Below are 54,832 nucleotides of genomic sequence, written 5' to 3'. Positions count from 1 at the left end.
GCGACAGCGTGACGCTGGATTTCGACGACCGCCATCGCCGCCGCCGCCGCTACATTGGGGAGGGCGGGCTGGCCTTCCTGCTCGATCTGCCAGAGGCCGTGGTGCTGTATGACGGCGACGGCCTGGTGCTGGAGGATGGCGCCGCCATCGCCGTGCGCGCCGCGCCGGAGCCGCTGGTGGAGGTCACGGCCCAGGACCGTGCCCATTTCGCGCGCCTCGCCTGGCATCTCGGCAATCGGCACCTTCCGGCGGAGATCGGGGCGGACCGTATCCTGATCCGCGATGACCATGTGATCACCGCCATGCTGCGCGGCTTGGGCGCAACGCTCCGCACGGTGCAGGCCCCCTTCAACCCGGAGGGCGGCGCCTATGGCGAGCATAACCGCCAGACCGGGCACCATCACGGGCCGCTGCATTCGCACCCTCACGATCATGCCCATGGGCATGATCACGGCCATGATCATTCCCATGACCACGGGCATGGTCATCGCCACCACCATGGCTGAGGGCGACGGCGCCCTCTACCGGCTGCTGGCCTGGACATCGCCCGCCTATCCCGTGGGCGCCTATACCTACAGCCATGGGCTGGAGGCAGCGGTAGAGGACGGAGCGGTAAAGAACCGCGCTGGCCTTGTCTCCTATGTGGAAACCGCGCTCGGCCGTGGCGCCGGCGCGGTGGACGGCCCGCTGCTGGCCGCCAGCTGGCGCGCGGCCCTGGCGGATGACGAGGCGGCGCTGGACGAGGTGGTGGAACTGGCCGCCGCCTGGCGCGGCACGGCCGAGACGGCGCTGGAGAGCGGCGCCCAAGGTGCCGCATTTGCCTCCGTCACCGCCGCTGCCTGGCCGGAACCGCGTTTCGTGGCCCTGGTGGCGCGCCATCCGCGCCGGCTGATGCATCCCGTGGCCTTTGGCGCGGCGGCGGCTTGGAATGGGGTGGATCTGCGCGCCGCCCTTTTCAGCTGGCTCGCCGCCTTCGCGGCCAATCTTGTCTCGGCCGGGGTACGCTTGGTGCCACTGGGCCAGACCGATGGGCAGACCGCCACCGCCGCCCTGATGCCGGCCGTCCAGGCAGCCACCGAGGCCGCCCTTAACGCCAGGCTTGACGAAATCGGCACGGCGGCGCCGATGCTCGATCTGTTCTCCATGCGCCACGAGACGCAGTACACGAGGCTCTTCCGCTCATGAGCAAACCCGCCAACGGCCCCTTCCGCGTCGGCATCGGTGGCCCGGTCGGCTCCGGCAAGACCGCGCTGACCGACCGGCTCTGCAAGCATCTGCGCGACACGCACGACATCGCGGTCATCACCAACGACATCTACACGCGTGAGGATGCGGAGTTCCTCACCCGCTCCGGCGCGCTGGTGCCCGAGCGCATCACCGGCGTGGAGACTGGCGGCTGCCCGCATACGGCGATCCGTGAGGATGCCTCGATCAACCTTGCCGCCGTGCAGGATATGAACGAGCGTTTTCCGAACCTGGAGATCCTCTTCATCGAGAGCGGCGGCGACAATCTGGCCGCCACATTCTCCCCGGAACTGGCGGATCTGACGATCTACGTCATCGACGTCTCGGCCGGGGACAAGATCCCGCGCAAGGGCGGCCCCGGCATCACCCGCTCCGATCTGCTGGTGATCAATAAGATTGACCTCGCGCCTCTGGTCGGCGCCGATCTCGGCGTGATGGACCGTGATTCAAAGAAGATGCGGGGGCAGCGGCCGTTCCTCTTCACCAATCTGAAGGAGAATAAGGGCGTGGCCGAGATCGCCGACTTCATCCTGCAATCCGGCGGCATCGAAGCGCGCCGCCCTGCTCAAGGGAGTGTCGCCTGATGCGCCGCCTTCTGCCCGCCACCCTGGCCATGCTGCCACTGCCTGCGTTGGCCCATACCGGGCTGGGCCATGTGGCCGGCTTCACCGCCGGCTTCGCTCATCCGCTGGGTGGGGCGGATCACCTGATGGCCATGGTCGCGATCGGGCTCTGGGCCGGGCTGATGGGCGGCCGCGCGGCCTGGGCCCTGCCGCTGGCCTTCCTCTCGGCCATGGCGGTCGGGGGGGGGCTGGGCTTGATGGGCGTCGGCCTGCCGATGGTGGAGGCGGGGATCGCCGGCTCCGTGATCGTGCTGGGCGCCCTGATCGCCCTGGCGGTCCGGCCGCCGCTGGCGGTGGGGCTGGGTCTCGCGGCGCTGTTCGGCCTAGCGCATGGCCATGCCCATGGCGCGGAAATGCTGGATGGGGCCGGTGCCGCCACCTATGCCGCCGGCTTCCTGCTGGCCACGGCCGGGCTGCACGCGATCGGCTGGGCTTTCGGGGCGGTGCGGACCTCCTCCTTCCAGATGATGACGCGGGTGGCCGGCGCGGGTGGCGTCACGGCCATGATCGCCATGCTGCTCCTGGGCTGATCGTCATCCAGGGGGTGCGCCCAGGGCCCGTTCAGGGATGGAGCGTGGCTCCCTTCGTCGCCTTGTCCACATCCTTCTTCGGCCCGCGCAGGGCGATCCCGACAAGATCCGGCGTCTCCGCCGGTTCGGCCAGGAAGGCGGCACGGTTCGCCGCGTCATGGCCGGTGGAAAACATGGCGCGGACATAGACTGCGCGGGTCAGTCCCCGCTCAATGCCCCGCCGGTAGGCGCGCAGCAATGTCTCCGGCCCTGCCGCGAAGATCAGCATGGGCTGGCCGAGCAGCCGCGCATGCTGCCGGCCCGCCGCGTCCTCATAGGGTTCGCCCATCGCCTCGGGCGCGGCGGCCGCGATGCCCGTGGCCAGGAAGGCCGTTACGTTCAGCTTCTGCCAGACGGCAAGATCCTCCAGCACCAGGATCGCCACCTTCGTATCGAACACCATTGCGCCTGTTCGCCCAGTTCAGGGCGGGCATTTCAGCCGGTGCTGGACGCCGCGTCTGGAACGCCCGTGCAGAGGGCGCGATAGGCCGCGGGCGTCAGCCCATAGGCGCGGCGGAAGCGGCGGCCGAGATGGCTCTGGTCCGCGAAGCCGCATTCCGCCGCCACGTCGGCCGGCCGCTCCCCGGCAGCCAGTAGATGGCGGGCGCGCAGCAGCCGGATCTGCAGGAGGTAGGCGTGCGGCGAGGTGCCATAGGCCGCGCGGAAGGCGCGGGCGAGCTGGAAGCGGTCCGCTGCCCCGGCCGCCCGCGCCAGCGCGTCCGCACCGGGGTCGGTGGCCAGGTCGTCATGCAGTCTCTCCCGCGCCCGGCGTGCCACGCGCGCATCGCGCCGCGCCGGCCTGTCGCGCCGCGGCCGGCCGAGATGTGGGCGCAGGTGATGCAGGACTTCGTCCAGGGCGGCATCACGCGCCAGCCGCTCCATGGGTTCCTGCAGGGCGTCACAGGCGGCGCGGATGGCCTCGCCGAGCGGCGGATCGTCGCAGAGGGGGGCCACGAAGCCCGGATCGCCGGTGGCTTCGGCCAGTCCGTTCCGAAGCCAGGAACGTGGCAGGTAGAGCATGCGATAGGCGAAGCCGCCCTCCGCCCCTGCCTGCCCGTCATGCGCCTCCTCCGGCTCGATCAGGATGACGCGGCCCGGCGTGCTGATCCGGCGTGTCCCCCGGCAGAAAAAGTCCTGCACACCGCGATCCGTCACCCCGACCAGCCATTCGTCATGGCGGTGCAGGTCATAGGCATGGGCAGCGAAGCGGGCGCGGATCACCTCCACCCCGCTTGCGCCGTCATGCACCAGGCGGACTCGGTCAGGCGGGGCGGCAGCTTGGGTCACGGTGCCGCGCAGGCTACGCGGGCCAGGGCTGCGGCGCGAGCCGGAGCCGGGGCGCCCGGCCGCCTGGATTTGATGCTAGTGCCTCATCGGCCGCAGCTTGCGGCGATCAGCTAGGGGAGCGACGGCCCTGTTCGGCTTGCATTCATGACGGGGCGTGGCGCCTCCTGGCAGTCCGCGGTGTTGGCCGTGGTCTTCATCTTGATCTGGGGATCAGCTTTCAACGCAGGGCGGCTTGTGGTGCTGGAATGGCCCCCCTTCTGGGCCTTGGCCATCCGCTTCTGCCTCACCGCCCCGCTGCTTCTCGTCATCGCCTGGATGGCCGGGGCGCGCTGGCCGGCGCGCGAGGATCTGGGGCGCGTGCTGCTGATGGGCTTGTTCGGCACCGGCGGCTATCTCGGCTTCTCCTGGTGGGCAATGTCCCTCATTCCATCCGGCCTCGTCGCGCTCATCGCGGCCTCGACGCCCCTCGTGGTGGCACTGGGGGAGGCGGTCTTCCTGGGCCGGCGTCCCTCGGCCGGGGCCTGGGGTGGGCTGGTGCTGGGCTGGGCGGGTGTTGCCCTGCTCGGCGGCGCCCGGCTGGCCGGGCATTTCGGTGAAGCGGAGGGCGTGGGCGAGGCCCTGGGCGTGCTCGTCGCCTTCCTCGGCGCCGTGTCCCAAGCCGCGGGGCTGCTGGCCTTCGCGCCGGCGCGGGGCCGGGTGGATCTCTGGTCCGCCAGCGCCGGGCAGAGCGTCGTTAGCACCGTGCTGCTGCTGGCGGTGGCGGCCGCCGTGGAAGGGGCGCCGCCAACAGAGGCCAGCATGCGGGTCTGGCTGGGGCTGGTCTATAGCGCCATTGTCGTCGGAATCGGCGGCTACACGCTGCTCTTCGTGCTGCTCCGGCGCTTTCCGGCCTCCACCGCCGCCGCGCTCCAGCTTCTGGCGCCGCCGGTGGCGGCGGTGATCGGCTGGGCCGCAATGGGCGAGGTCTTGGGCTGGGCCGATCTCGCGGGGGGCGTGCTGACCCTCTCCGGGCTGACGCTGCTCTTCAGGGCCCGCGCGCGGCAGGGCTAACAGCCCATTATCGGGGTCGCTGGTGAAAACCGGCGGCCCCTTTTCACATCTGGGGGTGCACAGGCCGCGCGAAATGCGCCAAGTCGCGCCCGAAATGCCGCTCAATCCCACCCGCTCCGCCGCCTTCGCCCTGGTCTCCGCCGTGCTGGAGCGACGGCGCGGGCTCGATGAGGCGCTGGACGCCCTGCCTGGCCGCATCCAGCCACGAGACAAGGCTGCGGCACATCGCATCGCCGCCGCCGTGCTGCGCCGCCTGGGCAGTCTGGACGCCGTGCTGGAACCCTATCTGCGGCGCGAGCCTTCGCCCCCCGCGCGGCAGGCGCTGCGCATCGGGGCAGCCGAGCTCCTGCTGCTCGGCACCCCCGCCCATGCGGCGGTGGCCAATGCTGTGGCCCTCGCGCCAAAGCCCTTCGCGGGGCTGGTGAACGCCATCCTCCGCAAGGTGGCGACGGAAGGCCCGGCCGCGCTGGAAGGGCTGGACGCCGCGCGGCTCGACACCCCGGCCTGGCTCTGGTCCGCCTGGCATGCCGCCTACGGCCCCAAGGTCCGCGCCATCGCGGAGGCCCATACCCGGCCGGCGCCGCTGGACCTTTCGCTCGCGCCTGGAACCGCAGTTCCGGAAGGGGCGGAACTCCTGCCCAATGGTTCGGCGCGCCTGCCCCCGGGCACCCGCATGGCCGAGTTGCCCGGTTTCGCAGAGGGTGGCTTTTGGGCCCAGGACGCCGCCGCCAGCCTGCCCGCTCGCCTGCTCGCCGCCAGGCCGGGGGAGCGCGTGGCCGATCTATGCGCCGCGCCCGGCGGCAAGACGGCGCAGCTCGTCGCGGCCGGCGCCGCGATCACTTCCGTGGAGAAGGACGAGCATCGCGCCAAGCGCCTGCGGGAGAACCTGACACGGCTGAAGATGCAAGCCGATCTAGTGGTGGCCGACGTCATTCCCTGGTCCGCCGAGCGGCGTGGCAGCTTCGACGCCGTGCTGCTCGACGCGCCCTGCACCGCCACCGGCACCATCCGCCGCCACCCCGAGGTGCAGCATCTGCGCCGGCCGCGCGACGTGCCGAAGCTCGCTGCCACCCAGGCCGCGCTGATCGAGGCCGCTGCCGGGCTGCTGGCGCCGGGCGGGCGGCTGGTCGTCGCCACCTGCTCCCTGCAGCCGGAGGAAGGGGAGGCGCATTTCGCGCGCCTTGCCGCTCTCGGCCTGCGCCCGGACCCGGTACGGGCGGAGGAGGTGCCGGGGCTGGAAGAGGCCGTCACGGCCCAGGGCACGCTGCGGACCCGCCCGGATATCTGGGCGGAGAAGGGCGGGATGGACGGGTTTTTCGTGGCACGCTTCGTCCGGGGCTGACCGTGGTCAAGGCGTGTCGCAACGCAGTAGTCCAACAACTCTTGAACACAATCCCGAGAGAATTCATTCGCCTAAGACATGGGCGGCATACGCTGTGTAACCTAGTTGTCATGGAAGGGCGGACATATCTGGGCGGCCAAGACGACGACATAACGCCGCCGCCTAAATGCACAGGATATATGTCATGTCTTCCTTCAGTGTTTCCAAGACTCTGCGTACCCTCGGCCTTGCCGCCGCGTTGATGAGCCCGCTCGTCGCCGGCAGCGCTTTCGCCGATGGCGAATACATCTCGGGCCCGACCGCCTATCCGGCTTGGTCGCAGTCTGATGCCCGTACCCCGCTCGCCGGTTCCAACGCCGCCCAGAGCAACAGCGGCCAGAGCAACAGCGGCCAGAGCTGGCTGGAACAGAGCGGCGCCACGGGTGGTGGTGGCCAGCACCAGTGATCGTGGGGCCGAATAGGCCCTTCGCACTGATACAGAACGGAGGCTGCCGGTTATGCCGGCAGCCTCTTCCTGTTTGAGGGGGCTGCACAGCCCGCGCGAAATGCGCCAAGTCGCGCCCTGCATGCGCCCCGTCCTCCGATCCTGCCCTCTGCCTCCGCGCCGGTTCCTCGGTCTCTCCGGCACCTCGGGCTGAGGCAGCGGGAATGCGCGTCCTCTTCGTCGCGAATGTCGATTTCGCGCTGCGCCACTTCATCCTGCCGCTGATGCGCGGTGCTCGCGCGCGCGGGCATGAGGTGCTGGCCGCTTGCGCCGATGGCCCCCTGCTAGACCTGCCGCGCGCCGAGGGTTTCGAGGTGATTCCCCTGCCCTTTGCACGCAGCCTCTCCCCCGCCGCCAATTGGCGGGCCTTTCGGGCCCTGCGGCGCCTCATCCGGGAAGAGCGGCCCGATCTGGTGCACAGCCATTTCCCGATTTCCGGCCTGCTGGCCCGCGTGGCGGCGCGGATCGGGGGCGTGCCGCGCACCGCCTATACTTGTCACGGTTTCCTCTTCAACCAGCCCGGCCCGCTCTGGCGGCGCAGCCTGTCCCTGGCGCTGGAATGGATGGGTGGGCACCTGACCGACACCTTCCTGACCGTCAGCGAGGAGGAGGCGCGCGACGCCCGCCGCCTGGGCATCCATCGCCGGGCCACCCCCGTCCGCAATGGCCGCGACCCCACCCGCTTCCATCCTGATCCCGAGGCTCGCGCCGCAATTCGGGCCGAGCTGGGCGTGGCACCGGATGAAGTCGTGGTGACGGCCATTTCCCGCCTCGTTCGCCACAAGGGTTATCCGGAACTGCTGCGGGCCATGGAATCCGTACCCGGCGCCACGCTCTGGGTGGTGGGGGAACGGCTGTCCAGCGATCACGGCGCCGATCTGGAGCCGGACTTCGCCCGGGCCGCGGCCCTGCTTGGCCCTCGCCTGCACCGGCTGGGCTACCGCCACGACACGGAGCGGGTGCTCGCGGCTTCCGACATCTTCTGCCTGCCCAGCCATTTCGAGGGCCTGCCCATGTCGGTGATCGAGGCGATGCTGACCGGCCTGCCGGTGGTCGCCACGAATGTCAGCGGCCCGCGGGAGCAGGTGGTGGAGGGAGAGACGGGCCTGCTGGTGCCGCCAGCAACTGTCGAGCCCCTTGCGGCGGCGCTGAACCGGGTGGTCGTTGATCCGTCCCTGCGCGCGCGGATGGGTGAGGCCGGACGGGCGCGGGCCCTGGAACTGTATGACGAGCGCGTGGTGGTGGCGCGGACGCTGGATCTGCTGGGCCTGTAGAACAGGCGCGGGGGAAACGTGATCGGAACCATCCGGCCCGCAACCGGCCTGGCCCCCCTGGAGCGAGCCTGCCCCGGAGCCGACGGACCACCTTCCTGGATGGCAGAGCCTGCCCGTGACGGGACAGGCTCGCGGGAAGCTGGATCAGGGCGCGCCGAGTGCCGCCCGGATGCTCCGCCCGAGCACGTCGTAACCTGCGGGGCTCGGATGTAGGCCATCCACGAAAAGAGAGCAGTCCTCCTGGCCCGCGCAGCCCTGCACGAAGGGTGTGAAGGCGTCGATATACGTGATCCTCAGCGCTGCCTGGCCCTCGATCAGCGCCCGGTTCACGGTCTCGATCCGGTGCCGGTTCTCGGCGAGGCGCTGACCACGTGGAAGAATCGAGACCACATGAACGACCGCCTCAGGAAGGCGCTGGTGCAGCTGTTCCACGATTGCGGCGATCCCGCCGAAAATGGCGCAGGCATCGTCCCGGTGAAGGTTGTTCGTCCCGATCAGCAGTACCACGCAGCGGAAGGCATCCGGCGCCATCCTCGCCCGGTTGATCCGGTCGAGTACATTCTCCGTCCGGTCGCCCGAAACACCGAAATTCGATATCGGCCGCTCCAGATCCTCGGCCGCCGAATGCCATAGGGCGAAGATCGAGTCGCCGATCAGCAGCGTGCCAGAGGCATTGCAGTGCAACTCCGCCAGACTACGCTCTGCCTCATGCCGCGCGCGCTCATCCTCCTGGGGCGCTGGCACCACGGAGGGGGAGTTCGCCGGAACGGGCCCGCAGATGGTGGACAGGGCTGGAGGGATAGCGAGAATCATCGTGCGGAAAGGCCAAAAGAGGGTGTGGGACATGCCGGAGACTGCCGCGGAGCGGCAGCCTTCGGGGCGGGATGGCTTCCCTTTGTCCGGCCTTTCACGTCCTCAGAAGTCGCTGACGCGTCCCTTCCGTTCCCAATCGCCATATCGCGTCGGCTCGGGCCCTGTCGGCCCGCCGATCTCGGTGGGCTTGGGCGGCGTTTCACCCTTCGCGTCGGCTCCGGGCGCAGCCGGCGGGGTGGGCTTGGTCTTGGTGTCGTCTGTCTCGGCCATGCACCCCAAATAGGGTGGCAGTGGCTTAGGAGGAACAGGGCGCGTGGCTGGCATGACGCGAACATTCATCCTGATGGCGGGTCTTACTGCCCTTTTCGTGGGGGTGGGCTTCCTGTTGGGCGGGCAGCAGGGAATGGTGATCGCCTTCCTTTTCGCGGCCGGGATGAACCTGTTCTCCTGGTGGAATTCGGACCGGATGGTGCTGCGGATGCACAACGCGCAGCCCATTGGGCCGCAGGACAACCCGCGGCTCTATGCCCTGGTCGCGGAACTGGCCGCGCGGGCGGGGCTGCCCATGCCGGCGCTCTATCTGATCCATGAGGACCAGCCGAATGCCTTCGCCACCGGCCGCTCGCCGGAGAGCGCAGCGGTGGCGGTGAACACCGGCCTGCTGGCCATGCTGCCGGAAGAGGAGGTGGCGGGCGTGATCGCGCATGAGCTGGCGCATATCCGCAACCGCGACACGTTGATCATGACCGTGACGGCCAGCCTGGCGGGTGCGATCGGCATGCTGGCGCAATTTGGCGGGTTGTTCGGGCATCGCGACCGGAACAACCCGCTAGGGGGGATCGGCCTGTTGCTGGCGATCATCGTGGCGCCGCTGGCCGCGATGATCGTGCAGATGGCGATCAGCCGGTCCCGCGAATACGAGGCGGACCGCCTCGGCGCGCAGATCGCCGGGGATCCGCGCGGGTTGGCGAACGCCCTGCTGCGGCTGGAATCCGGGCGGCACGCCTTCGTTAATCATAGTGCCGAGGCAAATCCCGCCACCGCGCATATGTTCATCGTCAACCCGCTCTCGGGCTCGGGAATGGACAACCTCTTCTCCACCCATCCAAGCACGGAGAACCGGGTGCGGGCGCTGATGGAGATGGCGGGCGGCATGCCCCTGAGCGGGCCGGGCATCTATGGTTCCGCAGGACCTGGTCCCTGGGGCGGGGCGCCGCGTCGCGGCCCCGCCGGACGGCCCTGGGAGCGGTTCACCAACCGCCGCCCCGGGCCCTGGGCTTAAGGAGAGGAGAGAGGCATGGCCCTGGATGGCGTGCGCGCACTGGTGTTCGACGTGTTCGGCACAGTGGTGGACTGGCGCAGCGGCGTGGCGCGGGAGGCGGCGCCCTTCCTGGCGAGGCATGGCTGCACGGCCGATCCCGCGGCCTTCGCCGATGCCTGGCGCCGCCGCTACCAGCCCGCCATGGAGGAGGTCCGCAGCGGCCGCCGGCCCTTCACGCGGCTGGATGTGCTGCACCGGGAAAATCTGGAAGCCGTGCTGCCGGATTTCGGCATCGATCCCGCCAAGGTGCCGATGGCGGAACTGGAGGAGCTGAACCTTGCCTGGCACCGGCTGGATCCCTGGCCGGATGCGGTGGCCGGGCTGACGCGGCTCAGGGCGCGCTACTTCATCGCGCCGCTCTCCAACGGCAACATCATCCTGATGGCGGATATGGCCAAGCGCGCTGGTCTGCCCTGGGACGCGATTCTGGGGGCGGAAGTGTCGCGGGCCTACAAGCCCTCGCCCGAAGCTTATCTGCGCACCACCGAGGTGCTGGCGATGCGGCCGGAGGAGGTTTGCCTCGTCGCCGCGCATAACGGCGACCTGGCAGCTACGCGGCGCTGCGGGCTGCGGACGGTCTTCGTGCCGCGCCCGACCGAGCACGGGCCGGGCCAGACCAGGGATTTGGCGCCGGAGCAGGACTGGGACATGGTGGCCGCAGACTTCGGAAAACTGGCGGACGGTCTGGGCCTCTAACATACCAGGACGTGACACTTCGGTCAGACATCGGATTGTCGTTGGCGGGCTGCCGGCTCCATGGTGTCCACTCCGCCGAAAGGTGGAGGGTGTCCGACGCCATGATGATCCGCATCCCCGATATCCTGACCGACATGCAGGTGGGGCAACTCCGGAATGACCTCCAACGGCTCTCTTTCGTCGATGGAGGCCTGACCGCAGGCGTCTATGCGCGCATGGTGAAGCGCAACGAGCAGGTCGAGCAGCTTCCGCAGATCAGGCCGCTGCAGGATGCGCTCGGCAATCTGATCCTGCGGCATCCGCTCTTCGAGATGGCGGCGCGGCCCGTCAACATGAAGCCGATCCTGTTCAGCCGATACAGGCCAGGCATGGAGTACGGCACCCATGTGGACAACGCCGTCATGTCCGGCTCGCCACCTGTCCGCTCGGACCTGTCCTTCACCCTCTTCCTCAGCGATCCCGAAAGTTACGACGGTGGCGAACTGGTGGTGGAGGGCGATCCGGAAATGCGTGTGAAGCTTCCGGCCGGGCACATGTTTCTGTACCCCTCCTCCTCGCTGCACCATGTCGAGCCCGTACGGCGCGGCGAGCGCCTGGCGGCGGTGAGCTGGGTGCAGAGCGCCGTGCGCGATGCCGCCAAGCGCCAGATCCTGTTCGATCTGGAGACGCTGCGGCGGCGCATGTTCGACGCCCAGGGCAAGACGGCCGATTTCGACCTGCTCTCGCGCAGCTTTGCCAATATCTACCGCATGTGGGCCGATATCTGAACGTCCTGGCGAACCGGAACAAAGCCCCGGCGAGCCAGGCCGGCACTCTTCCCCCTTTCAGGAAGGGGAGGAGGTCGCGGCCTGGTGGAGCTTCTCCAGTGATTGCAGCACGCCGCGCGCCGCTTCGAGGGATTGCGGCGGGGGCGCCGCGGGATGCTCGTGCAGGAAGCTGGAGAACCGGTGCCGCATATCCTGCATGGTCTCGGTATAGACCGGATTCCCGGTGAAGCTCGCGGGCGCGCGTTCGGCGGTTCGCCAGGCCTCGCGTGTCGTCTGCATGAGGTGGATCACGTCCGGCGACACGGCACCCCTCTGGGTCGGCCGGGCGCCGCCCTCGACCCGCGTGATCTCCTGACGCAGATCCTGCGAGACCTTCTGAAGCATGCCGATATAGGTCTGCATGTCCGGCGCCTGAGGTGTCGGCGTGTCGGGATTCGGATTGGCGGCGGAGGGCGTCTGGGGTGCGGCCGTCCTGGGCGCGGCATTGGGCTGGGGCGTCCCATTCTGCGCCTGTGCCCGCACTTCAGCCAGAAGCGCGAGGCACAGCATTGGCGCGGCGGCGATCAGACGTATTTTCGCGCGCATCGGGATTCTCCGTGATCGGGTTCGGTGCGAACGTTCGATCAGGGGCTCCGTTGCTGCCCGCGGAACGCAAAGGACCGGACGGCTCCGCCTTATTCGGCTGCGGCCGGTCGCTCCTTTCGGCCGGTGGCGGGACAATCCGCCACCACCTCCCGCGCCAGGGCCAGCAACAGGCGGCGCAGCCAGGCATGGCCCTGATCGGCCTCGAAGCGGCGATGGAAGATCATGGAAAGCCGCGTGTGCTTCACCGCGGCTGCTGCCTCGGCCGGGAGGGCGCGCAACTCCAGCCCGTGCGCGGCGGAGAGCTGCCGCGCGAGGCGTGATGAGAGCGTCATCACCATATCCGTGTGCAGCAGGATACCCGGCACGGCCGAAAGATGCGCCACCACGGCCCCCAGGCGCCGGGGATGGCCGAGTTCGCGCAGCACCCGGTCCATTGCGCCATCGCGCGAGCCATTGGGTGAGTGCAGCAGATGCGGCCAGGCGATGTAGCGCTCCAGCGTCATCTCGCCATCCAGCAGCGGATGGCCGGGGCGGGCGAGGACCAGGAAGGCCTCCGGCAGCAGGCGCAGCCGCGTGTAGAGGGTGGTCGGTTCCCCCAGCATGGCGATGGCGAGCTGCGCCTCGTTGCTCTCCAGCAGGGCCTGGGCATTGGTGCGGTCGGCGTGCCGGATGGCCACCAGGATGCTTGGGGCTTCTTTCGCCAGCCTTGCGAAAAGAGGCGGGGCCAGGATGGACTCGGCATATTCCGAGAAGGCGAGGGTGAAGACGCGGTCGCTTGTCGCGGGATCGAAGGGCGCGGTCGCGGCCAGCGTTTCCTGCAGCCGGTCCAGCATCTCCTCCACCGGGCGCATCAGGGCCAGGGCCAGGCTGGTCGGCTCCACGCCCTGCGGCGCGCGGAGGAACAACTCGTCCCCCAGCGCTGCGCGTAACCGGTTCAGCGCATTGGAGACAGCGGGCTGGGAGAGGTTCAGCCGCGCGGCGGCGCGGGTGACATGGCGCTCGCGCGCCACCGCGTCGAAGATCCGCAGCAGGTTCAGGTCGAAGGTCGAGAGATCCTTCACGGCGCGAAGCCATACAGGCTTGCCGGGTTGTCCCACAGCACCCTTGCCCGCAAGGCGGGCGTGAGCGGGGCGAGGGCGGCCTCGCGCAGCGCGGCCTCATCCTGCGGCAGGTCGGTGTTGGGGTGGGGCCAGTTGGTGCCCCAGAGAAGCTGGCCCGGCCCGGCCTCCGCCAGGGCGCGGATCAGCGGCGCGGTGTCGCCGGGCGGCAGGGCATAAGGGGAGGAGAGCTTCACCCAGGCACGGCCGGCCGAGAGCATCTCCGAGACCAGCGGCCAGGCCGGATGTCCGGTGAAGCCGACGGGCGGCAGCATGGCGAAGTGGTCCAGCACCAGCGGGCAGGGCAGGGCACGCAGCGCCGGGGCCATCCCGGCCAGCAGATCGGCTCCGGCGAAGATCTGGAGATGCCAGCCCTGGTCGGCGCAGAGGCGCCCAAGCGCCGGCACATCGCCCGGGGAAAGCGGCAGGCCCTGCACGAGATTGGCGCGCAGGCCGCGCACGCCGCCTTCCGTCAGGCGACGGCAGGTGCCCGCATCGGTATCGGGCGGGATTACGGCGACGACGCAGGAGATCGCCGGGTTCTCCGCCCGCGCTGCCAAATGCAGCGCGTTGTCGAAGCCATAGGTAGAGGGCTGCACCAGCACGTGATGCGTGACCCCCAGCCGCGTGCGCAGCGCGGCATAGGCAGAGAGCGGCGCATCCCCATGCGGCCGCGCGCCGGGATAGGGCGGGATCGCGGCGTCGTAGACGTGGTGATGCGTGTCCACGATGCGGGCGGGAAGGGGGGCGGGGGTGTCAGACATGGCGGGGCCTATCCTGAACGGGCTGCGGCGCGGGCGCCATGATCTCCGTTTCGCCCCGTGCCGCGCTCCGGGGTGCCTCCGCCGCCAGCTCCTCCGGCGTGGCCGCAATCCGGTGCCGCAGCAGCCAGGCCGAGAGCGCCGGTGATGCGGTCCACACGCAGAGCGGGATTGCCAGCACCGGCCCGGCCAGGAAGGGTAGGACGAGCCACAGCGCCGCCGCCGACACCTTGCCCAGGGCAAAGAGGCAGCCCAGCCCCAGCAGCATATGCGGCCAGAGCAGCCGCGCCGCATCGGCCCAGGCCACGCCGCGATCATCCCGGTTTTGTGGCGCCCAGCCGCTGCGCGCGCCGAGTGCGAGGCGGGCGAGGGAAAGGCTCTTGTTGATCAGGCTCACCGGCTCGATCAGCAGGGAGAAGAAAATTTCAGCCGCCGCGCCTTTCAGCACCGCCGCGCGGCCGCCATAGGAGGCGGCGCGGTCCGGGCGCAGCAGCAGTTCCGTGAAGCCGCAGAGCTTTGGCGCCGCGTTGCCCATCCAGGTCACCGCCAGCAAGGCGGCCAGTGTGCCCATCGGCGTTGTGGCCCCGCCGCCGGTCAGGGCATTGCCCAGCGCCGCCAGCAGCATCCCTAGCCAGAGTGGTGCGCAGAGGAAGAGCAGCATGGCCTGGGCCATCTGCCAGCGCCCCATCAGCCGCAGCCCCGGCGCCAGGATCAGGTGGCGGTACTGCATGTTTCCGGCGCCCCAGCGCACGTCGCGCGCCAGGAACTCCGGCAGGGCCGGGGGATTGCCTTCCAGGCTGCCATCCTCGGAGGGCAGGCAGCGCACGCGCCAGCCGGCCGCCTGCAGCCGCACCGCCTCCACCTGATCGTGGGAGAGGATGGCGGAGCCGTCCGGCAGGGGGGCGAGCCGTGCATGCTGCCGGAAGGGCGCGATGCGCAGGATCGCGTTGTGACCCCAATAGGGACCGTCATCCAGTTGCCACCAGCCCTGGCCCGTGGCCCAGGCCCGCATGCCCGCGCGCATGCCGAACTGGAACAGACGGGGGAAGGCGCGGGCGGCCGGGCGGCCGGCGATGAGCTGCTGGATCAGGGCAAGGCGCGGATCGGCCTCCATCCCCCGCACCAGGCGCAGCACGGCTGCGGCCGACATCTCGGAATCCGCATCCAGCATCAGGCAGAGCGCATGGTCCCCGGCGTGGTGGTCGAGGAACTCCATGACATTGCCGGCCTTGAACCCCGCATTATCGGTGCGGCGGCGGTAGCGGATGGAGATGGAACGGGTGCGGGAGGCGGCGAAGTCCGCGATGGCGGCCTCTTCCACGGCCACATGCCCGGGGTCGCTCGTGTCGGAAAGGAACCAGAGGGTGAAACGCCCACCCTCGCCCGCGGCCTCCAGCCCGTCCAGCAGCCGGGCGAGGGGGGGCAGGACGGCGGCCATGTTCTCGTTGCGGATGCAGACGGCGATGGCGGTGCGCAGCGGCGGCCCGGCAGGTGGGGCCGCGACCTGCGGCACGAGGAAGGCGAGGGCATCCGGCTTCCAAAGCAGCAGGACCAGCCCGATCAGGGAATTCGCGACGCAGATCGCCGTCCAGGGCAGGGTGCCGAGATAGAGAAGCGCGATCGCGACCTCCCACCCTGTCCAGCCACCAGGGGCCAGCACCCGCCAGAGCAGAGCCGTCAGTGGCAGGGCCACCGAGAGGCTGAGGAGGAGAAAGGCGACGCGCCGGAGGACTGGTCGTTCGCCGGGCCATGGGACACGGAGGGGCACGGGCGGAGACTGCCCCGATCCTGCGGCAGAAGCGAGGCAGGCAGGAGCCGCCCGGACCAGAGGCGCGCCACGCGCTCGTGTCGTGGCTCCGTCGCGGGCGCAATGGGCAGTTGCCGTCCATCTCATCAGGCGAAGCATCGATCGGCCGGTCGGACAGGAAGCGGTCAGGCGGCACGGCATCCGGCTCGTTTCCGCCATGCCGGTCCGGACCGGAGCGTCTATGGCACGTATCTGGCTGGAAGCGTGCGGCACCGCGTCAACCATCGGGGCCGTTGCGCCGTTCTGCCCAGCATGAATGCTGAGGCTTGCCCGATTGCGGGAAACGGGCAGGTTGTGCCCTTCTTTGAGGCCTTCCCACCCGGGTGGTCCATCGCCGCCTTGTGCCCGGTCGCCTTCAGCAGCTTCGGGTCGGTGAGGCCGCATCCGGCGGCTTGGCGCGAGGTGCCGCACCGGGGTGCCGCGGCCGCATGACCGTCCAGACCTACCCGGCCCGGTTGCGCGGCCTGTCCGCACGCAAGCCGGCCCCCTTCGAGCCGGACCGCGCCGACGCTCTCTGCGCGCAGGAGCCGATCCATATCCCCGGTTCGATCCAGCCGCATGGCGTGCTGCTGGTGGCCGATCCGGGGCAGGACCTGGCCATCGTGGCAGCCAGCGAGAATGCCGGGCTGCTCTCGGGTGGCACGCAGTCGAACACCCTGCTCGGTGTGACGGTGGGCGAGACGCTGGGGGAGGATTTCGCCGACACCTTGCGCGGCCTGGCCGCCGCCGGGGAGCTTCGGGGCGAGACCCCCTGGGAAACCGTGTTGGACCTGCCCGGCGGCGCTTTCGAGGCGGTGGCCCACACGCAGGACGGCATGGTGCTGGTTGAGCTGGAGCCTGTGGCCCCCCGCGATGAGCAGGAGGCGCTGGCCGCCGCGCGCGCCCTGCAACGGGCGATCGCCCGGCTGCGCGCTTCCGGTGGGCGGCTGGAGGAACTGGCGCGGGTGACGGTGCAAGGCATCCGCCAGCTCACCGGTTATGAGCGCGTGCTGATCTACCGCTTCGACCAGGACTGGCACGGGCAGACCCTGGCCGAGGACATGGTGGAGGATTGGGACCAGTCGCTGGACGGGCTGCATTTCCCGGCCTCCGACATTCCGGCCCAGGCGCGGGATCTGTATCGGCGCAGCCTGATCCGCTGGGTGCCCTCCCGCGATGCCCAGCCGGTGCCGCTGCACAAGGATCCGCGCTGGGAGGCGCCGGACCAGCCGGCCAGGCCGATCGACCTCTCCTTCTCGCGGCTCCGCAGCCTCTCGCCTATCCATCTCCAGTACCACCGCAACATGGGCGTGGACGGCTCCATGTCCCTGTCCATCCTGCATGAGGGGCGGCTCTGGGGACTGATGGTGTGCCATCACCGCCGGCCGCACCGGCCCTCGCCCGGGCAGCGCGCGGCGGCGGCGGCGCTAACCGACGCCTTTGCGCTGCGGATCGGTGGCGCCGAGCAGATGGGGGCCGAGGAGGCGCGCCGCGCCGATGCGCATCGCCTGGCCGAGCTGCTGGCGCATATGGCGGAGGCGGAGGACGTGACCACGGCCCTCACCGCCGGTTCCGTCACCATCGCCTCCCTCTTCGACTGCGTGGGGGCCGTCCTGGTGCGGGGAGAGGTGGTGGAAATGCTCGGCACCACGCCGCCCGCGGCAGATGTGCTGCGCCTGGCCGCCTGGTTACGCGCCCGGGGCGGGGAGGAGATCTTCCACTCCGACCATCTTTGCGCCGAGTTCCCGGACTGGTCGCCGCACGCCGCCATCGCCAGTGGTGGGCTGGCCATCTTCCTGAATGCCGAGCGCAGCGACATGATTCTCTGGTTCCGGCCGGAGGAGCCCTACCTGCTCAGCTGGGGCGGCAACCCGCACAAGGCGGTGGACCCGGCGGATGGCTCCGTCATGCCGCGCCAGTCCTTCGAGCGCTGGGTGGAGACGCGCCACGGCTATGCCCGCCCCTGGGCGGCATGGGAGCTGGAGATCGCGGCCACGCTTCGCCATGCAATCACCGAGGTGATCATCCGCAGTCTCAGCCGTATCGCGGAGCTGAATGATCGCCTGCGGCAGAGCCAGAAGATGGAGGCTGTTGGTCAGCTCACCGGCGGCATCGCGCATGACTTCAACAATCTGCTCGCCGGCATCGTCGGCAGCCTGGAGATGATGCGCAACCGCGTCGCGCAGGGGCGGGTGACGGAGCTGGACCGCTATCTCGGCGCGGCCATGACCTCCGCCAACCGTGCGGCCGCGCTAACGCACCGGCTGCTCGCCTTCTCGCGCCGGCAGACGCTGGACCCGAGGCCAACGGATGTGAATCGTCTCGTCGCCTCCATGGAGGATCTGATCCGCCGAACGGTGGGACCGGGAATCCATGTGGAGAGTGTGATGTCCGGCGGGCTCTGGATGACGCTCTGCGACGCCAACCAGCTCGAGAACGCGCTGCTCAACCTCTCCATCAATGCGCGCGATGCCATGCCCGATGGCGGGCGGCTGACGATCGAGGCGGTGAACGCACGCCTCGACGAGGCCTATGCGAAGCGCCACCATGACGTGGCGCCTGGCCAGTATGTTGCCGTCTCCGTCACGGATACCGGCACGGGCATGCCGCCGGAGGTGGTGGCGCGCGCCTTCGATCCCTTCTTCACGACCAAGCCGATTGGCCAGGGCACGGGGCTGGGCCTGTCCATGGTCTATGGCTTCGCCAAGCAGTCCAACGGCTATGTCCGCATCTACTCCGAAGCCGGGCAGGGCACGACCGTGCGGATTTACCTGCCGCGCTTCGTGGGCGAGGCGGAGGAAGAGGCAGCGCAAACCGAAGCTCAGTTGCTTGAGCCACCGCGGGACAGCACGGTGCTGGTGGTGGATGACGAGCCGGTGGTGCGCATGCTGATCAGCGAAGTGCTGCGCGATCTGGGCTACGGCGTGATCGAGGCGAGTGATGGCGCCCAGGCGATGAAAATACTGGACGCGCAGCGCCGGATCGACCTGCTGGTGACCGATGTGGGCCTGCCCGGCGGGCTTAACGGGCGGCAGCTGGCCGATGCGATACGGACAGCGCGTCCGGGATTGAAGGTGCTCTTCATCACCGGCTATGCCGAGAATGCCGTGCTCGGCAACGGGCTGCTGGAGCCGGGGATGCAGGTGATGACGAAGCCTTTCGCCATGGAGGCCCTGGCTTCCAAGATCCGCTCGATGATCTGACCATGGCCGACGCTTCCATCCGGGACCGCCTGCGCGCGGAAACCCGCACCGACCATGACCGGCTGGAGAACGGGCTTCGCCTGGCCGATCCGGGCCTGACCCTTGCGCTCTATCGCGAAATCCTCTCGCGCTTCTACGGCTTCTGGGCGGAATGGGAGCCGCGCGTGGCGGAGGTCGTGGCGGATGAGGAATTCCTCGCGCCCCGCCGCCGTCTGCATCTGTTGCGCGACGATCTGCGCGCCCTGGGCGTGGCGCCGGAAGCGCTGCCGGTCTGCGCGCCGCCCCCGATGCGGAACCGGGGCGAGGGCTTTGGCGCGCTTTATGTGATGGAGGGATCGACACTGGGCGGGCGCGTGATCGTCAAGCGGCTTCATGCGATCGGACTTTCGCCGGAAACCGGGGGCTGCTCCTATTTTGCCGGCTACGGCACGGCCACTGGCGCCATGTGGAGCCGCTTCATCGAGCGGCTGGAAGCAGAGGCGGATGCCGGCGGTGCGGCTGCCATCCTGCGCGGCGCCCGCGCGACTTTTGCGACGCTGGGGGACTGGATGCTCGCGGAAACGGTGCGGGCGTAAAGGAAGACCGGGAGAGGGGGGGGCACTTCGTCCCCGGATCAATGCTCCTGCCGCCAATAGCCCACGGCCCGGTGATGGGTTTCCGGCAAGCCGCGCTCCTGCCCCCAGTGCTCGCGGATCGCGCGCGCCGCCCTGGTCTCGCAGGCGGCCCAGGCTGAGACGGTTTCTTCCTCCGGCCATTCGGCCGTTCGCACCGCTGCTGCCAGCTTTGCGCCATAGGCCGCGCCGTTCCGATGCAGCCAGCGCAGCTCGACACCCGGCGGGCGGATGATGTCCTGCTCCTCCGCCGCATCCGCAACCTCAATGAGCACCAGGCCGCGCTCGTCGGGTCTCATGCGCTCCAGGGTGCGGCCGATGACGGGCAGGCCCGTCTCATCGCCGGCGATCAGCTGCCAGCCCTCGGCCGGGTTGGGAATCCCGGCCGGGCCCATGATGCCCAGCCAGTCGCCGGGCCGGGCCCGGGTTGCAAAGCGGGAGCCGGGGCTCGTCTCTCCGTGCAGGACGAAGTCGATGTCGAGCGTGCCGGCTGCCAGCTCCACGCGGCGGATCGTGTAGGTGCGGCGGATCAGGTCGCAGGAATCGAGGATCGCCTGGCCGCTCGGACTCACCCCTGGCCAGACAGGCTCGCCGCCCCGGCGCGGGATCAGAATCTTCACATGCATTTCGTCCGCGTCGAAGCGCGTCAGATCTGGCCCGGAAAGTGTGACGCGGCGCATGCGCGGCGTCACATCCGCCACGCCCACCACCCGCAATGGGCGGAAGTTGGGCGGGCAGCTCTTGAGTTGGTGCGTGGCGCTGTTGTCGGTCAGTGTCTCATTGGCGAGCAGGGACATGATGGCTCCTCCGGAAACCTGACTGGCGCCATCACCTGGGGACAAAGGCGTGAGGCGCGGTGGAACGACGGACGGGAGCATGATCGGCAGCAGACCTGCCTGCCGATCACGCGCTAGAGCATGCCTGGCGGAAGATCCGCCCAGTGTGCGCCTTGCATCGGAATGGCCAGGAACTGCCGGTTGAGCGCGGTGACCGTCGCGGCCGGGTCCAGGTCGCCGCAGCGCTGCGGATGAAACCAGCGCGCCAGGACTTCCAGCATCACGACATGAGCAGGCGTATCATTGAAGCCGTGCCAGATCGCATGGGCGTGCCCGGCCTTCGCGGCTGGCAGGATGTCGAGGCGTTCGCGCCGGAGTACGGCCGCCAACTCCCGCTGCACGGAGGCCATGTCCACACCGGGGCCGAGCGGGATGCCTCCGCGGCCGGCATAGGGCCCGCCGGTGGCGACATAGACCGCCGGGTTCTGTGCAAGGACATATTCGAGGGCGAGCTGGCCGTTGTCGCCCGGCAGCCGGTCTGCGCCGATATTGTGGCCGCCCGCGAAGTGGATCATGGAATCGAACGCCCCCTTGCCGGGGGAGGCGCAGCAGGGCGTGCCCCCCGCATGGGCGTGGAGCATGACCTTCGGGCGTGCCTCGCCCAGCCCTTCCAGGCGGCGGGCGATCCCTTCCAGGCGGGTGGCGTAGAAGGAATCGAAGGCGGCAGCGCGGTCCTCCAGTCCCAGCACCTGGCCGAGGATGGCGATGCTGCGCCGCGTGTCGCGCATCGGATCGGCGAAGAAGTCGATCGTGACGGAGGGAATGCCCAGACCGGCCAGGCGGTCCGGTAGGTTCGGTCCCGCTGCGCGCAGGGAGCTGCGGCTGAGGATCACGAGATCCGGCCGCGCTGCGGCGACATGCTCCAGCGACAGCCCGTCGCCCTGCACACGGCCTATCACCGGGATGGCATCCGCCTGCGGGAAGCGGGCGCGGACCGCGGCATAGTCCGGCGGGTTCATGCGCCGGAGGTCATCCCCCCATCCCACGACGAGCGACACCGGATCGGGGTGCAGCAATCCGAGCGCCAGCACGTGCCGTGCCTGGGCGAGAATGATGCGGCGGGCGGGGCGTGGAAGCGTGATCTGGCGGTTCAGCAGGTCCGTCACCCGGATTGGCAATCCGCTGGCCTGGGCACGCAGCGCATGTGGCAGAGCCAGGGCCGGCAGGGCGGCTCCCAGGAGATGGCGGCGTCTCATGCGATCGGTCCGGAAAGGGGCGGAAGGGCGAAGGGCAAGGCGCGGGCGATGGCGGCGGGGCGTACCGAGCCGTGATCCTCCCCGGCGAATTCCACGAGTTCGGCGCGGCAGAGGCTGGCTTTAAGAAGCGCGACGAGGGCGGCGGCATTGCCGCGCATCCGGCGGGCGGCGCGGATGGCCCCGTGCGGCGTGCCGTCATTCTCCTCCTCCAGCGCGCCGACCGTCACCAGCAGGGCGGTGCGCGCGGCCGCCTCGGGCGGGGCGGCTGCGAAGCGGCGAGCGGCATCCATGGCGATTTCTCCACCCCACCAGAGTGACGGACTGGCCGCGATCAGTCGCCGAAACAGGCCGGGGCGGGTGAGCAGGGCGTGCACGGCCAGAAGGCCACCGAAGGAATGGCCGAACAGGGCGAGGTGGGAACGGCCGATGGGAAAGCGGCGCTCCAACTCGGGCAGCAGCGCTGTTTCGATGAAGTCGAGAAAGGCATCGGCACCGCCACTGCCCACGGGCGCGCCGGGGAAGACAGGCGTGTAGTCGCGGGTGCGAGCCGTCTGGTCGAAGGGCGCATCGCCCGCATGTCCAATGCCGAGAATCAGGGCCGGTGCGAGGCCTGGCGCGCGCCAACTCCGGGCGCGATAGGCCTCGACCGCGGTGGCGAAGCCGGCATTGCCGTCGAGGAGAAGGAGAACCGGATAGCCCCCGGGCGGCGGCGGCGCTTCGGGCCAGGCGAGCAGGATGCGGTGACTGCGCGCCGGATTGCCGCCAGCGCGCATGTCCCACCAGGCCGAACGCACCAGCGCGACTGGGCTGCCCTCCGCCATTACCACCGCACGCGCAGCGAGCCGAGCACGAGACGCCGGTTGCCATAGTAGCAGGCGGTGATAGAGGAGCAGCTCGCGACGTATTCCTTGTCGGCGATGTTCTGCACGTTCACTGAGAAATCCAGCCCACGCAGCATGTCGAAGCGCTGGCCGAAGTCATAGCGGATGGCGGCGTCGAACAGGGTGGCATCCGGCACCTTGAAGGTGTTCGTCTCGTTGCCGTAGGTCGAGCCGACATAGCGCAGGCCGCCGCCAAGCTCGAGGCCGCGCAGCGGGCCCTCGCGGAAGGCGTAGTTGGCCCAGCCACTGGCGAAGTTGCGGGGCACCTGTGGCACGCGGTTGCCGGAGACGCCGGCGGTGTTCGACTTGGTGATCTCGGCATCGATGTAGGTGTAGGTACCGATCAGGTCGAGATTGTCCGTCAGGCTCGCCCGTGCCTCCAACTCGATGCCGCGGGAGCGGATCTCGCCGGTCTGCACGGAATAGGCGCTGTTATTCGGGTCCGTGGTGAGCACGTTCTGCTGCGTGATCTGGTACAGTGCGGCCTGGATGAAGCTGTTCATCCCAGGCGGCTGGTACTTCACGCCGATTTCGTACTGCTCGCCCGTGGTCGGGTCGAATGTGCCGCCGCCGCGCGCGGGCGACATGGTGCCGCTATTGGGCAGGAAGGAGGTGGAGTAGCTGAAATACGGCGCGAAGCCGCTGTCGAAGAGGTAGAGCGCGCCAGCCCGCCAGGTGAAGGCCTCGTCATACTGGCTGGTGTGGCTGCTGTTGAGGCGCTGCACCGTTTCGCTCGTCGCGAAGTCCTGCCGCACGCCGATGTTGAAGCGGAAGCGGTCGATCGCGATCTGGTCTTGCGCGTAAATGCCGAGCTGGTCGGTGATCTGCCCGATCGTCTGGGCGAGACCCAGCGTCGGCGCCGTGATCGGCACGTAGTAGGACGGGGAAAAGAGGTTGATCGCCGGGCCGGTCGACTGGCCGAGTCGGCGCTTGGCGGAGGAGCGCGACCAGTCGAGGCCGGTGAGCAGCGTGTGGCGCACCGGACCTGTGCTGAAATCAGCCTGGATCTGGTTGTCGAGCGCGAAGGTGTCGGCATGCTCGATCGCATGCGTCAGGGTTCGGTTGCCGGTGCGGCCATTGGCCCCGACCGACTGCACCGAAAGCACCTTTCGCTCGGAATCGATGTGCAGGTATCGGAAATTCTGCCGCGCGGTGAAGATGTTGTTGAAGCGGTGCTCGAACTGGTAACCAACCGAGGCCTGGCGCCGCTCCTCCTTGTTCCAGTTCGGATCGCCGCCGAAGAAGTTGGAGCGGATGCGACCATAGGGGCTGGCGATCACGGTGCCGACCGCCGGCACGAAGTTGTAGAAGCCGGCCTCCGGATCGTCCTGGTAGGAGCCGAGCAGGGTGAAGGTGGTGTTGCTGTCCGGCCGCCAGGTGAAGGCGGGCGCGATGGCGACGCGCTCCTCACCGACATAGTCGTATTGCGTGTCCGCCTTCCGGGCGATGCCGGTGAGGCGGTAGAGGAACTGGCCATCCGCCGTCAGCGGGCCTCCGAAGTCGAAGCCGGCCTGCAGGCGCCCATCCGTGCCGGCTTCCAGCCGCACCTCATGGATCGGCGTTTCGGTCGGTCGGCGGCTGACAAGGTTCACGATGCCGCCCGCGCCCGTCTGCCCGTAAAGCACGGAGGCCGGGCCGCGCAGCACCTCGATCCGCTCGAGCAGATAGGGATCGAAGCCCGGGACGGCGAAGGAGGCGCCGCGGCCGACGCGCAGGCCGTCGAGAAAGTTCACGAAGGCCGCACCCGTGCCCTGGCCACCGAAGCCGCGCACGAAGACGCTGTCGAAGCGGTTGCTGGGGCGGACTTCCGGCAGCACGCCGGCGGTGTAGCGGAGCGCCTGGGAGACAGTCTGGGCCTGCTGGTCGTCGATCTGGTCGCGGGTGACGACGCCGACGGATTGCGGTGCCTCGATCAGCGGCGTGTCCGTCTTGGTGCCGGTGGTGGTGACGGGGGCGACATAGCCCTGCACGGGTTGCCAGGAGCGCCAGGCAGTGGCCTGCACATCCACCTCGGGAACCGACACGGCTGCATCGGCTCCTTGCTCCGGTTGCTGGGCTTGGGCGGGCAGGGCCAAGGGCGCCAGCGCGGCGGTGGCCAGGAGGATGCGGCGTAACGGGTGGGCGCGGCCCATGCGAATCCCTCGCAATAACTCGGACCCGTTTCTCACGAATGAGACTAATTCGCAATACGGGATGTGGCATCCGAGTTGCGGCTGTGCCCGGGTGGCATCAGGCCAAGCCGGTGAGAAAAAGGTCGGCCGGTCTTTGCCCTAGGGCCGTCCTACCGGGCGAACTATGCTGCCGGCGTTGGAACTGGTGTGGCGGATATGCGGCATTTTGGCCGGCTCGCACTCACGGAAGCCGGCCTCGGCCTGGCGCTGACCTTCATCGCGGGGGCAATCAACGCAGGCGGCTTTCTGCTCGTCGGCCGTTACACCTCCCACATGTCCGGCATTGTCGCCGCCATGGCGGATGACCTGGCCTTGGGTGCCACCGCGCTGGTGGGGGCGGGGCTGTTGGCCCTCTGCTCCTTCGTGGCTGGGGCCGCCGTTGCGGCCATATTGGTCAATTGGAGCCGACGGCATCCCGGCCACGGAACCCACGCCCTACCCTTGATGCTGGAGGCGGTGCTGCTCCTTCTGTTCGGCCTGCTGGGTGGGCTGGTGCCGAAGGGGGCGGCCCTGGCGTTGGGCGTGCCGCTGCTCTGCTTCCTGATGGGACTCCAGAACGCGACCATCACCAAGGCTTCGGGCGCGCGGATCCGCACGACCCATGTCACCGGGGTGGTGACGGACCTGGGGATCGAAATCGGCAAGTTGCTCTACTGGAACAGACCTTCCGCCGGCCCGGCCGCCCCGGTGGTGCGGGCGGACCGGGCCCGGCTGCGGCTGCTGGCCACACTGCTCCTGGCCTTCGCCCTGGGCGGGTTGGCCGGGGCGTTCGGCTTCTCGCGGCTGGGCTTCATCTCGGCCGTGCCGCTGGCGCTGGGCCTGCTGGTCCTCGCCGGGGGGCTGGTGCGGGCGGAACGGGCGAGGACGAGTCCCGCCCGTCCGCTTCCGGCCTGAGCCCGGGAGCGGAGTAGATCCGCTACTCCGGGCCTTGGCTCAGCCGACGCCGAGCAACTCCACGTCGAAGACCAGGGTGGCGTTGGGGGGGATGACGCCGCCAGCACCGCGGGCGCCATAGCCCTTCTCCGGCGGAATGGTCAGGGTGCGCTGGCCGCCAACCTTCATGCCCTGCACGCCCTCATCCCAGCCCCGGATCACATGGCCGGCGCCGAGGGGGAAGGAGAAGGGGTCGCCGCGATCGCGGGAGCTGTCGAATTTGCGGCCCTTGTTCTCGGGCTTGGCGGGGTCGAAGAGCCAGCCAGTGTAGTGCACCGTGACCTCCTTGCCAGCCACCGCCTCATCGCCCGTACCGGGCTTGCGGTCCTCGATCATGACTATCGTTCCCTGGGGTGGAAGGCCGGATTCTATCCGGGAGGGGCGGGCGTGGCGAATCCGCCGGTCGGGGCTGCCGGGCGTGGATGGGCCGCCAACGTCGCCGGGTCGCCCTTTTCGGAGGTTTCACCGTCTTGTGGCGCTGAGACCACCGCGACCGAGTTTGGCCGAGTGCCGCCTGTCTGCTTCCGGGTGGCGAGGTCGGCATGGCGGGTATCGCCCAACCCTCTGCACCGTTGTGAAGCGTGGAGCCTGGACGAAATGGGAGCGCCTCTCGCAACGCTTGGCAGATCAATGCCGGTTTGGCCAACCTTCCCAGGGCGGCGCCTCGAGGCACTCCGCCAGGAACTCCATGACGGCCACGACACGGAGGGGCCGCAGTGTTCCAGGAGGTGTCACGAGGTTGAGCGCGAGTTCCGGCATGGACCAGTCCGGCATCGCAGCCTCCAGCCGTCCTTCAGATAGAGCGCGCCAGACCAGGAACTCGGGCTGAACAGCAATTCCCTTGCCCGCCAGCAATGCGGGCATCATGGCATCGGCATTGTTGATCCGAAGCGGGCCCTGCGGCGTGACGTCCACGACCTCGCCCGCCCTGCTGGTGAAACGCCAACGATCGCGTGTCGGTAGATAGGCGTAGCCAAGGCAAGCATGACTCTTAAGATCAAGCGGATGCGCCGGACGCCCATGTCGCTCGAAATAGGCTGGCGCCCCGACCAGAAGCCGGCGAACATCGCAGATCCGCCTCGTCCGCAAGGTCGAATCCGGTAGCGCCGCGATCCGCAGCGCCAGGTCGAACCCGTCGCCGACAAGGTCGACCAGCGCGTCGCTGAGATGCAGGTCGATGCTAATCCGTGGATGGCGGTCCAGCAGCTGTGGCAGAAGGGGCGACAGGTGCGCGATGCCGAACGACATCGGGGCGGCAATGCGCACCGTTCCCTCGGGCTCTGCCGATTGGGAAATGGCCCGCGCCTCGACCTCCATCGCCTCCTCCAGCAGGCGTGCAGCACTCTCGGAGGATGCCCGGCCTGTTTCCGTCAGCGTGAGCCTGCGCGAGGTCCGGTGCAGCAGCTTCGCCCCGATCCGCTCCTCCAGCCGGGCAATCGCCTTCGACACTGTTGCCTTCGACAGGCCCAACTCGGTTGCGGCGGTTGAGAAGGAGCCGGTCTCGACCACCTTCGCGAAGATGGCCCAGGCTTCAAGATCAGGCAGGCGGATCATCGTAGAATTGGAAACTATGGGTTTCTATTGTTTCTATTTCTGCCACGGATGTCCATCTCCATAATTCCCTCCAACCTGTCAGGGACCACTGCTGCCCTGCATCGTATGGAGCAATCCGATGATCGACCTGCGCCGCTTCGCCGGGCTGGGTGGTGCGAACCACGGCTGGCTGAATGCGAAACACCATTTCTCCTTCGCGGGCTACCAAGACCCGAATCGCGTGCAGTGGGGCAGGCTGCGGGTCTGGAACGACGACACGATCGCTCCTGGCACCGGCTTCGACGCCCATCCGCACCGGGACATGGAGATCATCACCTATGTCCGCGAGGGTGCCATCACCCACCAGGACAACCTCGGAAACCGCGGCCGCACCGAGGCAGGCGACGTTCAAGTGATGAGCGCGGGCAGCGGGATCATCCATGCCGAGTACAATCTGGAGCCCGTGCAGACCCGGATCTTTCAGATCTGGATCCTCCCGGAGAGCCGTGCCGGTACGCCATCCTGGGGCGCACGGCCGTTTCCGAAAGGTGAACGGGCCGGGCAGTTCGTGACGCTGGCCAGTGGCGATACTGCCGATGCTGACGCGCTTCCGATCCGCGCGGACGCCCGGCTCGTTGCGGCCACACTTCGTGCGGGCGAGACTGCGGAATACATCCCGGCCGCAGGGCGGTACCTCTACCTCGTGCCTGCGCGCGGATCGGTCGAGGTGAACGGCCAGGTTGTCGGAGAGCGCGACGGTGCAGCCATCCGGGACGAGGCGGTGCTTCGCGTGACAGCTTTGGCGGATGCCGAAGTCGTTCTGGTGGATGCGGCTGCGGCCGCATGATCAGCGACGTCCTGCGTCACCTGTTCGGGCGTCCAGCCAGCACGTCAGCCGCGACGCCGCGGCTGGCGGCAACCCAATCCAACTCCACCCCAGACGCAAAGGCCAGCAAAATGGCGAAGGTCCTCGTTCTCTACTACTCCTCCTACGGTCATATCGAGACGATGGCGCAGGCCGTCGCGGAAGGTGCGCGCGAGGCAGGCGCTCAAGCCGATATCCGGCGCGTACCCGAGCTGGTGCCCGAGGAAGTCGCGAAGGCGAGCCACTACAAGACCGACCAGGCTGCCCCGATCGCGAAGGTGGACGAACTGGCCGAATACGACGCCATCATCGTCGGCACCGGTACGCGTTATGGCCGCATGACGTCCCAGATGGCGAACTTCTGGGACCAGACCGGCGGCCTGTGGTTCCAGGGCAAGCTAATCGGTAAGATCGGCGCCGCCTTTACCTCCACGGCCACCCAGCATGGTGGCCAGGAGACGACGCTTCTCAACATCATCACCAACCTCCTGCACCACGGCATGACGATCGTCGGCCTGCCCTATGCCTTCCAGGGGCAGATGAGGCTGGACGAGGTGACGGGCGGCGCGCCTTACGGCGCCACCACCATCGCCGCCGGCGATGGCTCCCGTCAGCCTTCCGCCAATGAGTTGGACGGCGCCCGCTACCTTGGTCGTCACGTCGCGCAGGTGGCTGCGAAGCTCGTGGCCTGATTTCAACGGGAGGGCTCAAGCTCCCCAGAGCCCTCCTGTCCACGGGGCCACCAGGCCCCGCTCCATCTCGGGCAGCGCTTCCGTCCCCCGCGCCGAGCTCTGGGGAGGTTCCCCGGAAGGGGCCGCCCTCCTCGGCGGCGGGTACCGAAATGGCCGCAGCCTTGATGGCCCCCTTAACCTTCTGGCAGGGCGGCCCATGAGAGCGCCAAGCCTCCGATGGCCACTATTGGTCAGCGCCGGCCCTGGGACCGGCGGGAATCCTTCTCCGACGATGTGGCTCGTGTAGGATTGAGCGGGGCGTTCAGGCGTCTGCGCTGGCCTCCCCCCGCCCGCTGGTTTCAGCGCCATAATACCGGGTTTCGCGGCCTATCTGCTCGCGATCCTGGCTGGCTCCTTCACGGCGGTGATGCGGACGGCCTCCGTGAACACCAGTCTGGCGCTGGACTGTTTCGGGCTGATGGAATTCGGACTGCACTCCGCCCCGCCTCCTGCGTGCCTCGGGCGGGCTGATGATGATCGCGGGGGGCGATGCTGGTGGTGCGGTACTGAGCCGTCGCCCTTTCTACTCCATCTTCAGGAACATGAAGCCCGCGGCTGCGAGCAGGCAGACCATGGCCGCGAGGTAGTTCCAGCGCAGCGGCTCCCCCAACACCGCAACCGAGAAGACGGCGAAGACGGTCAGGGTGATCACCTCCTGCATCACCTTGAGCTGCTGCCCGGAATAGGTGCCGTAGCCCAGGCGGTTGGCGGGAACGGCGAGGCAGTATTCGACAAAGGCGATGCCCCAGGACAGGAGGATCGCGGTCCACATCGTCCATCCCGGCCGCTTGAGATGCCCGTACCAGGCCAGCGTCATCACGACATTCGACGCAACGAGCAGAAGCGGCGTGAGAAGCCAGGTCGGCATCATGTCTCCGTGGAATTTGCGCGGGGTGGCGCCGCGTTAAAGGACGGGTTCAACGGCCCGCGCGGGCTCGGCCGGCGGCAGACGCCACAGCAGGAAGAGCATGATCGCCATGGCCGGCAAGGCGGCCGCCGTGGTCAGCAGGAAGAAGCCGGACCAGCCCAGGGACTCCGCAAGCCAGCCGCTGGAGGCACCAAGCGTCCGCAGCGGCACGGCGGCGAGAGAGGAAAGCAGCGCATATTGCGTGGCGGTGAAGGCGCGGCTGGTGAGGCCGGAGAGGTAGGTGACGAACGCCGCGTCGGCCAATCCGTCGGTGAAGTTCTCGATGCCGACCTGAAGCCAGAGCATGGGCATGTCATGGCCCGCATGGGCGAGGGCGACATACATCAGGTTCGACAGCATTTGGCCGAGGCCCGTGACGACCAGCGCCCGCGCCGTGCCGAGCCGCGCCACCACCCAGCCGCCGGCCAGCGCGCCGCCCAGCGTGGCGAAGAGGCCGAAGACCGTGCCGACCGCCGCCACATCCTCCCGCGAGAAGCCGAGGGAGCGGTAGAAGGGCGTGGTCATGACGCCCGCCAGAGCCTCGCCCAGCTTGAAAAGGGCGACGAAGAGCAGGATCGCCAGCCAGAGCGGGCGGCCCGTGAAGTCAGCGAAAGGCTGCACGACGGAGACGCGCAGGCGCTCGGCCCATGGCAGGGACTTGGTGGCGGCCAATGGCGCCTCGCGCGAGGCGAGGGTGGCGAGGACGCCCACCAGCATCAGCGCGGCGGCATAGGCATAGGCGCCGCCCCAGCCCAGCGCGCCCACAAGCCAGAGCGTGCCGCCGCCGCTGGCCAGCAGCGCCAGGCGGTAACCCCAGACATAGCAGGCTAGGCCGTAGCCCTGCTCTTTCTCCTCCAGGATTTCGATGCGGTGGGCGTCCACCACGATGTCCTGGCTGGCGGAGAGGAAGGCGACCAGCGCTGCCAGCATGGCTGTGCCGACAGGGCCTGTGGTTGGGTCACTGAAGCCGGTGGCGAGGATGGCGAGGATGAGAAGGGGCTGGATCAGCAGCAGCCAGCCCCGCCGGCGACCGAGCCGCGACAGGAAGGGCGCCGCCACCGAATCCAGCGCCGGCGACCAGAGGAATTTCAGCGAATAGGCCAGACCGATCAGGGCGGTGAGGCCGATATCGGTCAGTGACAGTCCGCTTTCCGTGAACCACTGCCGCAGCACCTGGCCCGCCACCAGCGGCAGCGGCACGCCGGAGGAGAAGCCAAGGGCAAGAAGGATGAGAAAGCGTCGTTCGCGGAGCAGGGACATGGGGCGCGAAACTGCCACGGTGCGCGCGGCGACGCCACGCAGGCCAGGCGGTGCCCTGCGATGCGGAAAGGATCAATCAGGCGTGCCGCGGCGTCCCGCGCGCACGCCCCGCGAGCCGGGGCCCGGGGGGCAGCACCGGCCGCGCGACGGCCGGGTGCGGCGCCGCGCCCGGCCGGAGGGCGCCGGGCTTTAGCGGCCCCGGCCCGTCTTTTCCTGCAACTCGTCGATCCGCTTGGAGGCCTCGGCCTTGGTCAGGTTCTCGTCGAACTCCTCGCCAGCTTCCTCGGAGAGGGTCTTGAGATAGGAGGCCTGGGCACCGGTCAGGGGCTCATCGCCCGTGGTCCAGTCCTTCGGATCCTTGACGGTGTTGGAGCCGGGCTCAGGATCGGCCTTCGGGTTATGGTCGGTGGTGTGCTTGGTCATGCGGGCATTCCCCTCGATTAGCGTTCTCTAAACGTTCGCACGCGAGGGCGGTTGCCTCCCGGAGGCTTCGCCGTCAGAGCGTCAGAGGGCGGATGGGGCACCCTGCATCCCCGGCGGAGAGGACGGTCATGAAGGTCAGGATGGGCGAGATCACGGGCGGGGAGGCGCGGGGGCTCTATGCGCGCAAGCCGGTGATCCTGATGCCGCTGGGCAGCCATGAGGACCAGGGGCCGCATGCGCCCATGGGGGACTACCTGCTGGCAGAGCTGGTGGCCGAGCGCATCGCGCGGGCGGCGACGGAGGCAGGGACCGAGACGGTGGTGGCCCCGGTCCTGCCTTTCGGTAAGGCGGACTTCTTCGGTGCCATGCCCGGCGGGATCGCACTGTCGCACCAAGCGTTCAGCTTGGTTCTGACGGAGATGATTGAGGCGCTGCTGCGCCATGGGCTGGACCGGATCGTCGTGCTGAACGGCCATGGCGGCAATGCGCCCGTGATCCACGACGTGACGCAGCGCTTCATGCTGGCGGGGAAGGGGATCTTTCCCTGCTTCTACTTGTGGAAGGTCGCGGGGGCGCTGCTGCCCGAGGTGATGGGGGCGGAGCGGGCCCGGAAGGCCGCCGGCCATGGCGCCGACCCACTGGCAAGCATCGCCATGCATCTGACGCCGGAGCGGATGCGGCCGGACCTGGTGCCATCGCCGCGCGAGGAGATGCCGACCTGCCTGGGACTGCTCTTCATGGGCTGGGGCGCGGTGTCCTTCGAGGGGCATGAGGTGAATGTGCCGACGGAGTACGACCTGCCCTCTCCGGACGGGGTGGGAACGGGGGACCCACGGCTTTCCAACGCGGAAACGGGGAAGGCCCTGGTGGAGCGCCTGGTCGCGATCGGCGCCGGTTTCGTGCGGCACTACGCCGCTCATCCCCGCCAGTGAAAAGGTGAAGAGGCGCTGGGGGGAAGGATTCCGTTTTTCCCAGCCTTTTCCCTTTCACCACCTCGGCAGCGGTGCCTTTACCCATGCTTCGCCCGCCCGGTCCGCGCCCGAAGGCAGCGGGTCCTTCGGGTGGTCCATCCAGGCGAGCATGTCGCGGATCACGGTCGGGGCCTGAAGGTCGCGCAGGGGCATGTGGTGGATGCCGTCGTAATAGGCGATGCGGGCCGGGGTATTGGGCGGCAGCGATTCCAGCAGGGCGCGGGTGGCGATGGGTGGAACGAGCTGGTCGCGCGCGCCATAGACAAGCAGGGTGGGTGGCACCTGCGGCCCCAGCCTGGGACCGGCGGCCAAGGCGTCGTCCATCAGATCCACCAGGCCGATGGTGGTGTCCACGCGGGTGTCGCGGATGGTCAGCGGGTCACGCGCCATGCGGCGCAGCGCGGCGATGTTGTCGGTAGGGCTGATGCCCGGCACGCCGGAGGAAACCGCCACGCGCGGCACCGTATGGGCCAGCACCGCCATCAACCCGACCACGATCCCGGGCATGGTGATGCGCCCCCAAACGGCAGGCGCAAGCAGGATATAGCCCGCCGCCGGCGGTGGATTCGCGGAGGTGCCGGTGAGAAGGAGGACGGCGCCGCCCATGCTCTCGCCGAGCATGAAAAGCGGCATGTCGGGGTATTGGGCTTTCAGCAGGTGGGCGACCGCCGCGGCATCCGAGACAAGCGTGGCCGTGCCGGGCCAGACGCCGCGATGCGGGGCGCCACCAAAGCCGCGCTGGTCATAGCTGTAGATGGCCAGCCCGGCCTGCTGCAGCGCCTCGGCCGGTTCCACCATGAAATTTCGGCTGTCATTGAAGCCGTGAAGGCAGAGCAGGATCGCCCGGGGCGTTCCTTCCGGTAGCCAGCGGCGGAAGGGAAGGCGGGCCCCGTCCTCCATGACGAAGGCATCCGCGGCCAGGGAGGCATCGGCGAGGCGGGGGCCAGCTGGGATGATCTGGGGCGTGCAGGCGGCAAGCGGCAGGGTAAGCAGGGCGCGGCGGGGGAACGGCATCAGCGCCCCATCTGGTTTGCGGGGCGCCCGGCGTCCACGGCCGGAGAGGCCGGGTAACCCTTCGTCGCGCTCACTCGCTCCCGAGCAGCCCCTCGATGATCCCGCGCAGTAGGGCCGCACCTTCGGACAGGCGCTCCAGCGCCAGGGGACGGCCGCGTGCCTCGCCGCCTGGAGCGAAGACGGTGCGGTCCTGGGTCAGTTCACGGGTGGAAAGGCGGCCATCGCCGTCATAGTCCAGGCTCTCCATCATCAGCCGCGCGGCCGCGACGCCGCCCAGGGCGCCGGCCGTGCCGGTGAGGCCGGAGAGTTCGGGCGAAACCTCGGAATGAAGGGAGAGGAGCCAGGCAGCACCGCGGAAGAGCCGCGCCAGCTCCGCTGTGCCAAGGAGGTTGTCGCCGGAGACATCGCCGACGCGGATGAGGGCGGCGGCGCAGTCGGTCACGCTGCCAGTGGCCGGGCCGCAGGCGGCCTCCAGCACCTCCAGCGCGCCAAGGAAGGTGATGCCCTCGCCCTGGGCGGCGAAGGCCAGGGGCACGGCGGGGCAGCGGTGCCAGCGGGTCACGGGCGCATCTCCCGGCAGGCGGTCGTCGCGCGTCTTGTTGGCGGGCTCGGCGGTTTCCAGCGTTTCGCCGGCGGGGCGGAGCATCAGGCGCGGGGCCTCCGCGCCACGAGCGGTGGCGACAGTCCAGCCATTGAGACTCTGCGCGGCCGTGAAGCGGAACAGGCGGCCCGTCTCGCCTGCTGGCAGGCGGGCGGCGCCGCGGGCGGAGAGGGCCAGCATGGCGGCCGGGGCCGTGCACTCGCCCTGGAACCAGGCACCCCGCAAAGGCTGCGGCACGGGTGCCTCAGGCGCCTGTGGTGCCTGGGCGCGGGCGGCAGGCGCGGCGAGGAGGGCGAAGCCGGCAAGGATGAGGATGCGGAGGCGGGCGGTCATGGCAGGGGCACCTCGATCCCGGCGCAGAGGTCTAACGGTTCGCGCGTCACCTCCCGCCCGTCGCGGAAGATAGCGGTGAGGCGGGCGGCGCAGGCGCCGGGCTCGGGCGGGGCCAGGTCCAGCGTCTCGTTCCGCCCAAGCACGTTGGCGCCCAGGCGGTCATCGCCGCGGGAAGCCCCGGGAGTGTCGATATAGAGTTCGACGATGGGCGCTGGGCCCGTATTGCGCAGCCGCACGCTGCCGGGGCGGGGGCCTGGGTCCTCTTCCGCTTCGCTGCCGTCCAGGTTGGCGGCGATGGTCCAGCCCGGGCGGATCACGATCAGCGGGTTCCGGCAGATATCAACCTCCCGCCTTTCCTCGGCGCCATTGGTCGGGAAAACCACACGGATATCCGCAGTGCAGTCCACCGGCACCGAGAGGGTCTGGCGGGTGTTCTGGGCCAGGCCGTCCGGCAGGCGCTCGGCACCCCAATCGCCCTCGGAGGAGGAGGAGATGTAGATTTCCTCGATCGTGGCGCCGTGGCGGTTCACGATGGTCACCGGGCGCTCGGGCGGACGGGGAATGCCGCTGCCATCGAAGGTGACGTTGCGGGTCTGGCAGATATTGATGTTGCGCTTCGCCTCGGAGGCGCCGTCCTCATAGGTGGCTCGGAGATCGGCCTCGCAGCCCGGCAGGCGGAGGCGCAGGCGGAAGCTGCTGCCATCCGGCGCGGTTTCCTCACCCATGCGGTCCACCCCCCAGCCCTCGTCGGAATCAAGGGGCCCGCCGCGGCCGCCTGCGATGGCGTGGAGGCCGGCCAGGACACGGCCGGAGCGATTGGTGATCGTTACCTCCCGCCATGTGAGACTGGAATCGGCCAGGGTGACGCGCGGGTTCCGGCAGACATCGACGCGCGGGCGCGACACCTCGGAATTATCGGCCATCACGGCGGTGATATCGAAGACGCAGTCCCGGCGCCGACCGAGGCGCAGGCGGTGGGTGCGGCCGGCGGGCACCACCTCGGCCCCGAGCCGGTCCGGGCCGCGCGTGGGGGCGCCAGGCGGGGCAGCGTAGATCTCACGCACATCCAGGTCGGTGTCGTTGTTGATCAGCGCTTCCCGCGCCGGGGCGCCGGGATCGCCCAGGGTGACACGGCTAGCGCGGCACAGATCGACATTGCGGCGCTCCTCCACCGTCTCGTCGGCAAGAATGGCGCGGACCGACCAGGCGCAGGGCTGGTTCCGGCCAAGGCGGACCCGGAACATGCCGCCGGAGGGCAGCGTGTCGGTACCGAGGCGATCGGGGCCGGGATCCGCTTCACTCGCTGGAGCCAGGTAGAGCTCGCGCACGCCGAGGCCGGTCTCGTTGACGATGACGGCTTCCCGCTCGGCACCTGCCGCAGGCTGGGACGGGCGGCGCTGGGCCTGGACGGGGGAGGGGGCGAAAAGCAGGGAGAGCAGCCCGATTGCGGCTCCTAACCCCGCAAAGATCCCGCGCATCCGGAAGTCCCGATCCAAATCCCGCGCCGAACCGCCCGGCATGGTGCGGCGCAGGATCGTCGCATGAAAGCCACGGCGCAATGGCGCAAAAGACACAGTTGTGGCTCGGTGTTGCGTGAAGCGGATCGAAGAACGATCAAGCGCGCGCGATCATGGCAGAGCTTTCATCGGCGCAGAGGATTTTGCAGCCCCGGCCGGATTCTTCCTGGGACGGTCCCACTCTAGGATAGCCCGCAAGTCCATGGGAGGACCGATATGACAGGTTTCGTGATTGGCCGCCGCCACCTGCTGGCCGGCGCCGCGACTCTGCCACTCTTGCCGGCAGGGGCTCAGGCTCAGGGCACCCAGCGCTATGCCAGCCTCAACATGTTCATCCCTGCTGCCCCCGGCGGCGGCTGGGACGGGCTGGGGCGCGCTATTGAACAGGTGGCGCGGCAGGCCGGGCTGGTCGGCTCCATGCAGTTCGAGAATGTGGGCGGCGCCGGCGGCGCGGTGGGGCTGCCGCGCTTCGTCTCGCAGCGCCGCGGCCGGCCGGACGCGCTGATGGTGGCGGGGGCCGTGATGGTCGGGTCGACCATCACGAACAAGAGCCCGGTCGGCATCAAGGACGTGACGCCGATCGCCAGGCTGACCGACGAAACCTCCGCGATCGTCGTGCCGGCGAATTCCGACATCCGCGACATCAAGGGACTGATGGACGCGCTGAAGGCCAATCCGGGCGCGGTGGCCGTCGGCGGCGGCTCGGCCGGCGGCATGGACCACATCCTGCTGGGGCTGATGATCAAATCCGTCGGACGGAACGCGCGGGAGGCCTCCTATGTCGCCTTCGCCGGCGGTGGACCGGCCCAGGCGGCGATCCTGGGCGGTCAGGTGAAGGCGGGGATCTCCGGCTATTCGGAGTTTGCCGAGCAGATCAAGGCCGGGCGGATGCGCATGCTGGCGACCAGTGGCGAGAAGCGTGTCGATCCCAATGTCCCGACGCTGAAGGAAAGCGGGATCGACATCGTGCTGGGCAACTGGCGCGGCCTGTTCGCGCCGCCAGGGATCAGCGCCGATATGCGGGCGAAGCACATCGCATTCGCGCGTGAGCTGCATGAGCTGCCCGCCTGGAAGCAGCTTCTGGAGACCCGCGAGTGGGAGGACGCCTTCATGGAGGGCGCCGAGTTCGAGGCGTTCCTGAAACGCGACCATGACGCGACCGTGGCGGTGCTGAAGGATATCGGCCTGGCCTGATCACCCCAGGAGCATGAAGCAGGGCGTGAAAAAGGCTTCACGCCTCGCCCGCTTCCGCTTCGCTGACCTCCATGCCATTGGGATCCCTGGACCCGTCTCGTGGGACCAGGGAACGGGACCTCCATGAGCCAATCATCCCCGCAGGCCGGGACACCGCGCGCCGATCTGGGCGTCGGCCTCTTTGTCCTGCTGCTCGGCCTGCTCACCCTCTATGCCGCCTGGGCTATCCCAGAGTCTCCGATCTACGCGCAGGTGGGCGCGAAGGCGGTTCCCTACCTTGTCGGCGTGATTCTCGTGGCACTGGGGATCGGCCTTTCCATCACCGCCGCGCGCGGCGGATGGAGTTGGCGGTTGGAGGAGGAAATGGCGGCGCCGCCGGCCAACTGGCGTGCGCTGGGGCTTCTGGGCGCCGGCCTGCTCGTGCAGATCGCGCTGATCCAGTGGCTAGGCTTCGTCATCGCGGCCACGATCCAGTACGTGCTGGTTTGCGCCGCCTTCGGATCGCGCAAGCCGTTGCGCGACCTGCTCATCGGGATCGTGGTGACGCTCGGCGCCTATCTGGGCTTCTCGCATCTGCTGGGCGTGAATATCGGCGCGGGCGTGCTGGAGGGCATTCTCTGATGGACTCGATCCACGGCCTGGCCATGGGCTTCGGCGCGGCGCTGACGCCGATCAACCTGGGCTGGGCGCTGCTCGGCTGCTTCCTCGGCACCGCGATCGGCGTGCTACCGGGGATCGGGCCGGCGCTGACCATCGCGCTGCTGTTGCCCGTGACCTTCAAGGTGGAGGCAACCGGCGCCTTCATCCTGTTCTGCGGCGTGTTCTACGGCGCGATGTATGGCGGATCGACCACCTCCATCCTTTTGAACACGCCCGGCGAATCCGGCTCGATCATCACAGCGCTGGAAGGCGCGAAGATGGCGCGCAACGGGCGTGCCGGGCCGGCGCTGGTTACCGCCGCGGTCGGTTCCTTCGTCGCGGGCACTGTCGGCACGCTCGGCATCTCCTTTGTCGGGCCGCTGGTGGTGGAGCTGGCGCTGAAGCTGGGGCCGGCGGAGTATTTCTCGCTCATGCTGCTCTGCTTCGTCACCGTCTCGGCGGTGCTGGGCGGCTCCGCGCTTCGCGGGCTTACCTCGCTCGCCTTCGGGCTGATGCTCGGGCTGGTGGGCATCGACCTGCAGACCGGCCAGCCCCGCCTGACCTTCGGCGTGCCGGAACTGCTGGATGGCGTGAATGTCGTGCTCGTCGCCGTCGCGCTCTTCGCTGTGGGCGAGACGTTGTATCTGGCCTGGCGGCATGTGGAGGGCGGGCAGGTCGTGCGGCCCGTGGGCAAGCTGTGGATGAGTGCGAGCGACTGGAAGCGGTCCATCGGCCCCTGGATCCGCGGCTCCCTTCTCGGCTTTCCCTTTGGCGTGCTGCCCGCGGGCGGTACGGAGATGCCGACCATGCTGAGCTATTATGCCGAGCGGAAGCTGGTGAAGCCGGAATACCGAGAGGAGTTCGGCACGACCGGCGCTATCGAGGGCGTAGCGGGGCCGGAGGCAGCGAATAACGCGGCTGCCGCTGGCATCCTGGTGCCCATGCTGACGCTGGGCCTGCCAACCTCGGCGACGGCGGCCATCATGTTGTCTGCCTTTCAGTCCTACGGCATTCAGCCGGGGCCGATGCTCTTCACGCAGCAGGCGGCACTGGTCTGGACGCTGATCGCCAGCCTCTATATCGCCAATGTCATGCTGGTGGTGCTGAACCTGCCGCTGGTCGGGCTCTGGGCGCGCATCCTGAAGATCCCGACGCCGCAGCTCTATGCCGGCATCCTCGTCTTCGCGACGATCGGAACCTACGGGATTAGCAACTCCGTTACGGATCTGGTTCTGCTCTATGGAATTGGCATTGTCGCGATGTTCATGCGGCGCTTCGACTTCCCCACGGCGCCGGTGGTGATTGGCATGATCCTGGGACCGATGGCGGAGCAGGCGCTACGGCAAGCACTGACCATCAGCCAAGGCGACTGGTCCACCTTCGTCACCCGGCCGATCTCCCTGTGCATTCTGGTGATCGCGGCGCTGGCACTGGTGGGGCCGCGGCTTTGGGCGCTGCGCCGGGCGCGCCTCGTGAAGGGGCCGGCCCGGGGGTGACCTTTCCGGACCAACCCCATTGGCCAAGCTGACAAGCCAGTGAGGTGACACCGGTGCGGTGCTTGCCTATACCCCGCGGCAACCTGCCCAGTGGACACCTCCCTGCCGGAGAACGCCGGCCATAGCCGGAGCGAGAGATTGATCCCGATCGACTTCGCGGCACTCTTCGGCGCTTCGCCGAATCCTTACGTCCTGCTGGACCCACGGTTCACCATCGTCACGATGAACGACGCCTATCTACAGGTGACGATGCGCAGGCGGGACGAGCTGGTCGGGCGCAACATTTTCGATGCCTTCCCGAGTGACCCGGATTCCGAGAGTCACCGGCAGCTGCGTGGCGCGCTGGAACGGGTGCTGAGGACGGGCGAGCGGGATCACCTGCCGCTGATCCAATACGACATTCCCCTGCCCAATGGCGGCTTCGAGGAGCGGAGCTGGAGCGCGACGCACACGCCGCTGTTAGACCCGGATGGCGCTGTCGCCTTCATCCTGCAGCACACAGTGGACGTGACAGAGCTGCACCGGCTGCGTGGCCTGACGAGGCAGATCCAGCCCTCGGACCTTGTCGCCCAGATCGAGACGGACGTGTTCCGCCGCGCCGAAGCCGTGCAGGAGATGAACACGGCGCTCGAGGCGGAGCGGCGGCGCATGCAGCTGCTCTTCGATCAGGCCCCGGGCTTCATGGCCTTGCTGGAGGGGCCGCGCCATGTCTTCACCATGGCCAACAAGGCCTATGAAAAGGTGGTGGGGCGGCAGGACCTGGTTGGGCTGCCAGTGGCCGAGGCGCTGCCAGAGATCCCGGAACAGGGCTTCCTGTCCCTGCTCGACCGCGTGTGGCAGACGGGGCAGCCCTTTGTGGGGCGCCAGATACCCGTGCTGCTGGCGCCGGAGCCCGGGGCAGTGCCGGAAGAGCACTGGCTCGACTTCGTCTACCAGCCCATCGTCGTCGAGGGCGCGGTCCAAGGTATTCTCGTCCAGGGCCAGGACGTGACGGAGCAGCGGCGGGCGGAGGAGGCGCTGCGGCGCGAGACACGGGCGCTGGCCGTGCTGAACCGCATCGGTGCTGACCTGGCCGCCGAGCTGGATCTGGACCGGCTGGTGCAGCGCATAACCGATGCAGGGGTGGAGCTGTCCGGCGCGGCCTTTGGTGGCTTTTTCTACAACGTGCTGGACAACCAGGGCGGCAGCTACATGCTCTATGCCCTGTCCGGCGTGCCGCGCAGCGCCTTCGAGCACTTCCCGATGCCGCGGGCGACCGCGGTGTTCAAGCCCACCTTTATGGGCGAGGGCGCGATCCGTTCCGACGATATCACCACCGACCCGCGCTACGGCCGCAATGATCCCTATTACGGCATGCCCAAGGGCCACCTGCCCGTGCGCAGCTACCTCGCCTTGCCCGTTACCTCGCGCTCCGGCGAGGTGTTGGGCGGCCTGTTCTTCGGCCATCCGGAGCCCGGGCGCTTCAAGCCCGAGCATGAGACACTGCTGATCGGCGTCGCTGCCCAGGCTGCCATCGCGATCGACAATGCGCGGCTCTTCCAGGCCGCACAGCGCGAAATCCACCATCGCGCCCACGCCGAGGAGCAGCTACGGCAGCTCAACGAGACGCTGGAGACGCGGGTTGCCGCCGCAATCGCCGAACGCCAGCAGGCTGAAGCCGCGCTGCAGCAGGCGCAGAAGATGGAGTCCATCGGCAAGCTGACCGGCGGCATCGCGCATGACTTCAACAACCTGCTGCAGGTCGTGGCCGGTAACCTCCAGCTCCTGCAACGCGATGTCGCCGGGAATGAGCGGGCGGAGCGGCGCGTCTCCAGCGCCATGGCGGGCGTGGTGCGGGGCGCGAAGCTGGCGTCACAGCTTCTTGCCTTCGGCCGGCGCCAGCCGCTGGAGCCGAAGGTCGTCAACATTGCCCGTTTCGTCACGGGCATGGAGGAGATGCTGCGCCGCACGATCGGCGAGGCGATCGAGATTGAGATCGAGATGATCGTCTCGGGCGGGCTGTGGAACACCTTCGTCGATCCGACGCAGGTGGAGAATGCGCTGCTGAACCTGGCGATCAACGCGCGGGACGCGATGCAAGGAGGCGGCAAGCTCACGATCGAAGTGGGCAATGCCTATATCGATGACGCCTATGCGCGGGCGAACCCGGATGTGCAGCCCGGCCAGTATGTCATGATCGCCGTGACGGATACGGGCCATGGCATGGCGCCCGAGGTGCAGGCCATGGTCTTTGAGCCCTTCTTCTCGACCAAGGCGGAGGGAAAGGGATCGGGGCTCGGCCTCTCCATGGTCTATGGCTTCGTCAAGCAGTCGGGCGGCCATGTGAAGATCTATTCGGAGGTCGGGCAAGGCACGACGGTGAAGATGTATCTGCCGCGTGCCAACAGCGCGGAGGATGTGGTGACCCCGGTGGAAACCGGGCCTGTGGCCGGCGGAACCGAGACGGTCCTGGTGGCCGAGGATGACGACGCGGTGCGCGCCACCGCGGTCGAGATGCTGACGGAGCTCGGCTACCGTGTGCTGAAGGCGCGCGACGCAATGAGCGCGCTGCATGTGGTTGAAAGTGGCGTGCCGATCGACCTTCTCTTTACCGATGTGGTGATGCCCGGGCCGTTGAAGAGCCCCGAGCTGGCACGCAAGGTTCGCGAGCGCGTTCCCGGCATCGCCGTGCTTTTCACCTCCGGCTATACGGAGAACGCCATCGTTCATGGTGGGCGGCTGGATCCGGGGGTTGAGCTGCTCTCCAAGCCCTATACGCGGGAAGCGCTGGCACGGAAGCTTCGGCAAGTATTGGCGAACCGGGCGCAGCGGGCCGCTGAAGGCTCCACTCCGGCTGCGGGCCCGGCTCCACTGCGGCTGTTGCTGGTAGAGCACGACCCGATGGTCCGCAGCAGCACCGCCGAGATGCTGCGGGGAATGGGTCACGAGGTGGTGGAGGCCGGCAACACGGAGGCGGCGATGGAGCATCTGCGCCAGGCGGCGGTGGACGTGCTCATGACCGATCTTGAGCTTCCGGACCTCTCAGCCGGTGCCTTCGCGGAGCAGGTGCGGGCGATCTGGCCATCCATCGGCATCATCTTCGCAACCGGACGCGACGCGGTGCCGGCGGACGGGCTGGAAGGGGCGGTGCTGCTCCGCAAGCCCTATGACACGGCGCGGCTGGCAGCGGCGCTGCGGAGTGTGAAGCAGGGATAGGTGTCCCCGGGGAGGCTCGCTGCTGGGCGACTACCCCGTCAGAGCGGCGTTCACTGCGTCTGCCGCCTCAAACATCACCCAATGCCCCGCGCCCGGGATGACCAGGGGTTCGATGCCGCGTGCGCGGAAGAAGGCAATTCGGTCGGCCATATAGGGCACGACGACGGCATCGCGCTCTCCATAGATGACGGCGGGCGAAAGCTGGAGCTGGTCCAGCGCCTCGCGAAGGGAGCTGGGAGCGATGACGTTGCGGCTGCGGTAGCGGGCATGGTCGCTGTTCCAGGCCTGGATGGCCAGGGCTTCCGCATCGATCCGGGCGGGATCCGCGATCATGAGGCGGGCCAGGTTCTCGCGATGGGCCGCCATGCGATCCTCGCCCTGGCGGTCACGCACCGAAACCAGCGGAACGGGCTCGCGCGGAAGACCGAGGGAACTGGCGCCGAGCAGGGTCAGTGAATCGATGGTCGCGCCAAAGCGCATGGCGACATAACTGGCGATGGTGGCGCCAAAGGAGAAGCCGATCAGGTCGTAGCGCATGCCCGCGCCGAGCCGCGCCTCAATTCCGGCCGCAATGATGGCGGCGAGGCCCCGGAGGTCAGTCCCGGGAGGCGGCAGGTCGGATTCGCCAAGACCGGGCAGGTCCGGGGCCAGAACGCGCCGCCGGCCGGCAAGGGCCTCGATATTGCGCGTCCAGTGGCGCCAGGAACCGGCGCCGCCATGCAGCAGGACCAGCGGCTTGCCGGTGCCCCATTCGTGCCAGACCAGCCGCCCCGCGCCGTTCGGGGTCTCGGCACGCGTCGCATGGGCTTCGAGGCGATCCAGCCGGGCATTGGGCGCAAGGGTCTGCATGGGGCGGTTCTGCGGGAAAACGCCCCGGGGTGGAACTCCCCGTCTGTGGGCAAGCGGCCGGGAGGGCGCCCGTGTCACCGAAAGGTTTCTGTCACCGGCCTCACCCCACGTTATTCTGTCATGGTCCGGCGTTCCATCCTATTGGAAAGGAGAGACGACATGGCTGTGACCCTTTCGCGCAGGGCCCTGCTGGGCGCCGCCGCGCTGGCGGCCACACCGGCGCGGGCACAGTCCTTGCCGACGCTCCTGAACGTCTCCTATGACCCGACCCGGGAATTCTACCGGGCCTTCAACGCATCCTTCGTGGCCCGCTGGGCCTCGGAGAATGGTGGCCAGCGTGTGCGGGTGAACACCTCCCATGGCGGGTCCGGGGCGCAGGCGCGCACCGTGATCGACGGGCAGCAGGCCGATGTGGTGACGCTGGCGCTGGCCTATGACGTGGACGCGATCGCGGAGCGCGGGCTGATCAACAAAGACTGGATGGGGCGCCTGCCCCATAACAGCGCGCCCTATACCAGTACGATCGTCTTCCTGACGCGCAAGGGGAACCCCAAAGGCCTGCGCGACTGGGGAGACCTGGCGCGCGAGGGGGTCAGCGTGGTGACGCCCAATCCGAAAACCTCGGGTGGGGCACGCTGGAACTATCTCGCGGCCTGGGCCTGGGCGAAGCGCCAGCCCGGCGGCAGCGATGCGGTGGCGGAGGAGTTCCTGGGCCGGTTGCTGCGCAACGTGGCCGTGCTGGATACGGGCGCGCGCGGATCGACGACCAGCTTCGTGCAGCGCGGCCAGGGCGACGTGCTCCTGGCCTGGGAGAATGAGGCGCATCTGGCCCGCAAGGAGTTCGGGGAGGGCCAGTTCGACATCGTGCTGCCCTCGCTGTCGATCCTCGCGGAGCCTTCCGTTGCCGTGGTGGACCGCAATGTGGACCGGCGCGGCACGCGCGCGGTGGCGGAGGCCTATCTGAGCCATCTCTACAGCCGGGAGGGCCAGGAGATTGCGGCGAGGAATTTCTACCGCCCGCGCAGTGAGGCGGCGCTGGCTGCGGCGGGTCATCTCTTCCCGCCCATGAATCTCGTCACGATCGACGGGGAATTCGGTGGCTGGGCCAATGCACAGCGCCTGCATTTTGCGGATGGGGGCAGCTTCGACCGCATCTACAGGCCGGCCCGTTGAGCCTCGCCTTCGCAACCCCCGCCCGCCGGCGGCACGATCCGCTGCCCGGCTTTGGCTTGTCGCTGGGCGTGACGCTCGCATGGCTGTCGCTCGTGGTGCTGATCCCGCTCTCCGCCCTGGCCTTGCGGCCCTGGTCGCTCGGCCTGGCGGGGGTCCTCGCCTCCCTCTCAGATGCACGGGTCATGGCGGCGCTGCGGCTTTCCTTCGGTGCGGCGCTGCTGGCCGCGCTGGTGAACCTGCCGCTGGGGCTGCTGGTGGCCTGGGTTCTGGTACGGCTGCGCTTCCCGGGGCGGCGCCTGCTGGACGCCGTGGTGGACCTTCCCTTCGCTCTGCCGACTGCCGTTGCCGGCTTGGCGTTGACCGCCCTTTTCGCTCCGAATGGCTGGCTGGGCGCACCGCTCAAGGCAATGGGCATCACGGTGGCCTACACGCCGCTCGGCGTCTTCGTGGCCATGATGTTTGTTGGCCTGCCCTTTGCCGTGCGGACCGTGGAGCCGGTGCTGCGCGACCTTGGCACCGAGGCGGAGGAAGCCGCCGCGACCCTGGGGGCCAGCCGGCCGCAGACCCTGGCGCGAGTGGTGCTGCCGGCGCTGGCCCCGGCGCTGCTGACGGGGTTCGGCCTGGCCTTCGCGCGGGCCGTTGGGGAATATGGCAGCGTGATCTTCATCGCCGGCAACCGTCCTTTGGTCAGCGAGATCGCGCCGCTGGTGATCGTGCAGCGGCTGGAGGCGTTCGATTATGCGGGCGCGGCCGCGGTTGGGCTGGCGATGCTGATGATGTCCTTCGCCATGCTGCTGGCCCTGGGGCTGGCGCAGGCCTGGCTACGCCGGGGACGGCGTGCATGAGGAGGAGAGATCATAATCGGGGTGTCGCCTTGGCGTGTGGTTGGAACCGGCGCAGCCCAGGCCCGAAGAAGAAAATGGGGGGGATGGGGGAAATTTATTCTCCCCGGTCCTTTGTCTCCACATGACCCCTGGTCCAGCCGCCCGCGACCCGGCGCCTGCCCGGTGGATCGCGGTTCTGCTCGCCATCGTCATCCTGGCGATCTTCCTGGTGCTGCCGCTTGCCGCGGTCTTCACGGAAGCCCTGCGGCGCGGCCTAAATACGGCGCTCGAAGCCTATGCCGATCCCGACGCACAGGCCGCGATCGGGTTGACGCTGCTGGTGGCGGCCATCGCCGTGCCGGTGAACACGCTTGGCGGCATCGCGGCTGCCTGGTGCATCGCGAAATATGACTTTCCCGGAAAGCGCCTGCTGATCGCGCTGATCGAACTGCCCTTCTCCGTCTCGCCCGTCATCTCCGGCCTCGTCTTCGTGCTGGTTTTCGGCGCGCAGGGCTGGCTGGGCCCCTGGCTGCAGGCGCACGAAATCCAGATTATCTTCGCGCTGCCCGGGCTGGTGCTGGCGACGATCTTCGTCACCTTTCCCTTCGTCGCGCGCACGCTGATCCCGCTGATGCAGGAACAGGGGCGCGCGGAGGAGGAAGCGGCCGCGACGCTGGGCGCCAGCGGCTGGCAAACCTTCCGGCTGGTGACGCTGCCCAACATCAAATGGGCGCTGCTGTCCGGCATCCTGCTCTGCAATGCGCGGGCGATGGGCGAGTTTGGAGCCGTCTCCGTGGTCTCCGGCCATATTCGTGGCGAGACGAATACGATGCCACTGCATGTCGAGATCCTCTACAACGAATACCAGTTCGCGGCTGCCTTCGCAGTGGCGGCGTTGCTCGCCCTTCTGGCGCTGGTGACGCTGGGGGCGAAGACGGTGCTGGAGCGGATCACGGGGCGGCGGGGAGAGATGGTTTGACCGGGTGCCTCATTGCGCGTTGATCACAGCATGAGCCAGGGCGCCGGGGTCGAAATCGCGGGCGTGACACGCCGCTTCACCGGTACTGCGGCGCTGGATGGCGTCAGCCTCTCCGTGCGCCCCGGCGAGTTCGTCGCGCTGCTCGGCCCGTCGGGTTCGGGCAAGACGACGCTGTTGCGCATCCTGGGTGGGCTGGACCATGCGGATGCCGGTCGCATCGCGATCGGCGGACGCGATGTTGCAGGCGTGCCGGCGCGAGCACGCGGAATCGGTTTTGTGTTCCAGAACTACGCGCTGTTCCGGCATATGGATGTCTTCTCCAACATCGCCTTCGGGCTGCGTGTGCGGAAGCAAGGACGCCCCTCCGCCGCTGCAATCGCGGCGCGGGTGCGAGAGCTGCTGGCGCTCGTGCAGCTTCCGGAACTGGAGCGGCGCTATCCCGACCAGCTCTCGGGCGGGCAGCGGCAGCGCGTGGCGCTGGCCCGTGCCCTCGCGATCGAGCCTTCCCTGCTCCTGCTGGACGAGCCCTTCGGCGCGCTGGACGCGCAGGTGCGCAAAGGGCTGCGCCTCTGGCTGCGTGGGCTGCAGGAGGAGGTGGGCATCACCACCATCCTGGTCACGCATGACCAGGATGAGGCGATGGAGGTGGCCGATCGTGTAGCCGTGATGCGCGCCGGCCGCATTGCACAGTTCGACACGCCCGAGGTCCTGCTGGACCGCCCAGCCGACGCCTTCGTCGCGGGCTTCCTGGGCGAGGCGAACCGCCTGGCCTGTGAGGTGCGCAGCGGCGTGGCCCATTTCGCCGGTGCCGTGCTGCCGCCGCTTGCTGTTGAGGCGCCGGACGGCCCGGCGCTGGCCTTCATTCGCCCGCACGAGCTGCTGGCGCATCCGACGCCGGGTGGCGCCTTCACTATCCGCGCCGTGCGTCCGGCCGGGCCAGGGACGCGGCTGGTGGCCTCCGGCGCGGGCACCTCCCTGGATGCGGTTCCCGCGCCGGATGGGCCCCTGCCACAGCGCGGAGAGGCCTGTCGGCTGGAAGCCCGCTCCGCCCGGATCTTCCCAGCCACCGACTAACGGCGTCACTTGGCTTCTCGGCCCGTCAAACCGGGAAAAGGGTCCGGAGCCGGCAACGAACACGGCCCAACCCGGTTATCGGCCGGGGTTGATAAGGAGCGGCTGTGAGCGTTGGCCTGATCGCATTGCTCGATGACGTGGCGGGTCTGGCAAAGGTGGCTGCGGCATCGCTCGACGACGTGGCCGGGCAGGCAGCGCGATCCGGTGCCAAGGCCGCCGGCGTGGTGATCGACGACGCCGCCGTCACGCCGCGCTATCTCACGGGCTTCAGCGCCCGCCGCGAGCTTCCCGTTGTCGGCCGGATCGCGGTCGGGTCGCTCAAGAACAAGCTGGTCTATCTTCTTCCCGCCGCCCTCGTGCTCAGTACCCTGGCGCCAGGGGCCATTACGCCGCTCCTCATGATCGGGGGCGCCTATCTCTGCTATGAGGGGGCGGAGAAGGTGCATGCGATCCTGCTGCCCCATCGGGCGCATGGCCCCGAGACGGTCACGGGTGCCACCCCCCGCGATCCGAAGGACTTCGAGGACGCCAAGGTGCGCTCCGCCGTCCAGACCGATTTCATCCTCTCGGCCGAGATCATGGCGATCACCCTCTCGACCGTCCCGGCGGCTTCGATCCCCATGCAGGCGCTGGTTCTCGCTGTCGTCGGCGTTGCGCTCACGGCTGCCGTCTATGGCGGCGTCGCCCTGATTGTGAAGGCCGATGACATCGGCGTTGCCCTTGCCGGGAATGACCGGCCCGTCTCCGGCCTGTTCGGCCGCGGGAGCGGTGCCTCCGCGCCGCCGGGGCTGGCCGACCGGCTGCTGCGGGCACTGACCCGGCCGATCGGCCGCGGGCTGGTGCGCGGGATGCCCATCTTTCTCAAGCTCCTCAGCGCGGTGGGAACCGCCGCCATGATCTGGGTGGGCGGCGGTATCATCATCCACGGCCTCGAGGCATTCGGTGCGCCGCAGATCGCGCATCTCGTGCATGACCTGGCGCATAGGGCCGCCGCGGCGCTACCGCCGGTCGGGCCGTTTCTGGAATGGCTCGTCACAGCCGCCGCCTCGGGTGTGTTCGGCCTGTTGCTGGGGGCGGCGCTGATCCCGGTGGTTGCCCATGTGCTGGCTCCGCTGCTGAAGCGGATCAGGGCGGGAAAGGGCTGAGGCCGCGCGCCTGTCCGGAGAGGCGTGAGGCCGGGGCAGTCCATCCTGTTTCAGAACCGCACGATAGCAGAAGCCTCGACGCGGTCCGCGCGGCCACCCCGGACGCCGTTGACGTCGCGGTTCTCCAGTGTGCGCTCGGCATGGATGTACTCGATGCCCAGGTCGACGGGCTTCACCGGGCTCCAGATCAGGTTGACGGCAGCCGCCCAGATGTCCCGGTTCACGCCACCCAAATGCTGCCCGAGCCGGCGCCGGCACAGCCGGCGAAGTTCTAGGCGTAATCCGGGTGGCTCAGCGCACGCCGTGCAGCGATGCGTTGGTGCGCAGCGTCGGTGTCCAATGCTACTGCAGCCCCACCACATCCGAGAGCAAATCGGCCGTGTCGATCTTCCGCCCTCCGCCCTCGGCGGTGGAAAGACCGAGCTTCGAGACGGCGCCGAAGCCGGAGGAGCCGGAGCCGCCGCGGGCTGGCGACACCTAGTTTGCGACTGCCGGGCCCGGGAGGGGCCGCGCGGCGGCAGTTCCCACATTGCGGGCCGCAGCCGCATGCCGGGCTTTAGTGGCTCGCCGTTCTGCCCGTCGCTGTGCCGCCTTCAACTGATCGATGCGACGCTGCAGGGCGTTCAGCTGCGCGCAGTTCCTGCACTGTTTGCACAGCGGCTGGCTGTGCGAGCAGCAGGCCCGCTGCGCCGTCACAGTGCGAAGCGCTTGCTTCGGCAAGGGGCTGTGAGCGCGATGTTGGGCGAGCCGCAAGCAGGGCGAACTATCACAGGTTGGAGCGCCGGGGGATGACCAGAAGCCGTCACGGGCGGGAAGCCTGATTGTCGGGCCGATAGTGGTGCGATGCGAGGCCGCGTCGTCCGCACGACAATGCGAATGCTGAAACAGGAAGGGCCGGGGGAATGCCTTCCCCCGGCCCTTCCTTCGACAGATCGGAACGTCAGTGACGGAAGTGCCGCATCCCCGTCAGCACCATCGCCAGCCCCGCTTCATCGGCAGCGGCGATCACCTCATTGTCGCGCATGGAGCCGCCGGGCTGGATCACCGCCGTGGCACCCGCCGCTGCTGCGGCCTGCAGCCCGTCGGCGAAGGGGAAGAAGGCGTCGGAAGCGACAACGGAACCTTGGGCCAGTGGCGTGTCGAGGCCAGCGGCCTTCGCGGCCTCCTGGCTCTTCCATGCGGCGATGCGGGCGCTGTCCACGCGGCTCATCTGCCCCGCGCCGATGCCGACCGTCGCGCCGCCCTTGGCATAGACGATGGCATTCGACTTCACGTGCTTGCAGACGCGGAAGGCGAAGATCAGATCCTGCATCTCCTGCGTCGTTGGCTGACGCTTCGTCACGACCTTCAGATCAGCGGCTGCCACCCGGCCCGCATCACGCGACTGCGTGAGGAAGCCACCGCCAACGCTGCGGAAGGTCATGCCGGGCTCGATCGGATCAGGCAGGCCGCCGGTCAGCAGCAGACGCAGGTTCTTCTTCTTCGCGAAGATGGCGCGCGCGGCGTCATCCGCATCCGGCGCGATGACCACCTCGGTGAAGATGCTGGTGATGCGCTCCGCCGCCTCGGCGGTCAGGGGGCGGTTGGCGGCGATGATGCCGCCGAAGGCGGAAACGGGGTCGCAGCGCAGCGCCGCGTCCCAGGCCGCATTCAGGTCGGCCGCCGTCGCCACGCCGCAGGGATTGGCGTGTTTGACGATAACGATCGCCGGATCCTCGAACTCCGCCACTGCCTCGAAGGCAGCATCGGTGTCGTTGAGGTTGTTGTAGGACAGTTCCTTGCCTTGCACCTGCTCGGCGGTCGCGATGCCCGGGCGGTGCGTGCCGTCCACATAGAAGGCCGCCTGCTGGTGCGGGTTTTCGCCATAGCGGAGCGTCTGCTTCAGCAAGCCAGGGATGGAGAGGCGCTGCGGGAAGTCCTGGTCCAGCGCCTGCGCGAACCAGTGGGCGATGGCAGCGTCATAGGCGGCGGTGCGGGCATAGGCCGCGGCCGCCAGGCGCTTGCGCGTGGCCAGCGAGGTTCCGCCAGTCTCGGCAATCTCTTTGGCCACCTCGATCAGCTGCTCGGGCTCGGTCAGCACGGCCACATGGGCGTGGTTCTTGGCGGCGCTGCGGATCATGGCGGGGCCGCCGATGTCGATGTTCTCGACACAATCCTCATAAGAGGCGCCGCGGGCAACGGTGGCCTCGAAGGGGTAAAGGTTCACGCAGACCAGATCGATCGGCGCGATCCCGTGCTGTTCCACCTGCGCCACATGCTCCGGCAGGTCGCGGCGGAAGAGGAGACCACCATGGACGCCGGGGACCAGGGTCTTCACCCGGCCGTCCAGGATCTCGGGGAAGCCGGTGTGGTCCGAGAGTTCCTTCACGGGGATGCCGGCATCGCGCAGGGCCTTGGCCGTGCCGCCAGTGGAAAGGATCTCCGCCCCTTGGGCGGCGAGGGTGCGGGCGAACTCCACCAGCCCCGTCTTATCAGAGACCGAGAGGAGGGCGCGGCGGATGGGGAGGGTGGCCATAGCGCGGGCGGATAGCGCGCGGTGGCCCCGGTTGGAAGGCAAAACGGTCGCGGGGCAGGTCTGAGCGGGGAACAGGGCCTGCGGCACGGGAGGAGCGAACCGGAACGCGCTTGGAACCCGCTTGGGGTTAGACCGGAGCATGACCACAACATCTTGTGGTTTTCTGCGCCAGAACGTCCGTCAGCGATTCGTTCGCGCGAATCGGGCGATGCGGCTGATTTGCCATGATTCCTGGCCAGGGCCGTTCGTCATGTGTTCAGCGGCCGAATCGGGAACCCCGGGAACATTCAGTTTCAACAGGCCCGGCCAACCCGGGCGCGGCGGTCGCGTTCCCTGGCTCGGACCTGGGCCATTCTCCACATCACGGCCCGTGGATCGGAGCTGCCATGCCCTCTGCCCCCGACACCCCCACCCGTCCCCTTCTCGCCGGGCGACGCGCCCTGGTCACCGGAGCCTCCTCCGGAATTGGCGCCGCGGTGGCGAAGGATCTGGCGAAAGCCGGGGCCGCCGTGGCCGTGAACTATCATCATGAGCGGAAGCCGGCCGACGAGTTGGCGGCGGAGATCCGCGCGGCCGGTGGGCAGGCCGTGGCCCTGGGGGGCGATGTCTCGAAGGAGGAGGAGGTGATCGCCCTGGTCCAGGGCACGATCGAGGCCTTCGGGGGCATCGACCTGCTGGTCGCCAATTCCGGCATCCAGAAGGACGCCCCTTTGGGCGAGATGTCGCTGCAGGACTGGCAAGCCGTGCTCTCGGTCAACCTCACCGGCCAGTTCCTCTGCTGCCGCGAGGCCATCAAGGCTTTCCGCCGCGGCCCGGAGCGGCCCGGAGGCGCCCGGGGCAGCATTGTCTGCATGAGTTCCGTCCATGAGGTCATCCCCTGGGCCGGCCATGTGAACTACGCGGCCGCCAAGGGCGGGGTACGGATGATGATGCAGACCCTGGCGCAGGAAGTGGCGGCGGAGCGCATCCGGGTGAACGCCATCGCCCCTGGCGCGATCCGCACCCCCATCAACCAATCGGAATGGGGCACGAAGGAGGGGATGGAGGCGATGCTGCGCCTCATCCCCTATGGCCGCATCGGGGAGCCGGAGGATGTCGCCCGCGCCGTGACGTGGCTTTCCTCCGACGAGGCGGATTACGTCACGGGCACCACCCTCTTCGTCGATGGCGGCATGACGCTCTACGCCTCCTTCATCGGCAACGGCTGATGGGAGAGCCGATCGAAAACCACGGCATCGTCGGCGATCTCCGCACCGCCGCCCTGGTCGGCCTCGACGGTGCCGTGGACTTCCTGTGCTGGCCGCGCTTCGACAGCCCGAGCGTCTTCGCCTCCCTCCTCGATGACGAGAAGGGCGGGCGCTTCGAACTGGCGCCGGTGCTGGACGGCGCGCGGCACCGCCAACTCTATCTGCCCGATACCAACATCCTGCTGACCCGCTTCCTCTCGCATCACGGCGTGGCGGAGATCTCCGACTATATGGCGCTCGGGCCGTCGCAGCGGCTGGTGCGCCGCGCCAAGGCAGTGCGCGATCCCATGCGCTTCCGCATGCGCTGTGCGCCGCGCTTCGATTACGGCCGCGCCTCTCACACAGTCCGGAAGGAGGACGGCAGCCTTGTATTTGAAGGACCGGACCGGGCACTCCGCCTGCGTGCCACAGTAGAGCTGCATCTGGAGGAAGGGGACGGGACTGCGGAGTTCGAGCTGAAGGCCGGTGAGGCCGCGGCCTTCGTGCTGGAAGATGCGGCGCTTGGCCGGGCGGGCCCCGCCATTCCGGCGGAAGTGGCGGAGTGCTTCAAGGACACGGCCGACGCCTGGCGTCGCTGGACCGCGCGCTCAAGCTATCGCGGACGCTGGCGCGACATGGTGAACCGCTCCGCCCTCGTGCTGAAGCTGATGACTTCGCAGGAGCACGGTTCGATGGTGGCGGCCCCCACTTTCGGCCTGCCGGAAGCGATTGGCGGCACGCGCAACTGGGATTACCGCTACATCTGGGTGCGCGACGCGGCCTTCACCGTCTACGCCTTTCTGCGCATCGGCCACACCGCGGAGGCAAATGCCTTCATGCGTTGGCTGATCGCGCGGGAGGCCGGGAGCGAGACGGATGGCCGGCTGGACCTGATGTACCGGCTGGACGGGGAGCGGGAGCTGGCCGAGACGGAGCTGGCCCATCTCAGCGGCTATCAGGGCTCCCGCCCCGTCCGCATCGGCAATGGTGCCGCCGGGCAGCTTCAGCTCGACATTTACGGGGAGCTGATGGACGCGATCTATCTCTCCGATAAATACGGCGAGCAGATGTCGCATGAAGGCTGGGAGGGCATCATCCGCTCCATGAACTGGGTGGCGGAGAACTGGGAACAGCCTGACGAGGGCATCTGGGAAGTGCGTGGCGGGCGCCATCACTTCCTGCACTCCCGCCTGATGTGCTGGGTGGCGCTCGATCGTGCCTTGCGCCTGGCGCGAAAGCGCTCCCTGCCGGCGCCCTTCCAGCGATGGGCGGAAGCGCGCGACGCCATCTACTATGACATTCACACGAACTTCTGGGATCCCGTCCAGGGCGTCTTCGTGCAGGCCAAGGGCAGCCGTATGCTGGATGCCTCCTGCCTGCTGATGCCGCTGATGCGCTTCATCAGCGCGACCGATCCGCGCTGGCTCTCGACGCTGGACGCGGTCGGGAAGCGCCTGGTGGATGACAGCCTGGTGCGTCGCTACGAGGATGAGAGCATCGACGGGCTGGACGGCATCGAGGGCACCTTCAACATGTGCTCCTTCTGGTATGTCGAATGTCTGGCCCGCGCAGGCGATGTGAAGAAGGCGCGCTTCCTGTTCGAGAAGATGCTCGGCTACGCCAACCACCTCGGACTCTACTCCGAGGAACTTGGGCCGGCCGGCGAGCATCTGGGCAATTTCCCGCAGGCCTTCACGCATCTCGCCCTGATCAGCGCGGCCCACTACCTGGACCGGGCGCTATCGACACAGGAGGGGACCCCACCAGTGGCGTGATGTGGGATGGCAATCGCGCCCCCCACGGAAGTGGACACGAGGCAGATTCCTGCCTCGTGTCAGGTGCCTGCGTCAGGCCAGTTCGGCGCCGCGGCGCTCCGGGATGAGAAGCCAAAGCGCCACGACATCCAGAACATAGAGCGCAGCCAGGGCGGCGATGGCTGTCTCAAAGCCATGGGTGGCCGCGATGGCGGCCACCACGACAGGCCCGAAGCCGCCCACCGCGCGCCCGATGTTGAAGAGCACGTTCTGCGCCGTCGCGCGGACCGCGGTGGGGTAGAGTTCGCTGATCAGCGCCCCATAGCCGCCCAGCATGCCGTTCACGAAGAAGCCCATCACCGCACCGCCGATCAGCAGGGCCGTGGCGTCCGTCAGCTGCGAATAAACGACGACCATCACCGCCGCGCCGAGCATATAGCCGAGGAAGGCAGGGCGCCGGCCGATGCGGTCCGCGATCTGGCCGAAGGCGTAGATCCCGACAGCCATGCCGGCGATGGTCACTGCTGTCCACACCGCGGATTGGGTCAGCCCATAGCCGAACCGGCTGTTGAGATAGTTGGGCAGCCAGATCATCACGCCGTAGTAGCCGAAGTTCTGGACGGAGCAGAGAATGATCAGCCCCAGGCTGGTCTTCGTGGTCTGCGCGTCCTTCACGAGAAGCCGGAGAGGGAAGCTCTCTCGAACGGCCTTTGCATTGCGCGCGGTGAACACCTCGGGCTCATGCAGCGTGCGGCGGATGACCCAGGCGACGAGCGCGGGGAAGACGCCTACGGCGAACATGCCGCGCCATCCGATGATCGGAAGCAGGGCCGGGGTGGCAATGGCCGCCAGCAGAACGCCGGCCTGCCAACCAAGCCCGACATAGGAGGAGGCGCGGGCACGCTTCTCCGCGGGCCATGCTTCGGCGACCAGGGCCATTCCGATGCCGAACTCGCCGCCCAGGCCGATACCGGCAATGGTGCGATAGGCCAGCAGGTCCCAGTAACCCTGGGCGAGCGCGCAGAGTCCGGTGAAAACCGCAAAGAGAACGATGGTCCAGGTGAGGACGCGCACCCGGCCCAG

53 protein-coding genes (2 of these 53 cut by a window edge) are annotated in these 54,832 nt (G+C 68.6%); 28 read left to right on the top strand and 25 right to left on the bottom strand.

Annotated elements, in window-relative coordinates:
- The 4 genes in view from ACO1BU_RS08080 to ACO1BU_RS08065 are tightly spaced (each overlapping or abutting the next) and all read left to right on the top strand, a layout consistent with a single transcriptional unit that may run on beyond the window.
- Window positions 1–506 carry the 3' portion of an urease accessory protein UreE gene (locus tag ACO1BU_RS08080; protein ID WP_424135404.1) on the top strand. The gene continues 70 nt to the left of window position 1, outside the view, so the window shows 506 of its 576 coding nt (coding positions 71–576); its start codon lies beyond the left edge, outside the window; it ends in the stop codon at window positions 504–506.
- A complete protein-coding gene (locus ACO1BU_RS08075) occupies window positions 457–1,185 on the top strand; it encodes an urease accessory protein UreF (protein WP_424135403.1) in 729 nt (242 codons plus the stop codon). The genes ACO1BU_RS08080 and ACO1BU_RS08075 overlap by 50 nt, the downstream gene beginning before the upstream one ends.
- Window positions 1,182–1,829 (top strand): urease accessory protein UreG, encoded by a 648-nt coding sequence (gene ureG, locus ACO1BU_RS08070; protein WP_424135402.1) that lies wholly within the window; start codon window positions 1,182–1,184, stop codon window positions 1,827–1,829. The genes ACO1BU_RS08075 and ureG overlap by 4 nt, the downstream gene beginning before the upstream one ends.
- Complete coding sequence (locus ACO1BU_RS08065; protein ID WP_424135401.1) at window positions 1,829–2,398, top strand: HupE/UreJ family protein; 570 nt, start codon at window positions 1,829–1,831, stop codon at window positions 2,396–2,398. Before ureG ends, ACO1BU_RS08065 begins: the two co-directional genes overlap by 1 nt.
- A 31-nt stretch (window positions 2,399–2,429) precedes the next feature.
- Here ACO1BU_RS08065 and ACO1BU_RS08060 read toward each other — a convergent pair whose 3' ends face one another.
- Together ACO1BU_RS08060 and ACO1BU_RS08055 are read right to left on the bottom strand one after the other, a co-directional pair.
- Window positions 2,430–2,840, bottom strand: coding sequence for a DUF2000 family protein (locus ACO1BU_RS08060; protein WP_424135400.1), 411 nt, complete (start codon window positions 2,838–2,840; stop codon window positions 2,430–2,432).
- Window positions 2,841–2,872: 32 nt separating this feature from the next.
- Window positions 2,873–3,724, bottom strand: a complete 852-nt coding sequence (locus tag ACO1BU_RS08055; RefSeq protein ID WP_424135399.1) for an AraC family transcriptional regulator — start codon at window positions 3,722–3,724, stop codon at window positions 2,873–2,875.
- Window positions 3,725–3,868: 144 nt separating this feature from the next.
- Between ACO1BU_RS08055 and ACO1BU_RS08050 the strand changes: the two genes are divergently transcribed.
- The 4 genes from ACO1BU_RS08050 to ACO1BU_RS08035 all read left to right on the top strand — a co-directional run bounded on the left by ACO1BU_RS08050 (window position 3,869) and on the right by ACO1BU_RS08035 (window position 7,874).
- A complete protein-coding gene (locus ACO1BU_RS08050; RefSeq protein WP_424135398.1) occupies window positions 3,869–4,774 on the top strand; it encodes a DMT family transporter in 906 nt (301 codons plus the stop codon).
- A 73-nt stretch (window positions 4,775–4,847) separates the two neighbouring features.
- A complete protein-coding gene (locus ACO1BU_RS08045) occupies window positions 4,848–6,116 on the top strand; it encodes an RsmB/NOP family class I SAM-dependent RNA methyltransferase (protein WP_424135397.1) in 1,269 nt (422 codons plus the stop codon).
- Window positions 6,117–6,300: 184 nt separating this feature from the next.
- Window positions 6,301–6,561 (top strand): hypothetical protein, encoded by a 261-nt coding sequence (locus ACO1BU_RS08040; protein WP_424135396.1) that lies wholly within the window; start codon window positions 6,301–6,303, stop codon window positions 6,559–6,561.
- A 203-nt stretch (window positions 6,562–6,764) separates the two neighbouring features.
- Complete coding sequence (locus ACO1BU_RS08035; RefSeq protein ID WP_424135395.1) at window positions 6,765–7,874, top strand: glycosyltransferase family 4 protein; 1,110 nt, start codon at window positions 6,765–6,767, stop codon at window positions 7,872–7,874.
- Between the two features lie 144 nt (window positions 7,875–8,018).
- Here ACO1BU_RS08035 and ACO1BU_RS08030 read toward each other — a convergent pair whose 3' ends face one another.
- Window positions 8,019–8,720 (bottom strand): GDSL-type esterase/lipase family protein, encoded by a 702-nt coding sequence (locus tag ACO1BU_RS08030; RefSeq protein WP_424135394.1) that lies wholly within the window; start codon window positions 8,718–8,720, stop codon window positions 8,019–8,021.
- 69 nt (window positions 8,721–8,789) lie between these two features.
- Window positions 8,790–8,957 carry a succinate dehydrogenase assembly factor 4 gene (locus ACO1BU_RS08025; protein WP_424135393.1) on the bottom strand — a complete coding sequence of 56 codons (168 nt, stop codon included), beginning with the start codon at window positions 8,955–8,957 and terminating at the stop codon, window positions 8,790–8,792.
- A gap of 52 nt (window positions 8,958–9,009) precedes the next feature.
- Between ACO1BU_RS08025 and htpX the strand changes: the two genes are divergently transcribed.
- The 3 genes from htpX (at window position 9,010) to ACO1BU_RS08010 (ending at window position 11,471) form a co-directional block, all read left to right on the top strand.
- Window positions 9,010–9,969 (top strand): zinc metalloprotease HtpX, encoded by a 960-nt coding sequence (gene htpX / locus ACO1BU_RS08020; RefSeq protein ID WP_424135392.1) that lies wholly within the window; start codon window positions 9,010–9,012, stop codon window positions 9,967–9,969.
- Between the two features lie 15 nt (window positions 9,970–9,984).
- Window positions 9,985–10,704, top strand: a complete 720-nt coding sequence (locus tag ACO1BU_RS08015; protein ID WP_424135391.1) for a haloacid dehalogenase type II — start codon at window positions 9,985–9,987, stop codon at window positions 10,702–10,704.
- An 89-nt stretch (window positions 10,705–10,793) separates the two neighbouring features.
- A complete protein-coding gene (locus ACO1BU_RS08010; protein WP_424135390.1) occupies window positions 10,794–11,471 on the top strand; it encodes a Fe2+-dependent dioxygenase in 678 nt (225 codons plus the stop codon).
- Window positions 11,472–11,528: 57 nt separating this feature from the next.
- Here the strand turns inward: ACO1BU_RS08010 and ACO1BU_RS08005 are convergent, their stop codons facing one another.
- From ACO1BU_RS08005 to mdoH, 4 genes are all read right to left on the bottom strand, one after another.
- Window positions 11,529–12,056 carry a hypothetical protein gene (locus tag ACO1BU_RS08005; RefSeq protein ID WP_424135389.1) on the bottom strand — a complete coding sequence of 176 codons (528 nt, stop codon included), beginning with the start codon at window positions 12,054–12,056 and terminating at the stop codon, window positions 11,529–11,531.
- Between the two features lie 89 nt (window positions 12,057–12,145).
- On the bottom strand, window positions 12,146–13,117 hold the full coding sequence (locus ACO1BU_RS08000) for a LysR family transcriptional regulator (protein ID WP_424135388.1): 972 nt from the start codon (window positions 13,115–13,117) through the stop codon (window positions 12,146–12,148).
- Window positions 13,114–13,917 carry an amidohydrolase family protein gene (locus tag ACO1BU_RS07995; RefSeq protein ID WP_424135387.1) on the bottom strand — a complete coding sequence of 268 codons (804 nt, stop codon included), beginning with the start codon at window positions 13,915–13,917 and terminating at the stop codon, window positions 13,114–13,116. Before ACO1BU_RS07995 ends, ACO1BU_RS08000 begins: the two co-directional genes overlap by 4 nt.
- Complete coding sequence (gene mdoH, locus ACO1BU_RS07990) at window positions 13,910–15,682, bottom strand: glucans biosynthesis glucosyltransferase MdoH (RefSeq protein ID WP_424135386.1); 1,773 nt, start codon at window positions 15,680–15,682, stop codon at window positions 13,910–13,912. Before mdoH ends, ACO1BU_RS07995 begins: the two co-directional genes overlap by 8 nt.
- Window positions 15,683–16,149: 467 nt before the next feature.
- Between mdoH and ACO1BU_RS07985 the strand changes: the two genes are divergently transcribed.
- Together ACO1BU_RS07985 and ACO1BU_RS07980 are read left to right on the top strand one after the other, a co-directional pair.
- Window positions 16,150–18,903, top strand: coding sequence for a response regulator (locus tag ACO1BU_RS07985; protein WP_424135385.1), 2,754 nt, complete (start codon window positions 16,150–16,152; stop codon window positions 18,901–18,903).
- 2 nt (window positions 18,904–18,905) lie between these two features.
- Complete coding sequence (locus ACO1BU_RS07980) at window positions 18,906–19,478, top strand: biliverdin-producing heme oxygenase (RefSeq protein ID WP_424135384.1); 573 nt, start codon at window positions 18,906–18,908, stop codon at window positions 19,476–19,478.
- 38 nt (window positions 19,479–19,516) lie between these two features.
- Here the strand turns inward: ACO1BU_RS07980 and ACO1BU_RS07975 are convergent, their stop codons facing one another.
- The 4 genes from ACO1BU_RS07975 to ACO1BU_RS07960 all read right to left on the bottom strand — a co-directional run bounded on the left by ACO1BU_RS07975 (window position 19,517) and on the right by ACO1BU_RS07960 (window position 24,559).
- The gene (locus ACO1BU_RS07975; protein WP_424135383.1) at window positions 19,517–20,311 is read right to left on the bottom strand and encodes a siderophore-interacting protein; all 795 of its coding nucleotides are present in this window, start codon (window positions 20,309–20,311) and stop codon (window positions 19,517–19,519) included.
- Window positions 20,312–20,424: 113 nt separating this feature from the next.
- Window positions 20,425–21,546 (bottom strand): ABC transporter substrate-binding protein, encoded by a 1,122-nt coding sequence (locus ACO1BU_RS07970; RefSeq protein ID WP_424135382.1) that lies wholly within the window; start codon window positions 21,544–21,546, stop codon window positions 20,425–20,427.
- Entirely contained in the window at window positions 21,543–22,367 is an 825-nt protein-coding gene (locus ACO1BU_RS07965; RefSeq protein ID WP_424135381.1) for an alpha/beta hydrolase, read from the bottom strand. The genes ACO1BU_RS07970 and ACO1BU_RS07965 overlap by 4 nt, the downstream gene beginning before the upstream one ends.
- Complete coding sequence (locus ACO1BU_RS07960) at window positions 22,367–24,559, bottom strand: TonB-dependent siderophore receptor (protein WP_424135380.1); 2,193 nt, start codon at window positions 24,557–24,559, stop codon at window positions 22,367–22,369. The genes ACO1BU_RS07965 and ACO1BU_RS07960 overlap by 1 nt, the downstream gene beginning before the upstream one ends.
- Before the next feature lie 195 nt (window positions 24,560–24,754).
- On the opposite strand from ACO1BU_RS07960, the gene ACO1BU_RS07955 reads away from it, so the two are divergent.
- Window positions 24,755–25,492 (top strand): YoaK family protein, encoded by a 738-nt coding sequence (locus tag ACO1BU_RS07955; protein WP_424135379.1) that lies wholly within the window; start codon window positions 24,755–24,757, stop codon window positions 25,490–25,492.
- 39 nt (window positions 25,493–25,531) lie between these two features.
- Here ACO1BU_RS07955 and ACO1BU_RS07950 read toward each other — a convergent pair whose 3' ends face one another.
- Together ACO1BU_RS07950 and ACO1BU_RS07945 are read right to left on the bottom strand one after the other, a co-directional pair.
- Window positions 25,532–25,867: an FKBP-type peptidyl-prolyl cis-trans isomerase gene (locus tag ACO1BU_RS07950; protein ID WP_424135378.1), complete on the bottom strand. Its 336-nt coding sequence runs from the start codon at window positions 25,865–25,867 to the stop codon at window positions 25,532–25,534.
- A gap of 291 nt (window positions 25,868–26,158) precedes the next feature.
- Window positions 26,159–27,085 (bottom strand): LysR family transcriptional regulator, encoded by a 927-nt coding sequence (locus tag ACO1BU_RS07945; RefSeq protein WP_424135377.1) that lies wholly within the window; start codon window positions 27,083–27,085, stop codon window positions 26,159–26,161.
- A 118-nt stretch (window positions 27,086–27,203) separates the two neighbouring features.
- Between ACO1BU_RS07945 and ACO1BU_RS07940 the strand changes: the two genes are divergently transcribed.
- A complete protein-coding gene (locus ACO1BU_RS07940; protein ID WP_424135376.1) occupies window positions 27,204–27,911 on the top strand; it encodes a pirin family protein in 708 nt (235 codons plus the stop codon).
- 110 nt (window positions 27,912–28,021) lie between these two features.
- The gene (wrbA, locus tag ACO1BU_RS07935) at window positions 28,022–28,621 is read left to right on the top strand and encodes an NAD(P)H:quinone oxidoreductase (RefSeq protein WP_424135529.1); all 600 of its coding nucleotides are present in this window, start codon (window positions 28,022–28,024) and stop codon (window positions 28,619–28,621) included.
- Window positions 28,622–29,183: 562 nt separating this feature from the next.
- On the opposite strand, the gene ACO1BU_RS07930 is transcribed toward wrbA, so the two are convergent.
- The 3 genes from ACO1BU_RS07930 to ACO1BU_RS07920 form a co-directional block, all read right to left on the bottom strand.
- Window positions 29,184–29,528, bottom strand: coding sequence for a DMT family protein (locus ACO1BU_RS07930; RefSeq protein WP_424135375.1), 345 nt, complete (start codon window positions 29,526–29,528; stop codon window positions 29,184–29,186).
- Window positions 29,529–29,564: 36 nt separating this feature from the next.
- Entirely contained in the window at window positions 29,565–30,827 is a 1,263-nt protein-coding gene (locus ACO1BU_RS07925) for an AmpG family muropeptide MFS transporter (protein ID WP_424135374.1), read from the bottom strand.
- A 189-nt stretch (window positions 30,828–31,016) separates the two neighbouring features.
- Window positions 31,017–31,250: a DUF3072 domain-containing protein gene (locus ACO1BU_RS07920; protein ID WP_424135373.1), complete on the bottom strand. Its 234-nt coding sequence runs from the start codon at window positions 31,248–31,250 to the stop codon at window positions 31,017–31,019.
- A gap of 128 nt (window positions 31,251–31,378) precedes the next feature.
- On the opposite strand from ACO1BU_RS07920, the gene ACO1BU_RS07915 reads away from it, so the two are divergent.
- Window positions 31,379–32,182, top strand: a complete 804-nt coding sequence (locus tag ACO1BU_RS07915) for a creatininase family protein (RefSeq protein ID WP_424135372.1) — start codon at window positions 31,379–31,381, stop codon at window positions 32,180–32,182.
- A 54-nt stretch (window positions 32,183–32,236) separates the two neighbouring features.
- On the opposite strand, the gene ACO1BU_RS07910 is transcribed toward ACO1BU_RS07915, so the two are convergent.
- The 3 genes from ACO1BU_RS07910 to ACO1BU_RS07900 all read right to left on the bottom strand — a co-directional run bounded on the left by ACO1BU_RS07910 (window position 32,237) and on the right by ACO1BU_RS07900 (window position 35,728).
- Entirely contained in the window at window positions 32,237–33,235 is a 999-nt protein-coding gene (locus ACO1BU_RS07910; protein WP_424135371.1) for an alpha/beta hydrolase, read from the bottom strand.
- Window positions 33,236–33,305: 70 nt separating this feature from the next.
- Window positions 33,306–34,169 (bottom strand): hypothetical protein, encoded by an 864-nt coding sequence (locus ACO1BU_RS07905; protein WP_424135370.1) that lies wholly within the window; start codon window positions 34,167–34,169, stop codon window positions 33,306–33,308.
- Window positions 34,166–35,728 (bottom strand): hypothetical protein, encoded by a 1,563-nt coding sequence (locus tag ACO1BU_RS07900; protein ID WP_424135369.1) that lies wholly within the window; start codon window positions 35,726–35,728, stop codon window positions 34,166–34,168. The genes ACO1BU_RS07905 and ACO1BU_RS07900 overlap by 4 nt, the downstream gene beginning before the upstream one ends.
- A 174-nt stretch (window positions 35,729–35,902) precedes the next feature.
- On the opposite strand from ACO1BU_RS07900, the gene ACO1BU_RS07895 reads away from it, so the two are divergent.
- The 4 genes from ACO1BU_RS07895 (at window position 35,903) to ACO1BU_RS07880 (ending at window position 42,210) form a co-directional block, all read left to right on the top strand.
- Window positions 35,903–36,880 (top strand): Bug family tripartite tricarboxylate transporter substrate binding protein, encoded by a 978-nt coding sequence (locus ACO1BU_RS07895; protein WP_424135368.1) that lies wholly within the window; start codon window positions 35,903–35,905, stop codon window positions 36,878–36,880.
- Between the two features lie 123 nt (window positions 36,881–37,003).
- Complete coding sequence (locus ACO1BU_RS07890; protein ID WP_424135367.1) at window positions 37,004–37,501, top strand: tripartite tricarboxylate transporter TctB family protein; 498 nt, start codon at window positions 37,004–37,006, stop codon at window positions 37,499–37,501.
- Window positions 37,501–39,015, top strand: a complete 1,515-nt coding sequence (locus ACO1BU_RS07885) for a tripartite tricarboxylate transporter permease (protein ID WP_424135366.1) — start codon at window positions 37,501–37,503, stop codon at window positions 39,013–39,015. Before ACO1BU_RS07890 ends, ACO1BU_RS07885 begins: the two co-directional genes overlap by 1 nt.
- A 138-nt stretch (window positions 39,016–39,153) precedes the next feature.
- The gene (locus ACO1BU_RS07880; RefSeq protein ID WP_424135365.1) at window positions 39,154–42,210 is read left to right on the top strand and encodes a response regulator; all 3,057 of its coding nucleotides are present in this window, start codon (window positions 39,154–39,156) and stop codon (window positions 42,208–42,210) included.
- Window positions 42,211–42,240: 30 nt separating this feature from the next.
- On the opposite strand, the gene ACO1BU_RS07875 is transcribed toward ACO1BU_RS07880, so the two are convergent.
- A complete protein-coding gene (locus ACO1BU_RS07875; protein ID WP_424135364.1) occupies window positions 42,241–43,059 on the bottom strand; it encodes an alpha/beta fold hydrolase in 819 nt (272 codons plus the stop codon).
- 159 nt (window positions 43,060–43,218) lie between these two features.
- On the opposite strand from ACO1BU_RS07875, the gene ACO1BU_RS07870 reads away from it, so the two are divergent.
- The 5 genes from ACO1BU_RS07870 (at window position 43,219) to ACO1BU_RS07850 (ending at window position 48,254) form a co-directional block, all read left to right on the top strand.
- Entirely contained in the window at window positions 43,219–44,232 is a 1,014-nt protein-coding gene (locus ACO1BU_RS07870) for a sulfate ABC transporter substrate-binding protein (protein WP_424135363.1), read from the top strand.
- Window positions 44,229–45,077, top strand: a complete 849-nt coding sequence (cysT, locus tag ACO1BU_RS07865; protein WP_424135362.1) for a sulfate ABC transporter permease subunit CysT — start codon at window positions 44,229–44,231, stop codon at window positions 45,075–45,077. Before ACO1BU_RS07870 ends, cysT begins: the two co-directional genes overlap by 4 nt.
- A 121-nt stretch (window positions 45,078–45,198) precedes the next feature.
- Complete coding sequence (gene cysW / locus ACO1BU_RS07860) at window positions 45,199–46,035, top strand: sulfate ABC transporter permease subunit CysW (RefSeq protein ID WP_424135361.1); 837 nt, start codon at window positions 45,199–45,201, stop codon at window positions 46,033–46,035.
- 30 nt (window positions 46,036–46,065) lie between these two features.
- Window positions 46,066–47,109, top strand: a complete 1,044-nt coding sequence (locus tag ACO1BU_RS07855) for a sulfate/molybdate ABC transporter ATP-binding protein (protein WP_424135360.1) — start codon at window positions 46,066–46,068, stop codon at window positions 47,107–47,109.
- 104 nt (window positions 47,110–47,213) lie between these two features.
- The gene (locus ACO1BU_RS07850) at window positions 47,214–48,254 is read left to right on the top strand and encodes a DUF808 domain-containing protein (RefSeq protein WP_424135359.1); all 1,041 of its coding nucleotides are present in this window, start codon (window positions 47,214–47,216) and stop codon (window positions 48,252–48,254) included.
- 50 nt (window positions 48,255–48,304) lie between these two features.
- Here ACO1BU_RS07850 and ACO1BU_RS07845 read toward each other — a convergent pair whose 3' ends face one another.
- The 3 genes from ACO1BU_RS07845 to purH form a co-directional block, all read right to left on the bottom strand.
- Window positions 48,305–48,478: a hypothetical protein gene (locus tag ACO1BU_RS07845; protein WP_424135358.1), complete on the bottom strand. Its 174-nt coding sequence runs from the start codon at window positions 48,476–48,478 to the stop codon at window positions 48,305–48,307.
- Between the two features lie 118 nt (window positions 48,479–48,596).
- The gene (locus ACO1BU_RS07840) at window positions 48,597–48,731 is read right to left on the bottom strand and encodes a hypothetical protein (protein ID WP_424135357.1); all 135 of its coding nucleotides are present in this window, start codon (window positions 48,729–48,731) and stop codon (window positions 48,597–48,599) included.
- A 463-nt stretch (window positions 48,732–49,194) separates the two neighbouring features.
- Window positions 49,195–50,769 (bottom strand): bifunctional phosphoribosylaminoimidazolecarboxamide formyltransferase/IMP cyclohydrolase, encoded by a 1,575-nt coding sequence (gene purH / locus ACO1BU_RS07835; protein WP_424135356.1) that lies wholly within the window; start codon window positions 50,767–50,769, stop codon window positions 49,195–49,197.
- Window positions 50,770–51,155: 386 nt separating this feature from the next.
- Between purH and ACO1BU_RS07830 the strand changes: the two genes are divergently transcribed.
- Both ACO1BU_RS07830 and ACO1BU_RS07825 read left to right on the top strand, forming a co-directional pair.
- Window positions 51,156–51,977 carry an SDR family oxidoreductase gene (locus ACO1BU_RS07830; RefSeq protein WP_424135355.1) on the top strand — a complete coding sequence of 274 codons (822 nt, stop codon included), beginning with the start codon at window positions 51,156–51,158 and terminating at the stop codon, window positions 51,975–51,977.
- Window positions 51,977–53,770, top strand: a complete 1,794-nt coding sequence (locus ACO1BU_RS07825; RefSeq protein ID WP_424135354.1) for a glycoside hydrolase family 15 protein — start codon at window positions 51,977–51,979, stop codon at window positions 53,768–53,770. The genes ACO1BU_RS07830 and ACO1BU_RS07825 overlap by 1 nt, the downstream gene beginning before the upstream one ends.
- Window positions 53,771–53,842: 72 nt before the next feature.
- Here ACO1BU_RS07825 and ACO1BU_RS07820 read toward each other — a convergent pair whose 3' ends face one another.
- Window positions 53,843–54,832 carry the 3' portion of an MFS transporter gene (locus tag ACO1BU_RS07820; RefSeq protein ID WP_424135353.1) on the bottom strand. Its footprint extends 216 nt past the window's final position, so 990 of the gene's 1,206 nt are visible here — the last part of the coding sequence; the start codon falls outside the window, past its right edge — the gene reads right to left on this strand; it ends in the stop codon at window positions 53,843–53,845.

This window comes from Roseomonas chloroacetimidivorans (assembly GCF_049629625.1).
Lineage (GTDB): Bacteria > Pseudomonadota > Alphaproteobacteria > Acetobacterales > Acetobacteraceae > Roseomonas > Roseomonas chloroacetimidivorans.
The sequence above is the reverse complement of the archived record's forward strand: the minus strand, read 5'-3'. Positions and strand labels throughout refer to the sequence as shown.

Coding starts and splice junctions, on each gene's coding strand:
- ACO1BU_RS08075 (WP_424135403.1), top strand. CDS start 457: ATGATCATTCCCATGACCACGGGCATGGTCATCGCCACCACCATGGCT.
- ureG (WP_424135402.1), top strand. CDS start 1,182: ATGAGCAAACCCGCCAACGGCCCCTTCCGCGTCGGCATCGGTGGCCCG.
- ACO1BU_RS08065 (WP_424135401.1), top strand. CDS start 1,829: ATGCGCCGCCTTCTGCCCGCCACCCTGGCCATGCTGCCACTGCCTGCG.
- ACO1BU_RS08060 (WP_424135400.1), bottom strand. CDS start 2,840: ATGGTGTTCGATACGAAGGTGGCGATCCTGGTGCTGGAGGATCTTGCC.
- ACO1BU_RS08050 (WP_424135398.1), top strand. CDS start 3,869: ATGACGGGGCGTGGCGCCTCCTGGCAGTCCGCGGTGTTGGCCGTGGTC.
- ACO1BU_RS08045 (WP_424135397.1), top strand. CDS start 4,848: ATGCGCCAAGTCGCGCCCGAAATGCCGCTCAATCCCACCCGCTCCGCC.
- ACO1BU_RS08040 (WP_424135396.1), top strand. CDS start 6,301: ATGTCTTCCTTCAGTGTTTCCAAGACTCTGCGTACCCTCGGCCTTGCC.
- ACO1BU_RS08035 (WP_424135395.1), top strand. CDS start 6,765: ATGCGCGTCCTCTTCGTCGCGAATGTCGATTTCGCGCTGCGCCACTTC.
- ACO1BU_RS08030 (WP_424135394.1), bottom strand. CDS start 8,720: ATGTCCCACACCCTCTTTTGGCCTTTCCGCACGATGATTCTCGCTATC.
- ACO1BU_RS08025 (WP_424135393.1), bottom strand. CDS start 8,957: ATGGCCGAGACAGACGACACCAAGACCAAGCCCACCCCGCCGGCTGCG.
- htpX (WP_424135392.1), top strand. CDS start 9,010: ATGACGCGAACATTCATCCTGATGGCGGGTCTTACTGCCCTTTTCGTG.
- ACO1BU_RS08015 (WP_424135391.1), top strand. CDS start 9,985: ATGGCCCTGGATGGCGTGCGCGCACTGGTGTTCGACGTGTTCGGCACA.
- ACO1BU_RS08005 (WP_424135389.1), bottom strand. CDS start 12,056: ATGCGCGCGAAAATACGTCTGATCGCCGCCGCGCCAATGCTGTGCCTC.
- ACO1BU_RS07995 (WP_424135387.1), bottom strand. CDS start 13,917: ATGTCTGACACCCCCGCCCCCCTTCCCGCCCGCATCGTGGACACGCAT.
- ACO1BU_RS07985 (WP_424135385.1), top strand. CDS start 16,150: ATGACCGTCCAGACCTACCCGGCCCGGTTGCGCGGCCTGTCCGCACGC.
- ACO1BU_RS07980 (WP_424135384.1), top strand. CDS start 18,906: ATGGCCGACGCTTCCATCCGGGACCGCCTGCGCGCGGAAACCCGCACC.
- ACO1BU_RS07975 (WP_424135383.1), bottom strand. CDS start 20,311: ATGTCCCTGCTCGCCAATGAGACACTGACCGACAACAGCGCCACGCAC.
- ACO1BU_RS07970 (WP_424135382.1), bottom strand. CDS start 21,546: ATGAGACGCCGCCATCTCCTGGGAGCCGCCCTGCCGGCCCTGGCTCTG.
- ACO1BU_RS07965 (WP_424135381.1), bottom strand. CDS start 22,367: ATGGCGGAGGGCAGCCCAGTCGCGCTGGTGCGTTCGGCCTGGTGGGAC.
- ACO1BU_RS07960 (WP_424135380.1), bottom strand. CDS start 24,559: ATGGGCCGCGCCCACCCGTTACGCCGCATCCTCCTGGCCACCGCCGCG.
- ACO1BU_RS07955 (WP_424135379.1), top strand. CDS start 24,755: ATGCGGCATTTTGGCCGGCTCGCACTCACGGAAGCCGGCCTCGGCCTG.
- ACO1BU_RS07950 (WP_424135378.1), bottom strand. CDS start 25,867: ATGATCGAGGACCGCAAGCCCGGTACGGGCGATGAGGCGGTGGCTGGC.
- ACO1BU_RS07945 (WP_424135377.1), bottom strand. CDS start 27,085: ATGATCCGCCTGCCTGATCTTGAAGCCTGGGCCATCTTCGCGAAGGTG.
- ACO1BU_RS07940 (WP_424135376.1), top strand. CDS start 27,204: ATGATCGACCTGCGCCGCTTCGCCGGGCTGGGTGGTGCGAACCACGGC.
- wrbA (WP_424135529.1), top strand. CDS start 28,022: ATGGCGAAGGTCCTCGTTCTCTACTACTCCTCCTACGGTCATATCGAG.
- ACO1BU_RS07930 (WP_424135375.1), bottom strand. CDS start 29,528: ATGCCGACCTGGCTTCTCACGCCGCTTCTGCTCGTTGCGTCGAATGTC.
- ACO1BU_RS07925 (WP_424135374.1), bottom strand. CDS start 30,827: ATGTCCCTGCTCCGCGAACGACGCTTTCTCATCCTTCTTGCCCTTGGC.
- ACO1BU_RS07920 (WP_424135373.1), bottom strand. CDS start 31,250: ATGACCAAGCACACCACCGACCATAACCCGAAGGCCGATCCTGAGCCC.
- ACO1BU_RS07915 (WP_424135372.1), top strand. CDS start 31,379: ATGAAGGTCAGGATGGGCGAGATCACGGGCGGGGAGGCGCGGGGGCTC.
- ACO1BU_RS07910 (WP_424135371.1), bottom strand. CDS start 33,235: ATGCCGTTCCCCCGCCGCGCCCTGCTTACCCTGCCGCTTGCCGCCTGC.
- ACO1BU_RS07905 (WP_424135370.1), bottom strand. CDS start 34,169: ATGACCGCCCGCCTCCGCATCCTCATCCTTGCCGGCTTCGCCCTCCTC.
- ACO1BU_RS07895 (WP_424135368.1), top strand. CDS start 35,903: ATGACAGGTTTCGTGATTGGCCGCCGCCACCTGCTGGCCGGCGCCGCG.
- ACO1BU_RS07890 (WP_424135367.1), top strand. CDS start 37,004: ATGAGCCAATCATCCCCGCAGGCCGGGACACCGCGCGCCGATCTGGGC.
- ACO1BU_RS07885 (WP_424135366.1), top strand. CDS start 37,501: ATGGACTCGATCCACGGCCTGGCCATGGGCTTCGGCGCGGCGCTGACG.
- ACO1BU_RS07875 (WP_424135364.1), bottom strand. CDS start 43,059: ATGCAGACCCTTGCGCCCAATGCCCGGCTGGATCGCCTCGAAGCCCAT.
- ACO1BU_RS07870 (WP_424135363.1), top strand. CDS start 43,219: ATGGCTGTGACCCTTTCGCGCAGGGCCCTGCTGGGCGCCGCCGCGCTG.
- cysW (WP_424135361.1), top strand. CDS start 45,199: ATGACCCCTGGTCCAGCCGCCCGCGACCCGGCGCCTGCCCGGTGGATC.
- ACO1BU_RS07855 (WP_424135360.1), top strand. CDS start 46,066: ATGAGCCAGGGCGCCGGGGTCGAAATCGCGGGCGTGACACGCCGCTTC.
- purH (WP_424135356.1), bottom strand. CDS start 50,769: ATGGCCACCCTCCCCATCCGCCGCGCCCTCCTCTCGGTCTCTGATAAG.
- ACO1BU_RS07830 (WP_424135355.1), top strand. CDS start 51,156: ATGCCCTCTGCCCCCGACACCCCCACCCGTCCCCTTCTCGCCGGGCGA.
- ACO1BU_RS07825 (WP_424135354.1), top strand. CDS start 51,977: ATGGGAGAGCCGATCGAAAACCACGGCATCGTCGGCGATCTCCGCACC.